Genomic DNA, 56,249 nt, shown 5'->3' with positions numbered 1-56,249 from the left:
GCATCGCCGAAGCCGTCTTCGCGCGTTCGCTGTCCGGCTCCAAGTCGCTGCGCGCGGCGGCCCGCGGGCTCGGCGGTCCTTCGGCGGCGCCGCTGTCGGGTTCCGCGCTGGACCGCTTCGCCGACGACGTCGAGCAGGCGCTGTACGCGTCGAAGGTGGTCGCGTACGCGCAGGGCTTCAACCAGATCCAGGCCGGCGCGACGGAGTACGGCTGGGACATCGACCTGGGCAAGGTCGCCTCGATCTGGCGCGGCGGCTGCATCATCCGCGCGAAGTTCCTCAACGACATCACCGCGGCCTACGCCGACGAGCCGGAGCTGCCGACGCTGCTGACGTCGGGTGGCTTCCGCAAGGCGGTCGAGGACGCGCAGGACTCGTGGCGCTCGGTGATCTCGACCGCGGTCAAGCTCGGCATCCCGACGCCGGGCTTCTCGACGGCGCTGGCCTACTACGACGGCCTCCGCGCGGACCGGCTGCCGGCCGCGCTGGTCCAGGGCCAGCGGGACTTCTTCGGGGCCCACACCTACCGCCGGGTGGACCGCGAAGGCTCGTTCCACACGGCCTGGGCCGCCGACGGCCGCCCGGAGTCCGAAGCCTGACCAGCCGCTGCTCTGGCCGGGAAGACCCCCTGGTCCCACCCGGTCAGAGCAGCGTCACCAGCAGCAACGCCAGGAGCGCCGCGGCGAGCAGGAGCCTCACTGCCCGCGGGCGGCGAGGATCTCCGCCAGCACCTCCAGGATCTTCGCCTCGGCCTCGTCCTTCTTGACGCCCAGGCCGTCGAGCACCTCGAAGCCGCTGCCCTCACCCTGTTCCAGCAGGGCCAGCAGCATGTGTTCGGTGCCGATGTAGTTGTGCCCCAGCCGCAGGCCTTCGCGCATGGTCAGCTCGAGGGTCTTCTTCGCGGCTCCGGTGAACGGGACCGGGTTCGGCGCCGGGTCCACCGGCTCGGGCAACCGGGCTTCGGCGGCTTCGCGGACGGCGTCGAGCTGCACGCCCTGGGCCAGGATCGCCCCGGCCGCCAGGGCCGCGGGCTCGCTGAGCAGGCCCAGCACGATGTGCACGGTGTCGATCTCCGGACTGGCGTGGTCGACGGCCGCCTTCTGCGCCTCGACGATGACGTGCCGGGCCCGGTCGGTGTAGCGGCCGAAGAGCCGTTCGATGCTGCCGCTCGGGTCACCGCCGGGATCGACCTTCGGCACGAACCGCTTCTGCGCGGCCTGTTTCGTGACGCCCATGCTGGCGCCGATCTCGGTCCAGGACGCCCCGGACCGCCGGGCCTGGTCGACGAAGTGGCCGATCAGGTGGTCGGCCACTTCGCCGAGGTGCTGACCCACGTAGACGGCGTCAGTCAGCTGCGCGAGGGCGTCCTGTTCGTGGTTGCTCTTGATGGCGTTGATGAGGTCGTCGAGCTTGATCTGAGGGAGTTCGGTCATGCCGTCAACTGTAGGTTGACGACCGGTCTTCCGTCAACCAGGAGTTGACGATCTTAGGCGAACGGCAGCCCGACGTAGTTCTCCGCGAGGCTCGTCGCCGCCGCTCGCGACGACGTCGTGTAGCGCAGCTGCGACAGCTGCAGCTGCCGCGCGAACCCGTCCGCGTGCGGGTCCGCGTGCAGCATCGTCGTCATGAACCAGGAGAAGTGCTCGGCCCGCCACACCCGGCGCAGACACGTGTCCGAATAGGACGCGGCGAGCGATTCGTCGCCGCGCAGCAACGTCTCCAGCGCCCGCGACAGCACCCGGACGTCGGCGACGGCGAGGTTCATGCCCTTCGCGCCGGTCGGCGGCACGATGTGCGCGGCGTCGCCGGCCAGGAACAGCCGCCCGTGCCGCAGCGGCTCGGCGACGAAGCTGCGCATCGGCGTGACGCCCTTGTCGAGGATCGGGCCTTCGCGGAGCGTGAAGTCGCCTTCGACCTCGAGCCGGGCGGTCAGCTCGGCCCAGATCCGGTCGTCGGACCACGCGTCCACGGACTCCGCGGGGTCGACCTGGAGGTAGAGCCGGGTGATCTCCGGCGTCCTCATGCTGTGTAGGGCGAACCCGCGTTCGTGGTGGGTGTAGATGAGCTCGTGGTGCGACGGCGGCGTCCGCGCCAGGACGCCCAGCCACGCGAACGGGTACTCGCGCTCGTACACCGTCAGCGCGCTGTCCGGAATGGACGGACGGCAGATACCGTGGAAGCCGTCGCAGCCCGCGACGGCGTCGCATTCGATAATTCTTGCCACACCGGTGGAATCCCGGTAGCGCACGACCGGCCGCACAGTGTCCACATCGGACAATTCGACGTCCGAAACCTCGAACGAAATCGGGTACCCGCGGGCCTCGTGCGCGTCGATGAGGTCCTTGACGATCTCCTGCTGGCCGTACACCGTGATCGCGCGGCCGGTCAGCTCGGTCAGCGCGATCCGGTGGTCGGCGCGGTCGAACCGCAGCGACAGCCCCTCGTGCGGCATGCCCTCGGCCGCCAGCCGCTCGCCGAGGCCCAGCGACGTCAGCAGCTCGACCGTCGGCTGCTCGCAGACGCCGGCCCGCACGCGCTGCCGGACGTACTCGCGGTCGCGGGCCTCCAGGACCACGCAGTCGATCCCGGCCTGGTGCAGCAGGAACGAGAGCAGCAGCCCGGCCGGGCCGGCGCCGATCACCGCGACCTGCGTGCGCATCACGCGGCCCGCGACTTCAGGTGCGCCTTGAGGTCGAAGGCGCTGGCTTCGAGGTCGGCGTAGGCGGGCTTCGGCTCGGCGGTGAACAGGCGGCGCGCGGCGATGTGGTCGGCGGGCCGGTTGACCGACTCGACGGCGATGAGGACGTCGTCGCGGAAGGACAGCACGGAGAACTTGCCCGCCGCCGGGTCGCCCGCCACCACCGTCCGGTCGGCGCCCGAAAGGATGCCGGCGATCTGCAGTTTCGCGCCCGCCTGGTCGGTCCAGAACCACGGCAGGCTGGCGTAGGGCTCTTCGGTGCCGGTGATCGCCGCGGCCACGCAACGGGCCTGGTCGACGGCGTTCTGCACGGACTCCAGCCGCGTCTCGGCGCCCGCCTGGACGCACGGGAAGTTCGCGCAGTCGCCGATGGCGAAGATCCGGTCGTCCGCCGTGCGCAGGTGCGCGTCGACGACGACGCCGTTGCGCACCGGCAGCCCGGCGGCCTCGGCGAGGGTGGTCTCGGGCAGCACGCCGACGGCGACGACGACCAGGTCGGCGGGCAGCCGGGTGCCGTCGGAGAGCTCGACCTCACGCACCCGCGAGTCGCCGTGCATCGCCGTGACGCCCTGGCCGAGCAGCACCGTGTGGCCGGCGTTGCGGTGCAGATCGGCGAAGTAGGCGGAGATCTCCGGCGTCGCGACGCGGTTGAGCAGGCGGTCCTGCGCCTCGACGATCGTCACCGGACGGCCGGCGTGCGAGGCGAACTCCAGCCCGATGAACCCGCCGCCGGCCACGACGACGTTTTCGGCTCGGGCGAGGGACTCCCGCAGCCGGTCGGCGTCATCGCGGGTGCGCAGCGTCAGCACCCCCGGCAGGTCGGCGCCGGGCACGGGCAGCGTCCGGTTGCGGGCGCCGGTGGCCAGGATCAGGAAGTCGTAGTCCAGCTCGCGGCCGTCTTCGAGCTCGGCTTTCCGCGCCGCCCGGTCGATCTTCGCCACCCGGCCGGCGACCAGCTCGATGTCCTTCTCGGCGAAGAAGTCCTCGCCGCGCAGGTGCAGCTGCTCGAGCCCGGCGGTACCGGCCAGGTACGCCTTCGACAGCGGCGGCCGCTGGTACGGCACGCCCGGCTCGTCCCCGACCAGCACCACCCGGCCGGCGAAGCCCCGGTCCCGCAGCGAAGCCACGGCCTGGAACCCGCTCTGACCAGCACCGACGACGAGAACGGTGGTCATTCCTGCTCCTCACCCGATCCGGCAACCCTCGATCTCATCCGACCACACCCGGCTCAAGCCGTCGAGGAGCCGCCGGACGACCGCAGGGCCCGCGGCGCACCCAGCACCCGCGAGATGCCGCGCGCCGCGGCCCGCACGGCCGGGACCAGCGTCCGCGGGTCCGTCCCCTCCGCCGGGACGACCACCGAGATCGCCGCCACGACGTCGTCCGTGGCGTCGCGGACCGGCGCGGCCACCGACAGGGCGATGAGCTCGATCTGGCCGTCGCTGATCGCGTAGCCGTCGCGACGGACGTCCGCCATGACCTGCCGCAGCCGCGCGGGCGAGCCGATCGTCTTCGGCGTGAACGTCTTGAGCGGCCCGGCCAGCACTTCCTCCCGGACCTCGGCGGGGGCGTGCGCGAGCAGCACCTGGCCGACGCCGGTGGCGTGCGCGGGCAGCCGCCCGCCGACGCGGGTCATGACGTTGACCGCGCCGCGGCCGGAGATGCGTTCGACGAAGACGACCTCGGCCCCGTCCAGCACGGCCAGCTGCACGTTCTGGTGCGTCGCCTCGTAGAGGTCCTCGAGGAACGGCATGGCGCTTTCCCGCAGCTCGGCGCCGTGCGGGGCGAGCGACGCCACCTCCCACAGCCACAGCCCGACGCGGTAGCCGCCGGTTTCGTCGCGCACGAGTGCGCCACGCCGGACGAGTTCGCCGGCGAGCCGGTGCGTGGTCGACAGCGGCAGCCCGGCGCGGCGGCTGAGCTCCGACAGCGTCAGCCGCGGCCGCTCGGCGGTGAAGGCGCCCAGGAGGTCGAGGACGCGATCCACCACCGAAGGCGGCCGCTGCGCGCTGTGTCTCACCCTTCTTCGTCGTCCGGCAGCAGCGGCCGCATGAACGTCCGCCGGTACCGCACCACGCACCCGCTCTCCTCGCGGATCTTGTCGGCCTCGATGAAGTCCGGGTCGACGCCGAACAGCGTCCGGTAGCGCTCGTACGCGGCGAGGCTCTCGAAACTGAACAGCGCCCTGGCTTCGTCGCTCGCCCCCTCCGCCGGCAGGAAGTAGCCGTGGTGGACGCCGCCTTCGCGCTGCACCAGCCGCATCCACGCGGCGGCGAAGCGTTCGAAGTCGGGGAGTTTCGCGGGGTCGATGACGTAGTCGACGACGCAGGTGATCACTTGCCGCCCCAGACGCGGTCGGCCGTCGCGACGATCAGCTCCAGCTTCCGCAGCTGGTCGTCCGGGGTCAGGTCGTTGCCCTCCTCCGTCGAGGAGAAGCCGCACTGCGGCGACAGGCACAGCCGGTCGATGTCGACATACTGCGAAGCCTCTTCGATCCGCCGCACCAGGACGTCCGGGTCCTCCAGCTCCGGCCGCTTGGTCGTCACCAGGCCGAGGACGACCTTCTTGTCCTTCGGGACGAACCGCAGCGGCTCGAAACCGCCGGAGCGTTCGTCGTCGTACTCCAGGAAGAACCCGTCGACGGCGAGCTCGCCGAACAACGCCTCCGCGACGAACTCGTAGCTGCCTTCGGCGGCCCACGACGACCGGAAGTTGCCGCGGCACAGGTGGGTCGTCACGGTCAGGTCCTCGGGACGCCCTTCGAGCGCCGCGTTCATCGTCGCGATGTTGCGCAGGTGCTGGGTGTCCGGGTCGCCGCCCATCCGCGCGACGAGCTCCCGCTGCGCCGGGTCGTTGAGGTAGGCGAGGCTGGTGTCGTCGAGCTGCAGGTACCGGCAGCCGAGGCCGTGCATCGCGGTGACCTGCTGTTTGTAGGCCGCGCTGAGGTCGGCGAAGAACTCCTCGAGGTCCGGGTAGACGGTCTCGCTGACCGCGGCCCGGCCGCCGCGGTAGTAGACCATGCTCGGCGACGGGATGGTCAGCTTCGGCGTCACGCCCGGGTCCACATGGGACTGCAGGAAGCGGAAGTGGTCGGCGAAGATCGGCTCGTCGAGCCGCACCTTGCCGTCGACCTGCAGCCCCGGCGGGCTGAACTCGAGGTCACCCGCCAGGTTGTGGAACTTGACGTGCAGCCGCTGGTCGCTCTTCGAGACGCCGCCGAGCGCGTAGATGAAGTCCATGTGCCACGAAGCGCGCCGGAACTCGCCGTCGGTCGCCGAGCTCAGCCCGGCGGCCTTCTGCATCTTGATCACGTCGCGGATCGCGTCGTCCTCGACCGCGCGGAGCTGCTCCGCGTTGATCTCACCGCTTTCGTTCCGCCGTCGTGCGTCGCGCAACACCGGGGGCCGCAGCAGGCTCCCCACGTGATCGGCGCGAAACGGCGGGCCCACCTGGGAAATGCCACCCGAAGTCATGCACCGATGGTCACACATTCCCGGCCGTCGCGCCGCCCCCCGAAACATGATCATCACGACCAGGACTTGCCACCGTCACCGGCACCGCGTTGGCTGTGACACCGACCAGGCTGCTGCACCAGGGGGCGATCATGACGGAATCCGCGGTCCACCCGGTCGACCGGGGCCTGCCCGCCGGCCGGCTGGCCTTGCTCGGCCTCCAGCACATGGCGATCATGTACGCCGGTTCGGTCGCGGTGCCGCTGATCGTCGGCAGCGCGCTGAAGCTCGACCCGGCGACGATCGGGCTGCTGGTCAACGCCGACCTGCTGGTCGCGGGCATCGCGACGCTCATACAGGCGATCGGCATCGGGAAGCTGCTCGGCATCCGGCTGCCGGTGGTGGCGGGGGCGACGTTCACCGTCGTCAACCCGATGATCCTGATCGCGTCCCAGTACGGCCTGCCGGCGGTCTACGGCGCGATGCTCGCCTCCGGCGTGTTCGGGCTGCTCATCGCGCGGCCGTTCGCGAAGCTGATCCGGTTCTTCCCGCCGCTGGTCACCGGGACGCTGCTGCTGGTCATCGGCGTCTCGCTGCTGGGCCCGGGCGCGGCGATGATCGCCGGCCACGACCCGGCGGCACCGGACTACGCGGCGCCGTCGCACATCGGGCTGGCGTTCGGCGTGCTCGCGCTGCTTGTGCTGTTCACCCGCGTGCTGCGCGGGTTCGCCAACCAGGTCGGGCCGCTGCTGGCGCTGGCGATCGGGCTGGCCGTGGCGATCCCGATGGGCCTGGTGCACTGGGACGGCCTGCGCGCGGCCGGCTGGTTCGGGCTGGCGTCGCCGTTCCACTTCGGCGCGCCGACGTTCCCGGTGGCGGCGATCCTGTCGATGTGCGTGGTCATGCTGGTGACGTTCACGGAGTCGACCGCCGACATGATCGCCGTCGGCGAGATCACCGGCCGCCCGCCGACCGACGCCGACCTCGCCCGCGGCCTGGCGACCGACGGCGTCTCGGCCGTCCTCGGCGGCGTGATGAACTCCTTCCCGGACACGGCGTTCGCGCAGAACGTCGGCCTGGTGCGGATGACCGGCGTCCGCAGCCGCTGGGTGGTGGCGGTGACCGGCGGGATCCTCGTGCTGATGGGCCTGGTGCCGAAGGTCGGCGCGTTCATCGCGGCCATCCCCGAACCGGTGGTCGGCGGGGTCGCGGTGGTGATGTTCGCAATGGTCGCGGCGGTCGGCGCCCAGAACCTCCGGACGGTGGAGTTCTCGGGCAACCACAACACATTCGTGGTGGCGGTGGCCCTCGGCGTGGGTCTGCTGCCGGCGTTCGCCCCGGACTTCTTCAAGCACTTCCCGGCCTGGCTGCAGACGATCTGCGGAAGTTCGATCACGGTGGCGGCGGTGCTGGCCTTCGTGCTCAACCTCCTGTTCAACCACCTCGGCCGGCGCGCGGAGCCGGACCTGCTCAAAGCGTCTTGAGCGCCGCCCGCCACTGGGCTCGGGTGAAAGCCAGGACAGGAGACCCCGCCCCGAGCTTGGAATCCCGGACACCGACCCATTCGGTCTTCGTCGTGTTCACCTCGACGCACTCACCCTGGCCGCCGCTGGCACTGGACTTGAACCAATCGTCGGCGGCACTGAGGACGCGAAGGGCTTCAGGGTGGTTCATCGGGCGATCTCCTTCGCGACTTGCTCGATCAGAGCGATGCTTTGTTCCGGCTTGAGGGCCTTGTTCACCTGGATGCGGGTCAGGTCGTCACGGTAGATGGCGATCTCCGCAGGATCTTCGACGAACGTGCCCCGGATGCGCGACTCGAACCAAACGGTGCCCGGGTCGTCGTCGAATTCGGCCGGGTAGTCCATGATCGTGAAGGCGCCCTCCACGCCCGGGTGGCCACCGGCGGCAGCAGGCAGGACCTGCACCGTGATGTTCGGGAGCTGGGCCAGCTTGATCAACTGCTCGAGCTGGCGACGCATCACAGCCGAGCCACCGACGACACGGCGCAGCGCGGCCTCGTCGATGACGCGCCACACCTGCAGCGGCTCCAGGTCCGTCCGGTGGGTGAGCACCTCGTGGCGCGCCATGCGCAGCTCGACGCGGCGATTCACCTCGGCGTCGGACAGAGTGGGGTTGACGTCGCGAATGACGGCCTCGGCGTATTCGGGCAGCTGGAACAGCCCGTGCACGAGCATGGCGTCGTAGCCGCTGAGCCGTCGTGCGATGGATTCCAAGCCCAGGTACATCGTGAACCACTCAGGCGTGACGTCGGAGAAGCCGACCCACCAGTCTCGCCCCTTCTTCGCGCGGGCCAAGAGCGTCCGGAAGAACTGGATGCGGTCCGCGTGGCCGTACCAGGTGAGCAGGACTTCCAGATCAGCCGCGCTGGGCAAGTTCCGGCCGACCTCGACGTGTCCCGGCCAGGCGGCGGTCTTACCCAGCCGGTCCGCGACGTCAGCACGTTCGTACCCGGCACGGAGACGCAGCCGCTTCAGCTCTACGCCGATCCATCTCTTAAGCGCGCTTCGGCTCGACTCGACCATCGGCGTCACCTCCCGGCAGAGCTCACTGGCTCGTTCTTCACCCGAAAAGACCACGCTAAAAGCTAGCGCGCTACTTTGTAGCGTACTACTTTGATACGTGGCTGCTATGTAGTTCTGACCCAGCCACACAGTAGCCGCTGACGACACGGCGAGCGGGGAAGATCCAAGACCCCTGCGGACCGTGTCGTCAGCCCTTGCGACGAACCGGGTCCGGCGCCGATGGAGTACGCGATGACATCTGAATCACCGGCGGAACCAGCACCCGCAATGCCCGGTGCGGCACCGCTCTGCGACGAAGCCGAGTTCTCGGCACTCATCCAAGAGATGGTCGCCGAGGACGCGCCGCAGTTGTTCGCCGTCGTTCAGGAATACGGTGACCGCGTCGACGCCAGGATCGCCGCCTGGGGCATGGCGTTCCCAGACCACGCTGAGGTCATCACCGTCGAGTACACCCGGCGAATGAGCTTCTCGGCACCCACCCGCGCACTGCGCCTCTTCAGCTTCGGCAGCCACGTCCGCGCCCGCATCGCCTGGGTTGGACCGCACGGGGCCCTCAACACGCCGTGAGCAGCCGGTCGACGAGCGCCGCCGCGGTGCCCGGCTCGATCGGGCGCCTGAACAGCACGCGCACGTAAAGCGGGGCCAGGACGAAGTCGAGCACCTCGTCGACCGACGGCACCGGCTCGCCGCGGGCCGCGGCCTTGTCCAGGGCGGTCTGCAGGTCTTCGCCGCGGGCCCGCAGGTACTCCAGCGGCTTCTCGTCCGGGTTCAGGGTGGCGACGAGCGCGCGGAGCAGGATCTGGCCGTGCCGGTCGCGCATCGCGCGCTCCACGCCTTCGGCCCAGCCGAGCAGGTCGCCGCGCAGCGAGCCGGTGTCCGGGATCGGTGACGTCGAACGCAGGCGCGTCACCGCCGCGTCCAGTATCAAGGCGTCGCGGCTGCCCCAGCGCCGGTAGACGCTCGTCGGGTTCACGCCCGCCCGTTCGGCGATCTTCGGGATGGCGGCGTCGATCTCGCCGGCCGCGAGCAGTTCGACGACGGCGTCGTGCACCGCGTCGCGGACACGGGCGCTGCGGCCGCCGGGTCGGGTCATGCGCTCATCCTAAAGCAAAGCGACTTGCTTTTGTGCTCGAGCCACGGCTAGCCTTAAGTCAAATCGAATGGCTTTAAGGAGACTGTGATGGCCCGCAAGATGACCAAGGACGAGCGCGAGCGGTTCCTCGCCGAGCCGCAGGTCGGCGTGCTCAGCGTCGCGGCGGAGCCCGGGCGTGCGCCGCTGACCACGCCGATCTGGTACCGCTACGAGCCCGGCGGCGACGTCGTCGTGATGACGTCGCCCGGCTCGCGCAAGGCCCGCTTGATCGAGGCGGCCGGCCGGTTCGCGCTCTGCGTCCAGCAGCAGGACGGGGTCTACAAGTACGTGTCGGCCGAGGGCCCGGTGGTGGATTCGTGGCCGATGACGAAGGCCGAGCGGCACGAGATGGCGGCCCGCTACCTGCCGCCGGGCGTGAGCGAAGCGTACACCGACGCGATGGACGGCACCCACGGCAACAACATCGCGATCGTGATGCGCCCGGAGCGCTGGAACACCTCGGACTTCAGCGACCTGACCGAACAGCTGGCCTGATCTACCAGCAGATGACCAGCAGCACGCACGACGGCTCGGGCCGCGGCGTGGTGGTCGGGGCCGGCGAGTGGCCACCGGACGGCGGCGGATTCCCGGCCGGCGTCGTCGTCGCGGTGGGCGGCGTGGACGAACCGGCACCACCGGTCGGCGTGGCCGTCGGCGTCGCGGTTCCGGTGCTGCCGGTCTCGGTGGCCGAGGTCCGGCCCGGCACCTCGGTGACGGTGCCGCGGTGCTCACCCGAGGCCGGGACGACGTCGCCGCCGGTGCCGCCGCCGATCCCGCCGTCGTGCGGGGAGTCCGTGGCCTGGTCGGCGCCGCCCAGCCCGGTCGTGCGCTGTGGGAAGGGGATGACCTGGATCTGGTCGACCGGGGACGCGTCCTGGCGTTCCTTGCCGCCGAAGGCGACCAGCGCCGCGGCGGCACCGCAGCCGACGATGACGGCCAGCATCACCGCGACCACGCGCCAGCGCGACTGACCCGGTCCCGGACGGTCACCCCAGCCCTCGCGCACGAGCAGCTCGGCGACCGATACTTCGTCGTTCACCCCGACAGACCTTCCCGAGAGGCCTTCCGGCCGACATCGTGGCCGTATTCTTACCGTAAAAGGCCCCCGAATGGGTGAAGGTCCGGCAAAAAATCGTCACGTAACGCTCAGCTTGACAGTCAGTGACTCTCCACAGCGTTTTCTAAGCCGGCGCTCGTGATACTCCCAGCATGACCACCGATGCTCAGTCCATGCTGCTGAAAGCCGGACGGCCGGTCCCCGCGGCCGCCGGCGTGCGCGGCCGGTGGCCGGTCCTGAAGTTCGTCCCGAACCCGAAGACGACGCCGTTCACCTTCGGCTACCTGGTCGTCCTGCTCGGCACGACGCTGCTGCTCAAGTTCGCCGACGCGGACCTGACCGAGCGGCTGCTGCGGCTGTCCAGCACCGACGCCCACAACCTGTGGCGCCGGCCGCTGACCTCGCTGCTGACCAGCGCGCTCTGGCTGTCCGACGAGGGCTGGCTCGTCTACGTCGTGATCTTCACGATCGCCGTCGCGCCGCTGGAACGCCGGTTCGGCATCCGCCGCGCGGCGATCGTGTTCTTCTCCGGCCACGTCCTGGCCACGCTCGTCACCGAGCTGCCGGTGATGGCCCTGATCAGCTTCCACGTGCTGCCGGCCTCGGCGGGTCACTGGCTCGACATCGGGGTCAGCTACGGCTTCTTCACCACGGCCGGCGCCCTGGTGTTCCTCCTCGGCGGCCGCGCGCGGCTCCTGGCGCTCGCCGCGACCGAGGCGTTCATCGCGGTGATCTGGCTGAGCGACGACCCGGCGAGCTTCGACTCGATCGTCACGCTGCTCGGCCACGCGTTCGCCGCGCACTTCGGGCTGCTGTTCTGGGGACCGCGGCTGCGGCGCGCTTCCGCAGGCCGGGACCGGATTCCGGCGGGTAGGCACGAACCGGAGTCGGTGGTGTAATCGACGAGCCACACGCCGACCGCATGGGGGACGAACGCTCATGGAGGCAGACTCGCTCGCCGCGCTGGTCGAGCTGAGTCCGGACGCGATCTGCGTCCACGAGAACGGCGTCCTCACCTACGCCAACCGCGCCGCGCTGGAGACGTTCGCCGCCCGCTGCGCGGACGACGTCGTCGGCCGCCGGTTCACGGACTTCGTCGCCGAGGAGTCACGGGCCACGGTGGTGGCGAAGCTGGCGGAACTGACCCGGCCGGGGCAGGCGAGCGAGCCGGTCGAAGCGCTGATGTCCCGGCTGGACGGCAGCAAGTTCGCCGTGGAGACGGTGTCGGTGCGCCTGGCCGGCCACGGCGCCTACCAGGTCGTCATGCGGGACATCACGGCGAAGAAGGCGGCCGCCGACGCCCTCCGCTACCAGGCGGCGCTGGTGTCGCACGTCAGCGACGCGCTGATCGCGACCACCGGCGAAGGCGTCGTGACCAGCTGGAACCCGGCCGCCGAGGCGGTCTACGGCTGGACCGCGGCCGAGGCCGTCGGGCGGCGCGCGAGCGAGCTCGTCGGCGCACCCCTGGACCTGCCCGCCATCCGGCGCGGCGGCGGTGTCGCGGAAGCGGTGCACCGGCGGCGGGACGGCGCGCCGCTCGCAATCCGCGTCTCGGCCGCCGAGATGAACGACGGCTACGTGCTGGTCTGCGCCGACGAAACCGCGCGGCGGCGGGCCGAGCAGAACTACCGGACGGTGGTCGCCTCGCTCGACGAAGGCGTCCTGGTGATGGGACCGGCCGGGCTCATCGAAGCCGCGAACCCGGCGGCCTGCCGGATCCTCGGCGTCGCCGAAACCGACCTGATCGGCGTTCCGTGCCACACGCTGACGCTGTTCACCGAGTCCGGCCACTGGATCCCGCCGGACGAGCTGCCGTCGGTGCAGACCCGGCGGACCGGGGTGACGCACAACGGCCTGGTCGTCCGCCTGCGCCGGCCGGACGGCCGCGACGTCTGGGTGTCGCTGACCTCGCGGCTGCTCAACCCGGACGACCCGGCGGCGATGGCCGTGGTCACGTCGTTCACCGACATCACCGAAACCCGCGCGATCAGCGCGCAGCTCGCGCACGACGCCACCCACGACCCGCTGACCCGGCTGGCGAACCGGACCCTGGTGCTGGGCCGGCTCGACGTCCGCGAGCGCGGCGCGGTCACGGTTCTGTTCCTCGACCTGGACAAGTTCAAGCTCATCAACGACTCGCTCGGGCACTCGGTCGGCGACCAGGTGCTGCGGATCGTCGGCGAACGCCTGCGCCGCAGCTCGGGCCGTGACGACCTGGTCGGCAGGCTGGGCGGCGACGAGTTCGTCGTCGTCACCGCCGAGGTCACCGACCCCGGCGAGGTCCGCGCGCTGGCCGAGCACCTGCGGGCGGCGCTGGCCGAGCCGATCGGCGTGCTGGGCAGGCAACTGCACCTCGACGCCAGCATCGGGGTCGTGCTCGTCGGCCGCGACGACCGGCGCAGCGCCGAGGACCTGCTGCGCGACGCGGACGTCGCGATGTACCAGGCGAAGACGCTCGGGCGGGGCCGGCACCACTTCTTCGACGTCGGGCTGCGCGAGCGGATGCAGCGGCGGCTGCGGATGGAGCAGGACCTGCGCGACGCGGTGCACGACGGCCAGCTGTGGCCCGCGTACCAGCCGGTCGTCGACCTGCGGACCGGCGAGATGGTCGCGGTGGAGGCGCTGCTGCGGTGGACGCACCCGCGCCAGGGCGCGATCTCGCCCGCGGAGTTCATCCCGCTCGCCGAGGAGAGCGACCTGATCAACGTGATCGGCAAGGAGATGCTGCGCGCGACGACCCGCGAGCTCGCCGCGCGGCGGATCCGCCAGGGCCTCGACCTGACGCTGAAGGTCAACCTCTCGACCCGCCAGCTCGACGACCCGCACCTGGTCCCGGCGGTCCAGGACGCGCTGGCGAGCACCGGGCTGCCCGCCGGCGCGCTATGCCTGGAGGTGACCGAAAGCGCGTTGATGCGCGACCAGGAGGCGGCCGCGGAAGTGCTGGCGTCCCTGCGTTCCCTGGGGGTGCTGCTGGCGATCGACGACTTCGGCACCGGCTATTCGTCACTCGCGCAGCTGCGCCGGCTGACGCTGGACACGCTGAAGATCGACCGCTCGTTCATCACCGGGATCGCCGAGTCACGGGACGCCGAAGCGATCGTCACGAGCATCATCGCGATGGCGCACGCGGTGGACCTGACGGTCATCGCCGAAGGCGTCGAGTCGGCGGAGCAGGTGGACCTGCTCCGCCGGCTCGGCTGCGACCAGGCGCAGGGCTACCACCTCGGCCGCCCGGTGCCGGCGGCCGAGCTGTTCGGTCAGTAGACGGCTTTCAGGCGCTCCAGCTCATCCGGCGTCAGCTCGATGCCGAGGTCCTTGAGGGAGGCGTCGAGTTCGTCAGGAGCGATGGTGGTGGTTTCGCTGCGGCCATCGGGACGTTCGACGGTGAGCTCCCGGCCGAGGAGCCGGCGGCTGACGCCGGGTTCGAGCGTCATGATCACCAGCCGCCCGGTGAACGGCGACTTCGGGTGCGTCGAGGTGTAGTGGTGGTAGACCTCGTAGTCGATGGGGTGCATGCCGTTGAGCCGGAACTCGAGGATGTCCTCGCCGCCCTTTTCCAGCGTCCACCAGCCGTCGTTCTGCTTGATGCGCTGGGGCCAGCCGGCCTGGTCGACTTCGTGGCCGTCGACGAGCGGCATCGGGTCGAGGATCCCGGCCCCGTACCCGACGTCGGCGAGAAAGCGCTGCCCGTCGACGTCGACGGCGAGCGTCATGTGGGTGTAGGGCCCGGGCCGCCGCGGCTGCACGCGCGCGGAAAGCCGGTGCACGGTGTAGCCGAGCTGCTCGAGGACGGCGGCGAAGAGGCCACTGTGTTCGTAGCAGTAGCCGCCCCGCCGCCGCCCGACGAGTTTCGCGCTCACGACGTCGAGGGAAATCCCTTGGTGCTGCCCGAGAACGACGTCGACGTTCTCGAACGGGATGGCCTGGACGTGCGCGCGCATCAGATCGGTGAGCGCGGCTGCGGACGGTGCCCGGCGCGTCTGCCCGGTGCGTGCGAGGTAGGCGTCGAGATCGACGGCGCCGATACCCCATTCCCCTTCGGTGGTCATGGGTCCAGGATGGACCCTCGACCTTACTGGAGGTCAACCTTCGTGCACGACCTGCCGCACCTCGACGGCGGTGTAGGCGGCATCGGGGATCATCGCGGCCAGCTCGACGGCCCGCCCTTCGCCGGCGACGTCGACGACGTAGTAGCCGCAGAGGAAGGCGTCGGATTCGACGAAGGGCCCGGTCTTGACCTCCGCCTGGCCGTCCTTGACCTGGACGGTCCGGGTTTCGGCGGGTTCGGCGAGCGCCTTGGTCTCGACCATCTCCCCGGAGTCGGTGACGAGCTTGATGAAGGCCCCGTGCCCTTCGTAGACGGCGTTCTTCTGGTCATCGGTGAGGGTGGCCCAGAGGGTGGGGTTCATGTGGAGGGTGAGGAGGTAACGCATGTCCGGCTCCCGGTAGGTGGGTGGCAGCCCGGGTGGCTGCCTTCGCCGGGTGGTCGGCGCCGGGCGACGAGTCCGGACATGGGCGCCGGCGGTTCACTCGTTCGGCCTAGCGAGCCAGTCTTCGGGCCGGCGGTGGCGCCCGAGCCCGGCGGCGTCGAACTCGTCGAAGTGCGCCCCTCGCCGGACGCCGAGTGCGCGCAGGGCCTGCGAAATCGGGCTGCCGTCGGCCGGCGGCCGCTCGTTCTCGGCCACGTGCAGCGGACCGAGCAGCACGGCACCGCGGTGCCAGACCTGCGCCGACTGGGTACCGGCCCCGCCGAAGTACTCGGCTTCGACGTAGGCCACAGGACCCAGTTCCGAGCACGCGGCGAGCGAGCTGCCGAACCCCGCCGGCGCCTTCCAGAACCCCGCGAGCTTCGGGGCGCCCGGAACGGTGACCGCGTCGAAGTATTCGTCGGTCATCAGCAGCATCGACAGCGGGCCGTGGAGCGGAACGATCCGCGCGGCCACGACGGACCCGGCCAGCCGGCGCAGCACGGCATCACCGCCGATCACCGATTCGAGGCGGTACACGGCTCAGCTCCGGCTGACGAGCACGTACCGCTCGTCCTCGATCGGCCCACCCCACAGGGCGGGATCGTCGAGCCGGGTCAAGGTCGCTTCGGCCCGGTGCGCGAGAACCAGGCGTTCGCACTCCCCGGCGGCGATCCCGGCGCCGGTGAACCACCGGCCTTCGACGAGCACCAACCGGCCGTCCGGCTTCAGCAACGACACCCAGGTCCCCACGGCGGCCGCCGGGTCGGGCAGGGCCCACAGCACATGCCGCGCCAGGACGACGTCGTAAGCACCAGGCGCGCAGGGCGGATCCGCGGCATCCCCCTCCCGCAGCTCGACATCGAACCCGGCGGCCTTCTCGGCGGCAACGGCGAGCATCCCGCGGGACAGATCGACACCGTGCACGACGTACCCGGCCCGGGCAAGCAGCACGGCAAGACTGCCGGTCCCGCACCCGAGATCGACAACGGCCGCAGGAGCCGGCGGCAGGAGCGGCAGCAGAAGGTCCGACCAGGCGGCCCGCACGGCGGGGTCTTTGAGGCCGTGGTCGGGCTGGTCGTCGAAGGACGCGGCCTCGGCGTCCCACAGCTCGCTGGTCATCCCGCTACTCTCCCAAGCCGGTTCCCGCGGCCGCAGCCGTGTCAGGGAGCGCACCGAACCCAATGCCGAAGGGCGTCATCCCGGCTTCCGCGGCTTGATCAACAACCTGAGCAAGGCCGGTCGGCTCACCAGCGAGCAAGAACAGTCGGGCAGCTCGGCGGCATCACCGTGTGCGGCGAGCTTGCTCGGTTCGTCGGCCACCTGCCGGTCCCCCTTCGACCCGCGTGGAGGTACCGCAGCGGCCGAAGCGTGCCGGCGATAGCCAAGACGCAAGAAAGCCGCCTTGACCTGAGTCAAGGCGGCTTCTTCGAACGTGGCCAGGGCCGGGGTCGAACCGGCGACCTTCCGCTTTTCAGGCGGACGCTCGTACCAACTGAGCTACCTGGCCGGGAACGCCGGCAAGGGGCCGAACGATCTTGCGACCCTGACGGGACTCGAACCCGCGACCTTCGCCGTGACAGGGCGACGCGCTAACCAACTGCGCCACAGGGCCTTGCTTTACTACAGTACTGCGTACTCCCAACGGGATTCGAACCCGCGTTGCCGCCTTGAAAGGGCGGAGTCCTAGGCCGCTGAACGATGGGAGCCCGGTCGGTTTCGGGTGACCGACCGACCGCGCTCTCAGGTTCCCCTGGGAGCGATTACAAGCATAGGGCACGCCGCCACCGCTTTGCACCGGGGGTTCCTTAAGCCTCCGGCGAGCCTGGGAGCTGCGCAAACGCCGCCAGTTCCGCCAGGCGGCGAGCCAGCTCGGCCCGCTCCGGCTCGGGCAGGGCCGACGCGAGCAGTTCGCCGATCCGGTCGTCGGTCAGGGCCTCCGCCTGCCGCCAGCGGTCGCGCAGGTCCGGCTTGCGCTCCGCCGCCGCCGTCAGCTCGTTCGCCGCGTCCTCGGGCCACGCCGTGCGCAGGAGCCGCTCGCGGCCGCCCTCCGGGTCCGCGATCACCGCTTCCGGCACCGACATGCCCAGCGCGCGCAGCGCGGCGAAGTGGAGGCCGCCGCGCAGCTCGCGGAAGACCATCAGCGCGAAGCCGAGGCGTTCGACGTCACCCGAGGGTCGCTCGGCGTTCTTCCAGCCGGCGAAGAGCGCCAGCCCGCTGGCGTCCGCGGTGTCCACCACGCGGAACAGCAACTCGGCGAGGCGACCGGGTTCCGATACCGCCGAAAGGTGGACGCGGGACCACCGCGCCGATGACTCCGCGTAGGCGCGTACCGCGGCGGGTGCGTCGAGGACGGCCGTCGCCGCGGGAAGGACGTACTCGAACAGCCAGTGCGGGAAGATGCCGAACAGCTCGGCGGCCACCTTCGGCGGCACGTCGCCGAGCACCGCGGACCGCCCGCGGAGGTACAGCGAACGCGCCGGAAGCCCGGCTTCCGCCTCGACCGCCGCCAGCTCCGGCGACGTCATGAACTTCCCGCCCAGCACCTGCACGACCGGTCTGATCCGGTTCGCCAGCCCCGCCACACCCTCGATCGCCGTCATGGCCGTCCCCTTTCGACACGACGACCGTAACACTGTTACGAAACGAGGGTCAAGCAGCGGGCACCAGCTCGCCAACCACTACCGGAAAAGCGGCCGAACCTGCGGAAATATCACGGAACAGGCCCAGCACAACCGCCGGGCCCACCCGCTCAACGCTGAACCGGCGCCTGCCCGTCCTCATCCAGGTTCAGGCCCAGCATCTCCAGCAACTGAACACAGTCCTCGACCCCCAGCGCACCATGCGCCACCGCCAGCCGAGCCCGCCGGACCTGATCATCCGACACCCGCTGCGCATCGGCCGCCCCGCTTCGCTGAGCCGGCAACGCCCCGGCAAACGGAGCACTCCCCCCATCGGCACCTTCGTACCGAAGGAGGAACTGCCGCACTTCAACAGACCCGCTCATAGCCCCTCCATACGGCTCACAACAGCTTGGCCGCGAGGCTAACCAGCACCGGCCACCACACACAGCCCCCCGGAGAGTGAACCTGAGGCCACGCTCCGCTCAACGCAGCGCAATCAGCACCCCCGAAGAAGAACCCAGCCGAACGAGCGTCACCCACCCCCGCAAAGTGACACCACACGGGGAAATTTCCCGCTCTCCACTCGCCCAACCACCCAAGTCGTGCAACAATCGAAGTGCTGACACACCCCCGGTCAGCGCCTGTGGAGATCCCCTCCGACCCCCGCGTTCCTCCCCCTGGCGCGGGGGTCCTCCATTTCTTGGCCCTGCTCGGGCTTCGCCCTCCGCGGGCCAAGCATTTCGGCGTACCGCCCGGGGGGCCGAGCCCCCCGGACCCCCCACGGTGCCTCCCGCTCGGCTTCCAGCGTTGTCCCGTTTCGCTTCGGGCGCTGCGCGCCCTTGCGGCGGTGGTTGCGTGCAGAGGTGGGCGTGATGCCTTTGGGGTCACGCGTCAGGTCCTTTGGGTCACGTGTGATGGCTCGTGGATCACGCGTGGGCTGAGGGTGATCGACTCGGTGGGTTAGGTGGGGGTTGCTTTGTGTTGTGGGGGGTTGGGCCTGATGGGTGGGGTTTGGGCTGAATGGGTGGGGTTGTTGGCGTGTTGTAGCTCACAGTGGTTTGTGTGGCGAGATCTAAACGTTATCGTGGCGTTCGTGCCTCTTCCCTCCCTTGGCCGCCTCAGCAGCCGCACGAACCTGAAAGCCGCCGCGTCTTCCGGTCGTCATCGTGGTGCCGCGAAGCCTGCGGACGATGGTGTCGTCGAGGACACCGAGCTCACGTCGTACCTCGCGGCGCTCGCCCCGGACAACGACCTCGAGAGCACCGGCTCCGGCAAGCGGTTCGGCGAGGCGCAGGTCTACCAGCTGCGGATGAGCCTCATCGCCAGCCAGCAGCTCAAGGACATCGCCGCCGAGCGGCAGATCTCGCCCCAGGCGCTCGCCCAGGAGTGGATCCTCGAGCGGCTCAACTGGGAAGGCCAGGCTTCGTCGCTGCAGGACCAGCGGCAGCAGGCCGGCGACCTCGAGGTCAGCGACCTCACCGACGAGTTCCACTTCCCCGCCGACGCCTTCGACGCGCCGGCCCTCGGGCACCGCTGAGCCCGCCCACGCCACGAGAAAGGGCCCCCGGCGGGATCGCCGGGGGCCCTTCACTCAGGCCTTTGAACGCAGAGGGCCTGTGAGACTCATTCAGCCGTCGCACGCCGCTTGACTTCCGTACGGACCCAGCGGTCTGCGTTCGGGGCGCGGCGCGCTAACCAGAACAAGCCTCGGTCGTCAGATCGCGCGGACCTTCTGGGCCTGCGGACCCTTCTGACCCTGGCCGACCTCGAACTCCACCCGCTGGTTCTCCTCGAGGGTGCGGAAGCCGCGGCCCTCGATCTCCGAGTAGTGAACGAACACGTCGCCTTCGCCGCCGTCCTGCGCGATGAAGCCGAAGCCCTTCTCCGCGTTGAACCACTTCACAGTGCCTTGCGCCACCGCTGTACTCCTCGTTACACAGATCCGCTTCGAATGCCACCGAAGCGGCACCCCGACCGTCCCGGGCGGTTCCAACGAGACGAGTCAAGAGCGGTTCGGCTCCATGGCTCGCGTCAGAAGTTCCGCGAGTGTGAAGCCACGAACACGCAAAACGACGGCCTGAGAGCAGACTACCGGGATCTGGCCAAAGTTGAACCCCGTGATCGAGGCGAAAACCGCCTGTGCGCACCAAGGTCACCGGAACGTCGTAGGGCTCGCGCCCCGTTCCGCGACCCCCGCGGGCTAGTCTTGCGCAGCGCATCGACACCGTGATCACCGGATACGGCTCGGAGTCGGTCGTGCCCCCTTAGTGAGAGGCTGCACCGGCCACTGTGACGCGCGTCACGTAATGGTTGCTCAACGTGTACGGTCCGTGAGGCGTCTCGAAGAGGGGAAGCACCAAAGGGGCAAAGGGGAATAGGTGTGACGGTGAGGACTTCCACGCGGCGCCGGGGCGCTGCTGTGGCATTGGGCTTGGTCGCAGTGTTGACGCTGGGGGCGTGCAGCAGCGAGCCGACGGTCTCGGCGAGCGGCACGTCGGGAGGCGGTCCGACCAGCTCGCCCGCGCCCACCGCGCAGCCCGCGAAACTGACGGTGACGCCGGCGGGCGGTGCCCAGGACGTCGCGCCCGGCGAACCGGTCGGCGTCCAGATCAGCGACGGCACGATCGTCTCGGTGACGCTGACCAACCCGGACGGCAAGCAGGTCCAGGGACAGGCGTCGGCCGACAAGAAGAGCTGGAGCACCACCGAACAGCTCGGCTACGGCAAGACCTACACCTGGTCCGGCCAGGCGCAGGGTGCCGACGGCAAGAACGTGCCCATCGCCGGCGCGTTCACCACCGTCAAGCCGAAGCGCCAGATGGCGGCCAGCCTGAACGTCGGCGACGGCCAGACCTACGGCATCGCGATGCCGATCGCGCTGACCTTCCCGAGCCGCGTCACCGACAAGGCATCGGTCGAGAAGGCGCTGTCGGTCGAGACGACGCCGAAGACCGAAGGCTCCTGGGCGTGGCTGAACGGCGACACCACGGTGCACTGGCGGCCGAAGGAGTACTTCAAGCCCAACACGCAGGTGAAGGTCAACGCCAAGATCTACGGCGTCAAGATCGGCGACGGCGTCTACGGCAAGCAGGACGTGTCGGCCAGCTTCGCCATCGGCCGCTCCCAGATCGTCAAGGGCAATACCACGCAGCACACCATGCAGGTGATCCGCGACGGCCAGCAGATCGCGGACTACCCGGTGAGCTACGGCCTCGACTCCGACCCGGGCCGCGTGACCCACAGCGGCGTGCACGTCGTCATGGGCAAGCAGGCCACCTACGCGATGAGCAACCCGAAGTACCACTACGAGAACGTCGTGGTGCCGTGGGCGGTCCGGATCTCCAACAACGGCGAGTTCATCCACGGCCTGGCCGCTTCGGTCTGGGCGCAGGGCAAGAAGAACATCTCGCACGGCTGCCTGAACCTCTCGCCGGCGCGGGCCAAGGAGTACTACGACGGCGTGCTCACCGGCGACCCGGTCGAGATCACCGGCAGCACGCAGACGCTGACCGCCAAGGACGGCGACTACAGCGACTGGACCTACGACTGGGCGAGCTGGCAGAAGCTGTCGGCCCTCGCCGGCTGAAAACCACCGGGGAACACCGGGCGGCCGGGAAGTCCAGTGCGGGCTTCCCGGCCGTTCGTGTTTCCCGGACGTCCCGCGAAAACCCGCGCAATCCGATGCAACCCCGGTGATCACCCGCCGCATGACTAAGGGCAGAGGCGCAGCGATCCCAGCCGCGCCCGCGAGAATGAGGAGCTGTCTTGCGTATCCGCATCGCCCTGACCCTCGGCGCGCTCGTGCTCGCCGGTGGCGCCCTGACCGGTGGCATCGCGCTGGCTTCGGACGCGCAGGCGCCGGCCCAGCCGACCCAGACCCAGGTGACCCGGCCGGGCGAGCCGACCGTGGCGCCGGCCCCGGCCACCACCCGCACCCGCCCGCAGGCGCCGATCGCCGTTCCCGGCCCCCGCGACACGACGGTGCCGCGCACGGGCCCGGCGCCCCGCGTCCCCCGCGCCGTCCCGGCCGGCCCGACCGGTGACCTGCACCTGCCGGCCGTGTGGGAGACCCGGTAACCAGGTGATCTCCCGCTCCCGTCCGTCGACCGGGCCGGGCTCGCCGTGGGACGGCGAGTTCGCCCGGTACTTCGGCGAGCGCGCGCACAGCCTGCGCTCGACCGCCTTCCTGCTCTGCGGGGACTGGCACCAGGCCGAGGACCTCACGCAGGCCGCGTTGCTCAAGCTCTACCTCGCCTGGCCGAGGCTGTCGCGGCACGACGCGCTGGACGCCTACGCGCGCAAGGTCGTCCTGCGCACGTTCCTCGCCGAGCACCGGCGCAGCAGGTGGAAACGGGAGCGGCTCACCGACACCCCGCCGGAACTCCCGGCGGAACCCGCGGGTGAACAGGACGCGCTGGTCCGGCAGGCGCTGGCGGTCCTGGCCCCCAAGCAGCGCGCCGTGCTGGTGCTGCGGTACTTCGAAGACCTGAGCGTCGAAGAGACGGCGCAGGCGCTCGGCTGCAGCACCGGCACGGTGAAGTCCCAGGCCTCCCGGGGCCTGGCCACGCTGCGCAAACGGCTCGGCCCGCACTACGGTGCGCTGACGTTCAGCGCACCCACGGAGGGGAGGTGACGAACATGGACTCCGAAGACGACGTCCGCGCGATCCTGACCGGCGTGGCCGGCGGCCCGCAGCCGCCGATGCGCCTCGACGCCGCCGACCTCATCGAGCGCGGCGGGCGGGTCCGGCGACGGCGCAAACGCCTGGCGGTCGCGGGCACCTCGGCCGCGACGGCGGTCGTCCTCGCGGTGGCCGGTTTCCTGGCCGGTCACCGCGTCGGGCCGCCGGAGCCGGTGCAGCCGGCCGGCCCCGGGCTGTCCACGGTCGCCACCACGTCGCCCACCGTCCCGCCCCCGCCACCGATCGACGTCCCGGCGACGTCGATCGCGCGGCCGTCGGCCCAGCCGGACCCGACCCGGTCACGCCCCCAGCGGACGTCGATCCCCCAGGTGCCGTCCGCGGGCCCGCGGTCGACCTCCCGCTCGACGCCCTCCATCGCTCCGGTCGAGTCCCGGCCGGGTCAGCCGACGGTGGGCACGACGGTCCGCTGACCCGGTTCGGGGTGGAGCACCACCCCGAACCGGCCCCCGGCGCGCCGGTGCCCCGCCCGGTGATCCGGACGGGGCACCCGCAATTCCGGCGGTCGCTCAGCGTCGAGCAGCCGCGGAGGCCAGGTCGCCGGTGTTGTCCTCGGCGTCGATCTGCTCCATCGGCACCTGCGACGTCTCCGGGATCCTGATGATCGGGATGATCGCGATCAGCGCCGCCGCCATCAGGTAGTACGCCGGCCAGTCCTCGTTGCCGGTGCTCTTGATCAGCGCCGTCACGATGACCCCGGCGGTGCCGCCGAACAGCGACGTCGAGATGTTGTAGCCGATCGCGAACGAGCCGTAGCGCACCCGGGTGGGGAACATCGCCGGGAACGTCGAGCCGATCACCGCGAGGATCAGGACCAGCAGGATCGCCACGATGAGGAACCCGACGAACAGCCACAGGATGCTGCCGGACTGCATCAGCTTGAGGCTGGGCCAGCTCAGCACCAGGAACCCGATGGCCGCGGTGAGCAGCAGCGGTTTCCGGCCGATCCGGTCCGACAGCGCCCCGAGCGGGATGATGATCGCCATCTGGATGACCTCGACCGCGATGATGATCAGCGTCGAGGTGTTGTCGTTGATCTTCAGCGTGTCCGTGAAGTACGTCGGCATCGTCGTCAGCAGCAGGTAGTCCGCGACGTTCAGCAGCAGCACGATGCCGATCAAATTGAGGATCATCCGCCAGTTGCGGACGAAGATCTCCTTCAGCGGCGCCTTCTTCGGCGCTTCGCCCGCGGCCTCCATCCGGCGGAACTCGGGGGTGTCCTCGAGCTTGTTCCGCAGGTAGAGCCCGATCAGGCCGAGCGGCAGCGCGACGAAGAACGGGATCCGCCAGCCCCAGGCGTCGACCTGCGCCGGCGACAGGGACAGCGTCACCGACAGCACGACCAGGTTGCCGAGCACGTAACCGGCCAGCGTGCCGAGTTCGAGGAAGCTGCCGAAGAAGCCGCGGCGCTTCGTCGGCGAGTACTCGGCGATGAACGTCGCCGCTCCGCCGTACTCACCGCCGGTGGAGAAGCCCTGGATGATCCGGAGCAGCAGGATCGCGATCGGCGCCGCGATGCCCATGCTGTAGCCGCCGGAGTACGTCGGCAGGACGCCGACGAGGAACGTGCAGCCGGACATCAGCAGGATCGTGACGGCGAGGACGCGCTTGCGGCCGATCTTGTCGCCGAGCGGCCCGAAGAACGCGCCGCCGAACGGCCGCACGATGAACCCGACCGCGAGCAGCGCCAGCGACTTCAGGACCGCGTTGCCTTCACCGGGGAAGAACAGCGTGCCGATGCTGGTGGCGATCGCGCCCGAGGTGAAGACGCCGTAGTCGTACCACTCGGTGGCGTTACCCATGGCCGACGCCCACACCGCGCGCTTGACGGTTCTCTCGTCCACTGACGGTTTGCCCGTCGTTGCTGCTGGTTCGCTCATGCCGGCGACGACTCCTCCCGTGCAGTGCCCACTGGGCCGTTCGAGCTCATCGGCCCAGTGTCGACCGGCTGTCGCAGGTCGGCAGTCTGAGCCGTGAACCGGTTACGGTGGGGAACTTTCCGGCTACCGAGAGACGTAGGTGGCTTGCGTCCGGCTCGGGTCGCGCGCAGCGGCCGGCTACCCGCGGGTTAACGTCAGCGCATGAGTCGTGTTTCTCAACCCTGGCCGCCGGTGGCCGTGGAGCCGGCGCTCCCGCACCCGAAGGCGCCGGCACCGGGCACGGAGCTCGGTGTGCACTTCGCCGAGTGCTTCGGCTGCGGCGACGAGGCCGACGCGGGGCTGCACCTGCGCTCGACCGTCGGCGAGGGCCAGGTCGTGCACTCGCGGTTCACGGTCACCGCGGCCCACCAGGGCGCGCCGGGCCTCGCCCACGGCGGCCTGCTGGCCTGCGCGTTCGACGAGGCCCTCGGCTCGACGGTCGGCAACCTGATGCGCCGCCCGGCGGTGACCGGCAAGCTCGAGACGGACTTCCGGCGGCCGGTCCCGGTCGGTTCGACGCTGTTCATCGAGACGCGCCTGGACGGCATCGCGGGCCGCAAGATCTACGTGAGCGCGAACGGCCGCCTGGACGCCGAGGACGGCCCGATCGCGGTGAGCGCGCGGGCGTTGTTCGTCGTCGTGGGCTTCGAGCACTTCAGCACGCACGGCGACCCCGAAGCCCTGGAGAAGCTCGCCGCGCAGCGCGCGAAGAACCAGCGGGAGCGCGGCAAGCGCGACTGGGAGATCAACCCCTGACCGCGCCGGAAGCGGCACTTTCACGTGAAAGTGCCGCTTCCGGGCTCAGGTGAGCGTCCGGGGCCGGATGGCGTTCGCCCGGTCGACCAGCTCGACGCGCTGCTCGATCGTCGCTGCCAGGCGGGCCAAAGCCCGGTAGCACCGCTCGAGGCCGAACCGCAGTTCGCGTTCCTCGAGCGGGCAGCCCAGCACCCGTGCGCCCGGCGTCGGCTTTCCCTGCTTGAGCCACTCGTGGGCGGCTTCGAGCACGTTCGCGCTCAGCTGGGTCTGGCGTTCGACGTCCAGGCGGAGCCGTTCGAGCCGGGCCGACGCGTCGAGCAGGTCGTGCTCGGTGACCGGTGTCTCACGGCCGTTCGCCTTGGTCGCGGTCGTCTTGATCTTGATCGCGGCGACCTGCGCGTCGACGTAGTGGGTCGACGACGGCGGCACCGTCTCGAGCACCTCCACCGCGCTCGCCCGCGCGCCCTGCGCGAGGTACACGCGGGCGAGGCCGAACGCGGCGCTGACGTACGTGCGGTCGGTGCGCCACACCAGCTCGTAGAACCGCGCGGCGGCGAAGTAGTCGCCGACGCCTTCGGCGCTGATGCCCAGGGCGAGCTTCGGGGCGATCTCGCCCGGCAGGTCGTCGTACACCGCTTCGAACGCGACGTGCGCCACCCGCGAACGGCCGCCGGCCAGCTCGATCAGGCCGCGGTACCAGTCGATCCGCCAGTCGTGCGGGAAGCCGTTCTTGATCGCCAGGTACTGCGCCGCCTGCAGCTGCCGCTGCGCCTCCGCGAGCTCGCCGAGCTCGATCCGGGCGCGGACGATCCGCAGCCGGACCTCGATGGACTCCCGCGGCGCGCCGGCCAGCGCCTCGATGGCGGCGCGCGGGTCGAGCGCGGTCGTGGTGGCGAGCACGCCCGCCGCCGGGTCGTCCGTGTCGACCTGCGGGATCGGCAGGCCGGCGACGACCTCGTCCGCACCGGGCAGCGGCACGCTGGCGCCGGCCTCCGGCACCACGAGCTGCACGCCGAAGGTGCGGCTCTCCGGGCCGAACACCGTGGACGCGCCGGGCCGCGGCTTGCCGGTGCCGAGCGCCATGATTTCGCGCAGCACGCCGGTGAGCTGGTCGGCCATCTCCTCGGCGGAGAGGAACCGCCGGTCCGGGTCGGCGTGCGTCGCGCGCCGCAGGAACCGGTAGTAGGAACCGAAGAGCGCGAACAGCGGGACGGTGTCCGGGCCGGGCAGGGTCGTCTTGAACTTGGTGGTGTAGCCGGTGAACTCGAAGCTCAGCACGGCGAGCGTGCGGCCGACGGTGAACAGGTCCGACGCGATCGACGCGCCCTGCGTCGGCAGTTCCGGCGCGCTGTAGCCGGTGGTGAAGAACAGCGGGCTCTCGTAGTCGTCGGTGCGGCGGACCGCGCCGAGGTCGATCAGCTTCAGCTGCTCGTTGGTCTGGATGACGTTGTCGGGCTTGAGGTCGCAGTAGAGCAGGCCCTGGCTGTGCAGGTAGCCGAGCGCGGGCAGGATTTCCAGCCCGTACGCGATGACCTGGCCGATCGGCAGCGGCTCCGGACGGCGGCTTTCCCGGTGGTGCGCCAGCGCGAGCTGCCGCAGCGACTGGCCGCCGACGTACTCCATGACGATGTAGCCGGTGGTCGTCCCGCTGTGGGCGTCCGGGTGCTGCACGAAGTTGTGGATCTTGACGATGTTCGGGTGCTCGACCTCGGCGAGGAACCGCTGCTCGTTGGCCGCGGCCGCCATCGCCGTCGCGTCACCGGTGTCGATCAGTCCTTTGAGGACGACCCAGCGGTCGCTGACGTTGTGGTCCTGTGCCAGGTAAATCCAGCCGAGGCCGCCGTAGGCGATCGCGCCGAGGACTTCGTACTGGCCGCCGACGAGCTCGTGCGGCTGCAGCTTCGGGACGAACGAAAACGGCGCGCCGCAGTTCTCGCACTTCCCTTCCGGGGAACCGGGTTCGCCGTCCTTGCCGCGGCCGACCTTCGCGTTGCAGGTGCCGCAGAACCGCTTTTCCTCCGACACCACCGGATTCGTCAGCACGGCGGAGGCGGGGTCGCGCGCGGGTACCGGCGGCACCTCGACCAGCCCGGCGCCGAGCCGGCCGCGGCGTGACCGCGACGTCCGGGACGACGTCCGCCGCGAGGTGCCGGGGAACGCGCCCGGGCCGGAGCCCGAGCCGCTGCCGGTTCCCGTGCCCGTCCCGGTTCCGGTGTGCCGGCCTTCGCTGGTGCGCTCGGGCAGGACGCTCTCGGTGCCCGGGTCCGGCAGCGGGGTCCCGGGGCCGGTGTCCGGCCGCGGCACCGGCGGCATGATGCTCTGGGTCTCCGGCGCCGGCGACGCGAGCACGCTCGTCAGCTGTGGCTCGTCGGGCTGCGGCGGGCGGACGGCCTGCGTCGCCACCGGCTGGACCGGCGGCACGACCGGGTTCATGCTGCCGGGCGGCTTGGTCGGGTCGTCCGCGCCCGGGATCGGCGCGCCGCGCGGCGGCGTCGGCGGACGGCGCACGGGAGCGTGGAAGACGGTCTCCTCCCCGCCGGGTCGCTCGCCGTCATCGAGCCGGCCCGAGATCGACGGCTCCGGCGTCTCCCACCGCACCGGTGGCGGCGGCTGCCAGCTCGACGCGGTCTTCGGCTGGTCGTCCGGTGCGGCGTGCCGAGGACGGCGCGGCTCCTCCGACACTGCTACCTCCCAGATCCCCGACGACGTGCGGGAATCGATCCTAGTCGCGACCGGCTCACTGGTACTGCGGCTGCGGCGGTGACGCCGGCCCCAGCGACGGTTCCACCCAGTGGCGGTAGCTGTTCTGCCAGGCGCCGCTGTTGCGGATGTTCTCGAGCACGGCGTTGACGAACTTGACCATGTCCTCGTTGTCCTTCGGCACGCCGATGCCGTAGTTCTCCTGGGTGAACTGGTCGCCCACGACCTGCAGCGTCGGGTCCTGCGCGGCCATCCCGGCGAGGATGGTGTCGTCGGTCGACACCGCCTCGACCTGGCCCTGCTGGAGCATCACCAGGCAGTCCGACCAGTTGTCCACCGAGACCGCCACCGGCTTCGCGGGGTCCGTCGCGATCTTCGCCAGCGACGTCGACTTCTTCGCCGCGCACACCTTCTTGCCGCTCAGGTCGGCCAGCTTCGTCGCCTTCGACTCCTTCGTGACGAGCAGCCGCTGCCCGGCGACGTAGTACACGGAGGAGAACTGGACGTCCTTCTTGCGGGCGCAGGTGATGCTGTAGGTCCGGACCACGATGTCGACCTGGTGCTGCGCGAGGACGTCCTGGCGCTGCGACGACGTGATCGCGCGGAACTGGACGTGGCCTTCGGGCGCGCCGAAGATCGAGCGGGCGATCTCGTTGACGAGGTCGATGTCGAAGCCCTCGAGGTTGCCCGAGGTCGGGTTGCGGAAGCCGAACAGGTAGGTGGTCTGGTCGACGCCGGCGATGAGCTTGCCGCGTTCCTTGATCTTCGCCATGGTCGAGCCGTCGGGGATCGACGTGCCCTTGTCCGGCGCCAGGCTGGCCAGCGGGTTGCAGCTGGTGTCGCTGCCGCCGCCGGCCGCCGCGTCCGGGCCGCCGACGTGCGCGGGCTGCGGCCACGCCGCCTCGCCGACCGGGGCCGGGTCGACCGGCTTGCCGGCGCTGCCGCAGGACGCCGCCAGCAGCGCGACGACCGCCAGCACACCCGCCCGGACCGTGATGCCCCGCCTGTTCACCGGTACTCCCTCAGTCGCTCCCGGATTCCCATGGTGACACCGGCCGCGGCGACGATCGCCAGCACGGCGAGGCCGGGCGCGAGGAACGTCAGCGCGTTGCCGCCGCGGTGGGTGTCGTCGAGGAACTGCTGCCTGCCGACGTCGATGGCCGCCTGGAGGCTGTCGTCGAGCCGCCGGAACGCCGGGGCCGAGCCGTCGGTCTTGTCCTCCAGCACGGCGAAGTCGACGGCCTCCTGGTACTGGCCGGCGTCGTCCTGGGTGCGGACCACCTTGTGCGCCTTGAGCCAGTCGTTCGCGGCCTTGGTCGCGTCGGCGACCCTGGTGACGCCCTCGCCGTCCTTGATCAGCCCGCGAGCCTCGCCGAGCAGGCCGCCTTGGCCGTCGGGGCCGACCAGCTGGACCGCGTTGGCGCCGAAGTCCTTCTCGTACGCCCCGCCGTCGCCGCGGGCGACGAGGGTCAGCGTTTCGTCCGCGCGGGCCTGCAGCGCCGCGATCCGCGCCCGGACCAGCACGTCGACGCGGTGCGAGCCGTCGTCCTGGCCGCTGCCGACCAGGCTGCCCTGCACGATCAGCGCGACCGCGCCCCACAGCAGCGAGACGACGACGGCGGCCGTGGCAACGACGAGCCCGACGTTGAGCAGCCGGTTGGTGCGCCGGGTGAGGTAGATCTGCGCGACGACCAGCGCGATCAGCAGGGCGGCCAGCAGGATCGTGGCGAGCCACGGGAAGCCCGTCGCGCTGTCCTGCTCGTCGACCAGCCGCTCGGTGTCGACGCGGTAGAGGTCTTGGGCGGCCGGGAGGATCTTCGCCCGCATCAGCTCGGACGCTTCGCGGAGGTAGGACGCGCCGACCGGGTAGCCGAGCCGGTTGTTCGCGCGCGCGGTCTCGACGAGCCCGGTGTAGACGGGCAGCGACTGGTTGAGAACGTCGACCGGGGCCGCGTCGGCGACGTCGGAGGCGTCGGACGCGGCCTTGGCGAGCGCGGCGCCGGCTTCGGCGATGTCACGCTCGTAGCGCTGGCGCAGCTCCGGCGGTTCGGTGCCGATGGAGAGGAACGCGCTCGCGGCGGTCGCGTCGGCGTCCGAGAGCGAGCGGTAGACCTGCTGCGCGGCGGCGGCGAGGGGCTCGCGGTGGTCGATGACGCCGCTGATCGTGTCGTCGCGGTTCTGCACCGACAGCGTCGCGACGAGCCCGGCGATGAGGGAGAGCAGCACCAGCCCGACGGCGATGACGGTGAGCCGGCCCGGCGTGGTCGCGGCGGAGCGGACGACCGCGCGGACGCCCTGGCCGGGCAGGTCGAGCAGCCCCAGCAGGCCGCTGCGGCTCCCGGCGCGGTCACGGCCGTCCGGTGGCGACGGTGGGGGTCCCGGCGCGGGCGCCGCGGGACCCGGGGCCGTCGCAGTGCTGGTCATCCCCGAAATTCCTCCCCGTACCTTCCGGGGCTGCGGGTTTCCCCACCCCGGATCCCCCGAAAAGCTCTGTGAGCCGTACCCGCAGAAGGTAGCCGAGTCGCCGCACGCACAGCCACCGGCACCGCCCGCTGTCATCAGCACGTGATCTCGGCGTGCAAACCGCCCGGACGCGCTTCACCTGTTCGAGTGACGTTCGTCGCGGCCGCTCTGGGGCGTCCACTTTGGACTGGCGGGTCAGCCGCGGATGGCCGGGGCGAGCGAGTGCGGGAGCACGGCTTCGGGCGTCGGCGGCCGCCGGACCACCACCTCGACGTCGTCGGCGAAGCGGTACGGCTTCGCACCGAGGATGCCGCCGAAGTGGCGCCGCAGCCGGGACATCTCGGCGCGGACTGTGACCGTGCGCCCGGCGTCGCCGAACAGGTCCGCCGAAAGTTCCGACGCGGACCGACCGTCGCGGTGGCTGGCCAGCACGTACAGCATCTCGGCGTGGCGCGGGCTCAGCCGGTGCGTCCAGGTTCCGGCCGCGCCGGCCACGGTGAGCTCCGGCTCGCGCGGTGACCGGACGTCGAGCACGACGCGGGTGGGCGGCGCGGCTTCGGTCTCGGTCAGCCGGAGCAGCCAGCCGCCGGGCACCGGCTCGGCCGCGCAGTTACCGAACGCCGGCAGCCAGACCCGGCCGGGTCCGAGCCCGGTGGGCAGCGCGATCCGGTCGACCGGCGCGAGCCCGGCGGCCGCGGCGACCCAGCCATGCTCGTCGGCCACCACGGCCCGTCCACCGACCTTCGCCAGGACCGGGACGGCGAAGCCGCGAAGACGTTCCAGCTCGGTCAGGTGGGTGGTGCGCAGCTGGGACTCCGCGAGCCGCGTCACGGCGTTGACCAGCGCCAACGTCGTCGCGTGGACGGTCGAGGCCGGCCCCGAGAGGTCGACGACGCCGAGCAGCCGGCCGTCGCGCGGGTCGTGCAGGGGCGCGGCGGCGCAGGTCCAGGAGTGCTGGGCCCGGACGTAGTGCTCGGCCGAGTAGATCTGCACCGGGGCGCGGGCGACCAGCGCGGTGCCGATCGCGTTCGTGCCGACGGACTCTTCCTGCCAGTCGACGCCCTCGACGAACCCGAGCCGGTCGGCGCGGCGGCGGACCGCGGCGCTGCCGTCGCGCCAGAGGACGGCGCCACCCGCGTCGGCGATCACCATGATGTGCGCGGCCTGCTCGGCGAGGCTGATCAGGCCGTCGCGCAGGGTCGGCAGCGCCGCGGCCAGCCCGCTCGCGCGGCGGCGCGCCTCCAGCTGTTCGAAGCTCAAGACGGGCGCGGCGGCCCGGCTGTCGGGGTCCATGCCGAGGCGGCGCATGCGTTGCCAGGACGCGCCGATGACGTCCCGCGGACGGCTGGGCAGCGCTTTGCCGCTCAGAGCCGCTTCGTGCACCTGCGCGAGGACACGGGCGTACCGCCGGGGATCCACCCCGGCCGGCAACGCCGCCTCGAGGTCTCGCTGCCCCAACTGCCGCTCCTTGTGCTCCTGCCTCCCCGGAGTCTGCCGTTTCGATGCGGTGATCGGAAGGTGGCGCACATCGCGGTCTTGCCCGCTTCAGTAGGTGACGTAGACGTCGGTCTGCAGGCCGGCCGGGGCGGCGGCCGCCGCGGAAACCGAGTCGTCGATGAGTTTCGCGACTTCGGCGTCGATGTCGTCGAGGACCTGTTCGGGCAGCTCACCGCTGTCGGTGACGCGGGAGCGGAACCGCTTGAGGCAGTCGAGTCCGCCTGCGACGGACCCGACTTCGAGCAGCGTCGGGCCACTGCCTGCCCGGGCGCGGTCGACCGCTTCTCCGGCCGCTTCGTGCACGGCGAAGAAGTCCGAGCCGTCGACAATCACACCCGGCATGCCGAGTGCGGCCACCCGATCGGCGTAGCCGCTGCCCTCGGCGACGAAGATCACCGGGAGGTTCCAGGCGCACGCGAGGTTCAGCGCCTCCGACGTCGTCCCCGGGCTGCCGGCGCCTTCGCCGAGGAAAGCCACGCCGACGCCGCCGTTGTTCTGCTGCTTCGCGGCGAGCGCGGCACCGCAGACGAGAAGGGAGACACCGCCGAGCGTGCCGTCGGGGACGCGGGTCCTGCTCCCGCGGATTTCGGCCATCATGGCCCTGATGTCGACGCCCTTGGCGATGCGGTGACCGTGCCGGCGGTGGGCGCCGGCGATGACGTCACGCCCGTCGAGGTGCAGGCAGACCCCGGCCGCGGCGGCTTCTTCACCGCCGCTTCGGTGGCACTGGTCTGGCGCGAACTCCCGGTGCACCCGCTCTTCGAAGGCCCGGATGGTGCACATCACGCGGTACGCACCCCGCAGGGCGTCAGTCATCTTCGACGCTCCTTCCCCAGATCGGTCTCCGTGCGCAGCAGCCCTTTCCGCGCCGCCTCCGCCATCGCCGCCCGCACGTCGACGACCCACGGCCCGTCCGGCTTGAGCTCGACGAACGCGCTCTCGCCGGTCTTCAGCTCGAGTTCCCGCTCGCCGTCGAGCGCGATGACACCGCCGGCGGCCGCGAGCTCGACGCGCACGCCGGGCCGCAGGAGTCCCCACCCGCGCACGCCGACGGGCCGCACGAGCCCGGGCGCGATCGGCGCGTGCACGACGTACGGCGTCTCCCCGACCGGCCCGAGCTGCAGCGCGACGCCGTCCGGACTCGACCGCGGGCTCGGGCAGAGCTGGCCGGGCACGCTCGACAGGCCGATGCCGTCCGGCTCGGCGAACGTGCAGTAGAGCTCGGTGAGCGAGGACGGGTCCCACAGCGCCCGCGCCCCGATGTGCCTGCTCAGCGACACGCAGACGTCGACCAGCGCGATCTCGCGGCGGGCCTTGGTGACGACTTCGAGCACGCTGACGCGGTGCGTAACGAGGTCGGGATCGATCTGCCCGGTGGCGATCAGCCCGGCGGCCAGGCCGGCCACGGTCGCCTCCCGCATCTGCGGGAAGACGTTGTTGGTTCCGCTGGAGAGCGCGAGGAGCGGCACGTCTTCGCACGCGGCGGCGGCGACGCGGGCGGTCCCGTCTCCGCCGAGCACGACGATGACGCCCGCCCCGGCTTCGACCATCCGGCGCACCGCGTTCGTCGTGTCGGCCGCGGTGCCGGTGATCGGATCGTCCTCGCAGAAGTCGACCTTCGGCCAGGTCCCGCCGCGACCGAGCGAGCGCAGGACCGCGGCGGAGATTCCGCCGAGATCGGTCGAGACGAGCGCGCGGTCGAGGCCCGTGACGGCGAACGCCGCCAGCAGCCGCTGGACCATGCTCGCCTTCTCCGCGGTGGGGAACACCGAAGCCTGCGCGACCAGCCGACGGATGTCTCGCCCCGAAGCCGGGTTCGCGACGATCCCCGCCACCGTTTCGCCCAACCTGACCTCCCTGTCGTGCTCCGCAGAACAGGAGACTCCGCGGGCGGCGCGAAGGGAAGGGTTGCAGGGCGTTGCAGTGTCCGGGTGTGCTCGAAGCGTCACAGATCACACCCGCGCGTCCCACGGGTTGGTCGTCAGTGGACTGTCCAACCGGGAGAGGGGTGAGAACCAACCGGAACGAAGGCCCGGAAAGGGGCTACGGCACGAGGTCGGCAACGCCTTCGAAGGTGTAGCCGGCTTCTTCGACCGCGGCGCGGACGTCGTCGTCGGCCAGCGCGGTTTCGGCACGCACGATGACGCGGCGGCCGGGGACGTCGACGTCCACTTCGGCGACTCCGGGCAGCGCCGAGATTTCCTCGGTGACCGACTGGGCGCAGTGCCCGCAGCTCATCCCGGAAACGGTGTAACCGTGCTCGATCATGGTGCGCAGCGTACGAAAAGGGCCGCCACCTCGAACGGGTGACGGCCCTTTCCCAAGATCAAAGTCAGATCACGGTGACCGACGTGGCCTGCGGGCCCTTCTGGCCCTGGCCGATCTCGAACTCGACGCGAGCGTTCTCCTCGAGGCTCTTGAAGCCGTTACCCTGGATCTCGCTGTAGTGAACGAAGACGTCGCCGCCACCGTTGTCGGGGGTGATGAAGCCGAACCCCTTCTCGGAGTTGAACCACTTCACAGTGCCCTGAGTCATAAAAAAATCTCCATGTGTAACACCAAAAAAACAGGAAGCCACTTCGGCGACCCGGGTCAGCACCCGGACGGTTTGCTTCCTCGGTGAGGAGACACTACGCCCGCGGAGTTCTGCGAGCGTGAAGCATCACGAACACAAAAATCGAGACCATAAGCAGTAAAGCACACATCGGCCAGGGCGGACAAGCGGTCTTCACCCGGGCGGGGTGAGCTATTCGCCACTCGCCGGGCGCAGCCCCTCGGTCGCGAACGGCGAGCGCCAAGCGGTGTCGTGCTCGCCGGCGACGACGGCGTCGTCGTGAGCCTCGGCACTGGCGCTGAACAGCACCGGTACGACTCCGGAGGACTTCCGCGCTGCTTCGGATGCGTGCTGGTGATCGGTCACGTCGAAACTCCCCTCGTTCCCTGCCCGCTTCGGCGCGGGTCATGACCGTGATGGTGCCATGCGGCACCGACAGAAACCGGTTGTCTCCCGCCGGGACCCGGCCGGGAAGGTTCAGCGGCGAACCACCACCGGAACACCGCCAGGCTACCCGAGCCAACGCCCTGCTACCACACGACATTCCCGCCTTTTCCGGAATGAAACGCAGCGGAATCCTTACTGGGCGGGAGGTTGCGGGCGCGCCTGGCCGAGCAGAGCCGAAAGCCGCACGTCCGGAGTGACGACGTCGGGATCGGTGCGCACGTCGATGACGCACGGCCGCTGCCGCACCAGTGCGCTGGCGATGATGGGCTCGAGCTCTTCACGATCGTCCACGGTGTACCCGGCCGCGCCCAGTCCACGCGCCCACGAAGCGAAGTCGGTCAGCGGGATGGAGACCCCGGTGAGCCTGCCGTAGGTGCGGGCCTGGTGCATGGCGAGCGCCCCGTGCACGCCGTTCTGGAAGACGACGACCATGACCGGCGCCCGGTACCGGACGGCCGTTTCGATCTCCTGCCCGGTCATCAGCGTCCCGGCGTCCCCCACCATGGCGACGACGGTCCGCCGCGGTTCGGCCAGTTTCGCCGCCACGGCGGCCGGCACGGCGTAGCCCATCGCGGCGTTGCTCGGACCGAGCTGGCTGCGCGGCGCCGTGAAGCACCAGTAGCGGTGCATGAACTGCGCGAAGTTGCCGGCGTCGCTGGTCACGATGGTGTCCTCGGGCGCCAGCCGCCGCAGCGCGCGGACGACGTCGACCGGGTGCACCCGGGTGTTCCCGCTGGTGTCGGGCGGGGTCATGAAGGTGTGGACGGCCGCGTTGGCCGCCGAAGCCCGCCGCGTCCGCGGCGACGCCACGGCCCGCAGCTCCCGCAGGAACGGCTCGACCTCGGAGTCGACGCGGAAGGTCAGCCCCCGTCGCTTCGGGCTGACGTCGATGCCGGTGCCGACCATGACCAGCGTCTGCTGCGCGGTCGGGTAGCGGTAGGCCTGCGTGGTGACTTCGTCGAGCTGGGTGCCGAGCGCGAGCACCAGGTCGGCGCGTTCGAGGGCGTCCAGCTGCCGGGCCGGGATGCCGAGCCCGAGGTGCCCGGCGTAGCGGGCGTGGTTCTCCGGGAAGGCGTCCTGCCGCCGGAAGGCGTTGTAGACGGGAAGGGCGAGTTCGTCGGCCACGGCGATCAGCTCGTCCCGCGCCGACCGCGCCCGCCCACCGACGATGACGACGGGGTACTTCGCCTCGTCCACCAGCTGCGCCACGGCATCCGCCGAACGGCCCAGCGTGCCGGACGCCGGCGGCCGGACCCGCGCCATCGGCTTCGCCGCGTCGTAGGGCATGCCCCAGATGTCGCACGGCACGCCGAGCACGACCGGACCCGGCCGGCCTTCTTGGGACGTCGTCAGCGCGTGCGCCAGCAGCCCGGGCAGGCTGTCCGGGTCGGTCACCCGCAATGTCGACTTGGCGATCGACTCGAACATGGCGGTGAGATCCGACGTCGGCAGCTCCCCGGACGACGACGGCACCGGCTCGGTCGCCGGCGTCTCCAGCAGGACGACCATGGGCGTCTCGTCCTGGTAGGCCGTCTGGACGCCGATGGCCAGGCTCGCCGCGCTCGGCCCCCGGCTGGCGAGCAGCACGGCGGGACGTTCGGTGAGCTTGCCCTCGGCCTCCGCCATGAACGCCGCGCCGGCGTCGTGCCGCGCCGAGACCAGCGTGATCTCCCGCTCGCGTTGCAGGGCGTCGAGCAGTTCCAGGAAGGACTCACCGACCACCGCGTACACGCGGCGGACACGCGCCTCGGTCAGGATCCGCACGGCCGTCTGGGCGACGGTCGCTCCCAGTTGGTATCTAATGAGGAGAGCTTAGGCGGGCACCATTCAGTGCAGTCAAGCGATCTTCACCGAAACCGGACCAGGATGGGCCGAATGTCCGCTTTGACCGACTGGTAGCCGATCAGGGAGCGAGGACCACCGACTTGGCCGCAACCGAACATGAAACTGTTTTTACTTATGGCGCACCGGCGTTGAAGTACGGCACCGGCGCCAGCGACGAGATCGGCTACGACCTCACCCAGTACGGCGCCCACCGCGTGCTCGTGGTGACCGACCCGCAGGTGGCCGCGACCGGCTGGCCGCACCGCATCGCCGAAGGCATCGCCGGCTACGGCATCGACACCGAGATCTTCGACGGCGTGCACGTCGAACCCACCGATGTCAGCATGCAGAAGGCGGTTGACTTCGCCCGCGGAACCGGCCCGTACGACGCCTTCGTCGCCGTCGGTGGCGGCTCGGCCATCGACACCGCCAAGGCCGCAAACCTGCTGACCAGCAACGACGGCGAGCTGATGGACTACGTCAACGCGCCCGTCGGCGGCGGCCGCGCACCGAGCCGCCCGTTGAAGCCGCTGGTCGCGGTGCCCACCACCACCGGCACCGGTTCGGAGAGCACCACGGTCTGCGTCCTCGACGTGTTGTCGCTGCGCGTCAAAAGCGGGATCAGCCACCTGCGGCTGCGCCCGACCCTGGCCGTCGTCGACCCGCGGCTCACCGTCAGCCAGCCACCCGGGGTGACGGCCGCCAGCGGCATGGACATCCTCTGCCACGCCGCGGAGAGCTACACCGCCAAGCCGTACACCGAGTTCGAGCGCAAGCGCCCGGAACAGCGCGTGCCGTACTGCGGTTCGAACCCGCTGGCCGACATGTTCGCCGAGCAGTCCCTGCGGCTGCTGTCGTGGGCCCTCCCGGCGGCCGTCCGCGACGGTGCCGACCTCAAGGCGCGTGAGGCCATGGCGCTCGCCGCGACGTTCGCCGGCCTCGGGTTCGGCAACGCCGGCGTGCACATCCCGCACGCCAACGCGTACCCGATCGCCGGGCAGGTCAGGGATTTCCACCCGGATGGCTACCCGGGCGAAGAACCCATGGTCCCGCACGGCATGGCAGTCTCGCTGACCGCTCCGGCCGCGTTCCGCTTCACCTTCAGCGCAGCGCCGGACCGCCACCTGCGTGTCGCCCGCCTCCTGGCGCCCGACTTCGAGTGGCCCGGCGACTTCGCCGACCACCTGCCCGCGGTGCTGATCGACCTGATGCGGCAGATCGGCATCCCGGACGGCATCGGCGCCGTCGGCTACACGGAGTCCGATGTGGACTCCCTGGTCGAGGGAACGCTGAAGCAGCAACGGCTGCTGGCCACCGCACCGCGCGAGGCGTCCGCGGACGACCTTTCGGGCATCCTGCGCGAGTCGGTGTCGCTGTGGTGAACGGGTACCCGCACTGGCAGACGGTGCCGTTGCGCTGGAAGGACAACGACGTCTACGGCCACGTCAACAACGTCGTGCACTACTCGCTGATGGACACCGTGATCAACACGTGGCTCATCGAGCAAGGCGGCCTCGACATCGAAGCCGGGGCGGTGATCGGGCTGTGCGTCGAGTCGCACTGCGGGTATCACGCATCGGTGTCCTTTCCTGGGGCGTTGCGGGTCGGGTTGCGGGTGGCGCACCTGGGGAAGTCCAGCGTCCGCTACGAGATCGGGATGTACGCCGCCGACGAGTCCCTGGTCGCGGAAGGGCATTTCGTGCACGTCTTCGTGGACCGCGAGTCCCGCAGGCCGACACCGCTGACCGGCAAGTTGCGCGAGGCGCTGGAAGCCCTGCAACCCGGATGACGTGCCCCCACCTGTTCGCCTCCTTTCCAGCGGTGTCGTTCCCGGGCTGTGTTTCTGGCTACTTCCGATGATGCACGACGGCACCGACAAAGCCGGCCGATCGGCTCGAGTTGTCCACAGGCACCGCAAACATCGGCGAGTTGTCCACAGATTTCCGCCGACGGCTTCCGCGCCCCTCAACGGCGATAAGCTGGAAGCGCAGGAAATCGATCCACAGTGGACGGGCAGTCGGCTCACCGGAGCGGCTGGTCACACGGATGGCGACCTAGGCGTCGATCCGGTGGCGGCACGGGTGTGAGCAGCCGGCTCGACACAAAGTGGATTCGCAGTGGTTGCGGACCGTTCCCGGAAGGCGTCCCGCGCGCGGACGCACCACTGCCCGCACGCGGTCGGTGGAAACAGCGGTCGTCGCCGGAAGGCGCCCCGCCGACAATCGCCCCACCACCGCAGACGGCCAGGTAGAGGTCGCGGACTCGTTGCCGGAAGGCGCCCCGGCAACGACCGCACCTCTACCGCGGGCAGCGAGCACCCGATGCTGGGTGGTGGGCTGCCCGCCCGGGCCGTCGTGGCGGCACCGTCACCGGCCAGGAGCCAGGTGGGGCGGTGTGCCACCGAGGAAGGGCAGTGCTTCATTGCCATCAAGCAGAGCAGCGAGCGAGAGGAGGATTCCCGCACCGCCGGTTTTGACGTCCATCGAGAGCCGCAGCAACCGGTCACCCGGGAACGCGAGACCGCCTTTGTACGGCACCGCGTACCAGGCCAGCCACGCAAGGTGCTCCTCGATCGCCGCGCGGATGGACGGGTCCGTGTCCGGATTCGTGCCCAGCGCCACGGCCAGCCCGCACCGGCCGTTGAGCAACCCCGGGTGCATGACGAACTCGCCGCGGCAGGCATCGCGCAGCGCGGTGATGCTGTCGCACGCCTCGGCGCCAGGACGGTGCCGCGCCAGCTGCTCCGTGACGAGGAGAATCCCGGCACTGCCTACGCCGGCGCAGGGCAGCGTCCGGGCCGAACCGTCGCGCACCTGCAGCGAGCCGTCGTCGGCCTCGACGCACTCCTCGAGGTCACGGCCCAGCGCCTGGTCGGCGAACGAAAGCCAGGCCGGCTCGCCGGTGCGCTCGAAAAGCCGGATGAACAGCAGCGCGGGCCCTGACCAGCCGGACAGCAGGCCGGCGCGAGCGGAGTTCCCCGGCGGGGCGGCCGTCTCCAGCGCCTCGGCCAGCCGGACGGCTGTGGTCAGCGCCTGACGGCCGAACTCGTTGTCCTGCCGGACGGTCGCGAAGTGCAGCAGGGTCAGCCCGATCCCGGCCAGCCCGCTCTCCAGCGAGTGGTCGGCGGTCTGCTCGACGAGCCGCGCGCACGACGCCAGCAGTTCGCCGGCCTCATCGTGGTACCCGAAGCTCTCCAGCACGTAGGCGATGCCGGAGCCGCCGTCATAGAAGCCCGGCCGAGTCGGCGGATCACGCCGGACTGACTCGATCAGCCAGCGTTCGTGCTCGGGGAACCGTCCGGCACCGACGACGTCGAGGGCGTGCAGCACGCCCGCGGCACCGACACCGAAACAGGCGCCCCCAACCTCGAACTGCTCGACGTCCCCGGGAAACAGCCGATCCCCACGCGCGGGCGTCGCGCTGGCCAGGATCGCCTCGACGATCTGTTTGCGGACCAGCGACCAGTCCGGTTTGTCGTGGTCAAGCTCGGTGTGGACCGGTGCCAGCTCCGCGTCGGAATCGCGCGGCGCCAGTACCGCGACTGCGTCATCGGCGTACCCCTCGGGCAACGCAAACCGTCCAGCGACGAAGCCAGCGATACGACGCAGCTTCGCCGGGGCGAGCTTCGTCAGCGGGATGAGCGGCAGGAACAGCGACAGCCGCAGCGCAGCCACCGCGTACTCGTCGATCTCGAATCCGACACGATCGTACGGAGCGCAGAAGCCGGGCACGCCGGGCGCAGGTCGATCGCCGGACTCGACGTCGAACGCCGTCTCGAAGTCGATCAGGGAAACCCGGTCGTCGTGGTCCTCGTCGATCAGGATGTTCAGCGGGTGCAGGTCGCCCACCACGATGCCGCGAGCGTGGATGGCTTCGATCGTCCGCTCCACTCCCGCAACGATGTCCAGCGCGCGCCGGACGTAGGCGGAGAGGTCGGTACCGGTCGCGCCGTGCCGGGTCAGCGGGTAGTTGCGACTCAACCAGCTGTCCAGCGGGGTGCCCGGCATGTGCTCCATCACCAGGTAACGGCGTTCCGAGACGGCGAACCGCTCCACGACCTCCGGCACGCCGGGAATGCCGGCGAGCCGGACGAGCACCTCGTGCTCACGGCCAAGCCGTTCGACTGCATCAGCTCCCCCGCCGTCGAGGCCGGCGTACGGACGGGCCTCTTTGAGGACGACCTGGTTCCCACCCGTCTTGGGGGCGGCGAGGTAGCTGCCACCGCCGCTCGTGACGTGCAGAGGACTCGCCAACCGGTAGGGAAATTGGACCGGGACGCCGCGCCTGAGCGCAGCGATCCTGGTTTGCAAACAGGCCGGAATCTTCACCCAATCGGGTAAGGAGAACGTCGTTCCCTGCCGGTCGGGCACCAGTCTGCCGTCCGGCTTGCGGACCGCGGGGACACGGTGGCCGTCATGTTCGACCCACTGTTCGTCGAATGCGCCGAAACGCACGTAGAGTGGCCCGTCACCGTAGCGAAGGTCGCTCGGAATACTGGGGCCGTGCTCGCCTTCCAGCCGCGCCGACAGGTCCACCAGCACTCGCTCGAGTGCAATGTCGTCGTCCGGGTAAATGACCGCCAGCTCAGCGCAGCCGACCGGAGCGTATTTCGAGTTCCGTGAAAGCAAGGCGGACGCCGAGCGGAGGTGCTCGTAGGCCGCCTGGTGCTCGATACAGCTCTCGAACACCTGCGCAAGCACCCGGCGCGCGTTGTCCGGGCCAGCGGAAACTCGGATCTTCCAGCCCTGCGCGGGAAGGAGACGTCCCACCGGGCGCATCGCACGCCAGACACCTCTGGACGTGATGGCCCAGCCGGTCTCCGGCGCCGGGAGCGCCGTGGTGAAATCGTCGACGGTCGCGCCGTTTTCCTGCTGTTCGTCGTAGAACAACGGGTCAGCGAAGCAAAACGCTTCGTGGCGCAAGTCCATCCGAGATACCCCTCCGTACGATCCCCAGGCGTCACAGCTCCGGGAGAAGGATATTCCCCCACGCGGAACAGCCCTGAGCCAATCCGCCAACCCGGCGGTTCAACTGGGCTGTCCGAGGTAGGCAAAAAGAGCACTTACCAGTCGGTAGCGAACCTAGGGTGACCTTCTCGAACCGATGCGTCACACCAAAGAGTTGTAACGTGAAGCTTCTTCGGAGCATTTCGCAGGTCCATCGAAGTTTCACCCGAATTCCCACGACAAATTGGCAGAATGCCATCAACTCGATCGGTGATCGATTTTCACAACACACGCATTGTGTGTCGACGTCCCTGGGCATCGGCCATCGCCGCGGTGGTCCGCGCCACGCCGCGGCACCTCGGCGGACAGGCCGGCAGGTACCACGGAGTAAGTTGGCGGCCGGCGGACCGGAAGGAGGAACGGGTGATCTTCGGATTCGCCGTGACGGTCGCCGTGGCTGCCACGCTCGTCGCGCTCTGGAGCTTTGTGCAGTCGGCTCGCAACCGGCTGCCGGACAACCCGCTCCTGATCGCGCTCGCGGTGCTCGAGCTGCTGCTGGTCGCGCAGCTGGTGATCGGGATCGTGCTGCTGGCCGGCGGTGAGCGCCCCGGCAGCCTGGCGACCTACCTGGCCTACCTGATCGGCTGCCTGGTCGTGCTGCCCGTCGGCGCCGCCTGGGCACTGGCCGAGCGAAGCCGGTCGAGCACCGCCGTGCTCGGCATCGCCTGCCTGGCCATCCCGGTGATGGTGCTGCGACTGAACGAGGTGTGGAGTGGAGCAACAGCGTAGGACGGCCAGCGGCCCCGGACGGGTGCTCGTCGCCGTGTACGCGATCTTCGCACTGGCGGCGACGTCGCGCGCCGGCGTCCAGATCAGCACGAAGTTCCACGAAGCCCCGCTCGCCTACCTGCTCTCGGCGTTCGCCGCGGTCGTCTACATCGTCGCGACGATCGCGCTGGCCCGGCGCGGCGACGGCTGGTGGCGCGTCGCCCTCGCGGCCTGTTCGATCGAGCTGCTGGGCGTACTGACGATCGGCACACTCAGCCTCGTCGACGCGGCCGCCTTCCGGCACCCGACCGTCTGGTCGGTCTACGGCGAGGGCTACCTGTTCATCCCGCTGGTGCTGCCGGTCATCGGCCTGTACTGGCTACGGAAGACGGCTCCGGCGAAGATCCCCGCCTGATCGGCCCAGCTTAAGAGCCCCTCGAGGCCCCCGGCCGTCACTGGCCCCCGGTGTCCCGGCGACAACGCCGGAGCGACACCGGACACTCACCATGCCCCGGATACGGGCGTCCTGGCTCAAGCGCGGAACAGTAGGGGAACTGCACGTACCCCGCAGCGGGAGATAAATACGGATTCGACCGGCGACTTTCGTCGGTTCCGGACATTCGCTCAGAACTCGGACAATCCTGGAGTTCGGTCCCCACCGGCTTTCCCCCACGCGGTTCTCCCCCGCGTGAAAAGGAGTGAGCGTGAAAATCGGCAAGTTCGTCCTGCTGGCCGCGAGCACCGCATTGGCCATCGTCGGGCTCGGCGGTCCGGCGGCCGCGGACAGCACCCCGCAGGCCCAGCCGTCGATCATCGGCGGCAGCACCGCCTCCAGCGGCCCCTGGGCGGCCCGGCTGTTCGTCAACGGCCAGCAGAACTGCACCGCGACGATCATCGCGCCGCAGTACATCCTCACCGCCAAGCACTGCGTCAGCAGCTCCGGCACCTACACGTTCCGCATCGGCAGCCTGGACCAGTCCAGCGGCGGAACGATGGCCACCGGCTCCACCATCACGCGCTACCCGGGTTCCGCTGACCTGGCGATCGTCCGGCTGACGACCTCGGTGAACGCCACCTACTCGCCGCTCGGCAGCGTCGGCGACGTCTCGGTCGGGCAGAACGTCTCGGTCTACGGCTGGGGCGCGACCAGCCAGTGCGGCTCCGAGATCAACTGCCAGTCGCGGTACCTGAAGGTCGCGACCGTGCGGGTGAACTCGATCAGCTGCAGCGACTACACCGGCGGCGTCGCGGTGTGCGCGAACCGCGTCAACGGCATCACCGCCGGCGGCGACTCCGGCGGTCCGATGTTCGCCTCCGGCCGCCAGGTCGGCGTCGCGTCGACCAGCGACCGGTCGAACAACACCGCGTACACGAACATCACGCGTTATCGCAGCTGGATTTCCCAGGTCGCCGGCGTCTGATTCCCGAAAGGGGCCCGGCCGTGCGGCCGGGCCCCTTTTCGCGCCGTCAGGAGGTGGAAATGTCGTCGAGCTGTTCGGCGGCGGGCCGGACCGGGTACAGGTCCCCGCCCGGCTCGACCGGCACCCGCGGCAGAGCCGTCCGCGCCGCCCGGTCACCCGCGTCGGCAGCCGCGTGGAGGACGTCCAGCGCCGCGTAGGCCCGGAAGTCCAGTTCGGGATACGGCCAGGCGGACTGCCCCTGCGTGGCTCCCGGGATCAGGAAGTCGACAGCGGAGAACAGCGTGGCGCCACTGGGCGCGGTGTAGTGCCACAGGTCGACGCCGACGTGCTCACCGATCTGCGCGAGCCGGGTCAGCGCGACGAGGTTGAAGGCGGAGTAGTGCCAGCTGCGGGTCCGGCTGGCCTCCTGCGGTTGGTAGCCGTTGGCCTCGATCTGCGCCGCGATCCGCTTCGGCCCCGCGTCCCGCGCGATGGTTGCGGCCAGGTCCCGCTGCCCGGTGCCCAGCGCGAGCGAGGCGACGAGCATGTCGTAGAAGCTGCCGTGGTTGTTCTGGGCCTTGGCCTCGTCGGTCCCGTTCTTGCTGGTGCGCAGCCAGTCGAGGAACTGCGTGTACCAGCCGGTCATGCCGGCCTGGTCGGTATTCGTCCAGCCGGGGGCGCCGGTGGCGAGGATCGCGGTGGCGTCGACGACCTGGGTCAGCGTGTAGGAGAACTCGATGATGCCGATGCCGCGCCCGTCCACCTTGCACGGGATGCCCTGCGCGAAGTTCATGTTCGGGTTCATCTTCGTCGCGGCGTCGAGGAACCACGTACGCAGGTCAAGCGCCGCGCGCTGGGCGTAGCGAGCGTCCCCGGTGTAGTACCAAGCGAGCGCGAGCCGGTAGATCGCGGCGAATGCCTCACCGCGGTAGGCGTGGTCGGTGATCTCGTCGACGATCGGGTTGCGCTGGCCGTCCCGCTGCACGAACGGACAGCCCCAGGGGTTTTCGGCGGTCGGCTGCGTGGTCGGCCACCAGTAGGGCGCAAGGCTGAGGTAGTCGTGCTTGTCACCGCTGGGCGGCACCTGTTTCTTCGTGGTGACGCTCCACGGTCCCGTCGTCAGGTCGGTCTTCGCGGCACCGAGAAGGTTGTTGAGCCCTGTGCGAGACGTTCTCTCGCCGACGAGAGCGGCGAACTTCGTCCGAAGCAGCTGCTTGCCATCGAGGACGGCGGTATCGGGAGCACACACCGGCCCGAGGACCGGAACAGCGCAGTGCACGGTCCGCGACGCGGCTTCGGCCGGCGCAGCGAACGACGTGGCGACGAGGCCGAGCGCAGCCACCGCGGCCACGACGGTGTGGCGGAGAACCATGTCCGCTCCATTCACAAATATGAACATCAGACCTGTGAGTGAATGGAGCGTACGCATGTGAAAGCCGCTGAGGCAATGGCTTGGTCCAGACCAGGCTCAGTCGGTGAAGTCGCGAGGCCGGAAGAAGGCGACGAGCCGGGCGGTACGAAGTGCATCCCACGGATCCGTGGTGGCGAGAACAGCAGCAGCACCGGTAGGGAACTTGGTCTGGACCTGCAAGGTCTCTTCCCGATGACCGGCGAGGTGCAACGTCACCTCGCTGACCCCGGGCTCGTGCCCGACGAGCGCAAGCGTGGTGACATCGGACGGCGTCCGGCGGGCTGCGTTCAGCAACTCGGGAACGTCGGCACCGTAGAGATCATCGTCGTACTCGACAGGCGGCGGCGCGGGAAGCTCGCCGCTGACACGCTGCCAGGTTTCCCGGGTGCGCCGAGCGGTGGAGCAGACAACCAGCTCCGGAACGCGCCCGGTCTCGGCCAGCCACCGCCCAAGCCGAGGCGCATCACGAACCCCACGGGGCGCGAGGGGACGTTCGTGGTCGGGCAGACCTTCGGACCAGTCCGACTTGGCGTGCCGGAGAACGATGAGCCACCTGGTCACGTCCATGCCCGCAACCCTAATCGACACCAGCCGCGGACGGATCGTGCTCTTCACGGCGGAGATCGACAAGCCGCCGGCTTCGGGCTTTTGAGTGGGCCGCCTGGGGCTCGAACCCAGAACCTACGGATTAAAAGTCTACGGGAAATGAATGTCGACGAGTGTCGCTAAGTGTCGGACTCTGCCAATAAATGCAGTTCAGACGACATTTTTACCGCCTTTCAGCGTCGTCGAGTGTCGCACAGTGTCAGGCACTACTCAAGCAACGGAGCCCCATCGGAGACGCACTGGCCACAATTTTGGTCCATTGTGGATGGACCTGAGCCACAAAAAAGACGACTTGATCGCCGCCGCCAATCGACTCAGTGAATGAGATTGAACCAACTCGACGAAAGACTGCCGGCCAACCCTCGTTTCGGCGGCCCAGGCTCGATTGGTCCTGCAGCGTCGACCGTCGCCGAGCCACCCTCCCAGGACAGGGCGATCCGGCCGGAGGCAGTCCGGCCGCTCCACCCCGACCAGGTGATCGGCGCCGACGCCGCCTGACCCGGCTCCAAGATCACGAACGGCGGGATGCGCATCTCCAGAGTGACCCACTGATCCACGCCAAGCGGTTGCCCGTCCGACCCCAGTGGCTGCAGTACCGGCTTTCCGCCCAACCGGCAGACCCGCCCGCTCACGTTCTCCGCAATGACCTCACCACGCAGCCCGCCACCCGTCGCCCTGAACCACCGGACCGACACCGCGAGATCATCCGAGCCGCACGGAGGAACCCGTGCCTCTTCCTGCCATCGCGGCGACAGGGCAGCAAACAGCTCCCCCGCCGGCGGACCTGCACCCGGCTCAGCCGATGTGACGCGCCAGGGCACCCGACCACTATCGGCCGGGCTCTGATCACCGGAGTCCACAGCCACCACCACCTCCGACCAGCATTCCTTCCGGCAAGTATCCAGCCAAATCCCGGACTGCATTGCTGTCATGACGCCCGTTGGAGACCGACACCCGCTATCGGCGTCCCGGGCCGCGGGGCGCCGACCCGGCGTCCGCGGCCACAGCGTCAAGGAGGCGGCCGCGGCGAAGGTGCCCGCGAGAGCCTAAGCGAACGATCCGGCTTGGTCGCGCTGAGCGACGACGAAGCCCGATTTCGCTCAAGCCTGCATGGGGCAGGTGTCCTTGGTGATCTACGCTGACCGTGTGGCCGAGGCCCCGGTTACCTACACCACTCTTCACTTGGCCGGTATGCCGACCAGACGGCACAGGCACGAAGACTATGGGACAAGTCGGGATTTCAGACTTTTGTCAGCGGGCCGGGCGACGTCCCGGCTTGACGATGGTGATATCTGCCTCCATGGTCAGCTTGATGAGTCGTTGCAGTCCCGGCCCAGAGTCGACGGCTTCGACGCTACCCGGAACAACGTGCAAGTTCGCGGAATCGACCCGGTCGCCGAAGAGGACGAGAGCACGCGCTGTATTGAAGCGCCCGCTCATCCAGACGAGCCCCTGCGCCTCCCGCACTTGCTGATGAACAGCTTCGGCCCATTTTACTGTCCTGCCGTAGTGACAGCTGATCGCCTCGGTCAACTGCCGAGGGCGCAAACCGAGCCTCAGAAGGCCCGGATCGTGAAACTCCGCCAGTCTCAGCACAACACTCGAATCAAGCTTCAGCTTGGTAACGCAACGACCAAGGTAGTATTTTCTCAGCAACGTTCTACGACCAGTCAACGGAACATTTCGCAAGACGGTTTCAGCAATAGCTCCCGCATAGCAATCAGCGGCATACAACACTGGGACACGACAGCCGTTCTCGTCATTAAACCAATTAAATCGCCCGCCCTCACCAGAGCCTGGATTGAACTTGTTGCCGCCGTACTTAGAGTTATGACAGCGGACCATTGAATCCAAAGGCGACCAAGTGGTGATATTGAGGCGCCTCCGCAGGTCATGCGGAGGATCCGGAACCAAGCGCCCACGCGTCATGAACTCAGTTCCCACCGAACCGCGTCCAGCAGGTCGTCACGCGGCAGGTCCACCGGGCGAGCAGCATCCAGAAGCAGGCCGTTGTTTGAGATCATCCACGCGAGAATCTCCCAAGCGACCAAATCGCGGGACAGCATGTACACTGCATCAGATACGCGCTGGTCTATCGCATCCCCGGACAGCTGGAAGCCTGGAACAAGCAGTTGGCCACCAAACTCAACGGCTAGCAGGCGATGCAAACTTCGCATCGTCAGCAATTCTTCTGCCGGAATGTCGGAACGCTCAGATACTTCTTTCAATAGAAGCATGTCAAATTCTGCTGAGACTGCGTTGACTAGTTCTGCGCGCTCCTCATCGTCAAAAACGTCGAGGTCAAACTCGTCAAAGTCGTCGACCGACGGCTCACTACCCGACTGTCGACCCCGCTCGTCGAGCCAGCGCAGCACTTCATGCACATTGCGGGCGACAGGCTCGGTCGCATCGAGAATGAGATCCGCAGCACCGAGAAGCAGCTGGTCGACCTGTGTCTCCGTCGGGTCGCGTAGCACCCGTTCGACGTCGGCGGCGCGGACCGTGCTGTCCTCTGCAATCCTCTGGACCAGGACGTCGTACGGCGCCTTGAGCAGCACGCACGCAAAGTCGACGTCGCCGAGCAGCTTCTCGAGTTCCGCCCGGACCTCCTCGTGCCGGATACCCTCAATGATCAGCACCCGCACATCTTCGCCAGCTTGGCCCAGGACCTCGCGGCAGTACCCCTCAAGGTCCGTGTCCACCCATTGCTGCCCCAGCTTCATCAGCACGGCACGGTCACCAGGGTCGAATCCCTGCTCGGCCGCACGCTGACGCACAGCTTCACCGAAGCTAACGATGCCCGCGCCTTCGATAACCTCCGCCAGGCCCCTCGCCAACGTGGTCTTACCCGTCCGGGCGTGGCCGATGATGCCGATCGCAGCGTCCATGTAAGCCTCCGACCGACCGGGACCCTTGCTCAATGCGCGACGAGTCGCATTACAAAGAGTAGTCTCGGGTTGCAGAGACGACAAGGAACCTTCACGATACGCTTCGCCAAGCTCGAGAAGTACCGCCAGCAGGGGTAGCTGAGTGGCCTATGCCTGAACACTCGATCACTAAGCGTAACGCCTGCGACGCGCGATCCGATTGCCCAGCTAACGCTAGCCCGTTGCCACGTGGGAGCACTATGATCGACAGTGACAGCTGGAGCCCCGAGTTGCGCCTGCGCGGCCTGGACCAGGACAAACGGGCTGTCTCACTCAGTGTGTTGGCCGATTCAAGCCAAGAGGAGGATCTGAGCGAGCCAGCCAACTGCTCCGGGCTGGGACGCATCAGACACTTCACCCATACCACCGCCAACGGGTGGCCGGATAACCCACTACCATGGCTTCCCGCAAGGAGGCACCTGGGCGCCGGCGCCGTGCCCTCTGCTGGCTGCAAAGCCCAGGTCTTCCAGAACTCCGTGTGCAACTGGCGATGCTGGTACTGCTACGTCCCCTTCTCGCTGCTTCGGGGCGATCCGGCGAAGTCGCGTTTCGTCACTGCCGACGACATGGTCGACATGTACCTGGGCCTTGACGATCGCCCGGTCGTGCTCGACCTCTCGGGCGGTCAGCCCGACCTTGTTCCGGAATGGGTAGTGTGGACAATGGAAGCGCTTCGCGAGCGGCATGCGCAAGATCGCGTGTTTCTGTGGAGTGATGACAATCTCAGCAACGATTACCTGTTTCGCTACCTAACTGAAGACCAGTTGGAAGTTCTCTCTTCGTATCAAGGCTACGGCCGCGTGGGCTGTTTCAAAGGGTTCGACGACACCTCGTTCGCGTTCAACACCGGCGCACTGCCAGAGCTTTTCGATCGACAATTCACCCTTTTTGAACGCTTGCTCACCATTCGCCCAGACACCTACGCCTACGTCACGTTCACCGCTCCCGCCATACCACCTACGGGAGCAATCAGCGCGATGCGCCGTTTCGCGGACCGCCTTCAAGCGCTCGACGACACGCTCCTCGCGCGTACGACACCGCTTCGAATCGACGTCTTCACCCCTGTTGCTCCGCGGATGCGCTCAGCACATCAAACCGCCTTGACCGTCCAGGAGGCCATGGTCGACGCCTGGAACACCGTCTTGGCGGAGCGTGGCGTGGTCCCCTTGTTCGACCAGCCGATGGCCGAGCTGACGACAGCAGGCCATCGTGTCTGACGGCGCGACGATCCTGTCGGAAGTGGACCACGACCAGCGGTGGCGAGATCGGTTGTTGAATCTAGCAGCCAAGCAACTTGCCGGACCAGTTGTGCCGTCGTTCAATTCTGTGCTGCAAGCAATGTCGGGAGCCGATCCAGTCCTCGTCCAGTCGCTCATCTCCGAACTCGCCGACACGAGCTCGCTCGATGTCCGCGACCGATGCCGAGCAGTGTTAGCGGACTGCCGGCGAGCCAACACATCGAGTCCTGTAGTTGAAGACCACCTGCTCCCCCCTCCACATCCCCTCGACTACGAGTGGCGATTCACCCATGACACCCGCACTCAACTGGCCAGCACCGCGCTGATCAGATCACCACGATCCGTCTTACTGCTCGGCTGCCCCACCGTCGCCATCACCCTGCTCTCCAGCCACTCAGACTTCAGACTCACACTTGTAGACGACAATCCGGCCCTTCCTCTTCTTTCGAACTTCGTCGAAGGCGACCATCCGCGCTATCGCCAGGTGCGCGCCGATCTGACATCGACTCCGAATGTCACCGCCGGGCTGCGCGCCGACGTAGTCATCGCAGACGCCCCGTTCTACCCGGATGCCATGGCCGGATTCCTCCATGCCGCCGTAGCGGGAACACGCCAGCGCGGACGCATACTCTTCGCGCTCCCCCCCTCCGGAACCCGGCCAACTGCGAAAAGAGATGTCGGCAACTTCCACCGTCTGGCCAGAGAGGCGGGTCTCAGCCACGTCTCGACGCGACAGGGTGCGGTGCGCTACCTACGCCCACCGTTCGAACGGAACGCTCACCGTAGCGCCGGCCTCCTGTCTGTCGAAGACGACTGGCGCGCCGCAGACTTGGCGACTTTCGTCAGAGGCCCAGACCCGGCGACGCTGTCGAAACCCGAGGGCAGCTCGGAGCGCAGCCGCTGGCAGGAGGTCGTTGTCACCGGAAAACGATGGCGGGTGCGAGTCGACGAACATTCATCCGCTGCTGTCGAAGGCCTGCTCCGCAAGGTCTCGACGAGCGCCATCCTGGATACAGTGAGTCAGCGAGACAGCCGCCGGCAGCTCGCCAACGTGTGCACGGATGACAATGAGTACTTTGTAACCACCAATCCTTCGTTGCTGATTCAGGTTTTGACCAGTGTCATCAGAGGCTGCGATCCTGTGACGCAAGTCGGCGATTCTTTAGGGCGCCCCTTGACCCCAATGGAGCACAGTGAAGTCCGACTCCTTCGCGAGTTGATCGAGTACAGGTCGATGAGGCCCTTGACCAGTGACTGATTCCACGAATTCGACGACGATGGCAGACAGCCATGCTTTGCGGACAGCACTCAGCTCGACACCGGACGTCGCTTCACACCCAGCTGTGGCTGATCACACTGAAACGCGGCCAGGCAGCGGCTTACACCTGGCCGTGATGACAGGCCCCTACTTGAGACTGATCATCGACGGCGTCAAGACAGTCGAGTCACGCTTCCACAAGGTACGCAGCGCCCCCCTGAACACGGTCGCGGCAGGCGATCTGGTCGTATTCAAACCCGCAGGACAGCCGGCCAGTCACGTCGCCGGTGTCAAGCGGGCGACCTATCTGGATCTTTCACACACCTCGCTCGAGCAAGCGCGATCGACCTGGCAAGAACGCATCGCCGACAGCTCTGACAAGTTCTGGGCTGCGCGTTCGGATGCTCGCTGGCTCTCGCTCGTCGAGATCGCCTGGATACGCGAGATGACCCCCACGGTGCTGCGGAAACGTGACCGGCGCGGCTGGGTCACCTATGGGGCATGCTGTCCCATAGGGCGCTTGTTTTGAGCTTCTGCCCCGAACGCGCACGACAGGAGCTGCCCCGCCATCTCCGAGAACGGCGAGGACTGGTCGCCCGGCAACTCGCGGATGCCGCCGACCGGCTGGTGCTGGACGCGCTGCAGACCGGTGAGCTCTTGCCCCCGCGTTCGGAGATCACCTCCGCGCTCCAGGCCCTCGACGAAGCCGGTATCCGGGCCTACGCCGGGTGGGACTACCTCGCCAAAGTGCCTGAAGACTGACGGGCGCACCTCATGGCAGCGCACCCCCACTTGGTCGACGGCGTCGTCCTCAACAATCCGCAGCATTTCGATCGCGCGGAAGAAGTCCTGGCGGCCGCACGTTTGCTGCCTCGATCGATCGTCGTGGTCGGCACCACCGAGACCCTCGGCGGCACAGTGCGCGCCGAGGCATCGGGAACGGAGTACGTGGTTCCGCCGAATCCGGCGATGTACGACGTCGATCTGGCCGCGGCCGAGCGGCAACGGCTGCTGGAAACGACGCGGGAACGCCGGATACAGATGGATGCGCTGACTGCGCAGATCCAACACGACCAGGCATTGGTCAGGCGTCTGCAGGACTGGGAAAGGTCGTGGCCACCCGGCACTATCGAGCAGCTCACCACGGAACGCGACGTCGCCCAGGAGGAGCTGGAGAAGGCTGAAAGCCACGCGGAGGACTTGCTCGCCCGGCTCGCCACGATCAATAAGGCCGAGGAAGCCATCACCACTTCCCTGCCCGATCTGCGCGCGGTGGCCAAGAAAGCACGAAATCGCTCGGACGAGCTTGCCGCACTTGCTCAGCTCACCGCCCAGGAGCCGGCTTGGTCCCACGCGCTGAAGGAAGCGCAGGCAGCGGCAGGCGCCGCTCAACTCGCGGCCGACGACGCCCGCAACCGGGCTGAAGCGCGGCGCGAGGACAAGTCCGAGCTCCACCGCGAGATCGACGACCAAAAGCGGACCGTCGCCGCCACCCGCGACGAGGTCGGCCGGATTCCCGGCGGCGGGTCGGCGGACCGAACGGCGACGCCACCGGACGAATCCGTCGAAACCTTGCGAGCGACCTATCAGGCAGCGAAGGAAGCCTACGAACAAGTCGAGGTCGGCGCTGATCTGCGGGCTGACCTGGCAGCGAAGCTCAACGCCGAAGCGCAGGCGCGCGCCGGGCTGGAAAAGGTGCCGGAGATCGTCCGGGTTCGCGCGACCGAACTCCTGAGCGGCCCAGACGGAGCGGACGCAGCGTCCAGATCCGCCGCCACAGCCCGGACCGAACGAGCGGTCGAAAGCCTGACGAACCAGGCCGGCGCCGCCCAAAGCCAAGCCGGAAGGCGCCAAGAGGCCTACGAAGCCTTTCAACCGCAGGAAGTCTCGATGGAGCCTTACTGCCATCCTCGTGACCTCGCACACGCGGAGGAGTTGCTGGACGTTGCCTCCAGCGACTACGAGCGAGCCCGCCAGGCCGACGACGAGGCGCAGCGGCACCTCGGGGATCTCGACAAGACGATCGAGGCGACGAAGAAGACAGCCGCTGACTTCGAATCGCTCTACGACTCGATCAGCGCACTGACCGCCGCCAGTGAAGACGAGCCACCGTTCGCCAGCGACGTCACCGCCGCGCGCGACCGGCGGACCAGGATCCGGACGTCGGTGTCCGAAGCAGAGAACATACTGGCCAACGCCCAGGGAGAGGTTCGCCGCCTCTCTTCGTCGCTCGGCCAGTACGCCGTCGGTCAAGCCTTCGAGAAGGTCGACAGCCCGGTCAGGCAGCAGATGATCGCGGTCGATCGAGACCGCCTCGCCGAGTATGCCGCGGACTGGGAGCACGCGCTCAAGCCGCGGCTGCGCAGTCTTACCGACGATCTGGCCCACATCGACCGCCACCGCACCGAGATCGTGGTCCGGCTGCGCGGCATGGTGGAGATTGCGCTCAAGACCTTGCGCACCGCGGAGAAGGTCAGCGCGCTGCCGGAAGCCCTCGGCGACTGGGCGGGCCTGCGCTTCCTTCACATCCGGTTCACCGAACTCGAACCGCCAGTACTCGATGCACGGCTCGGCGAGGTAGTGGACGAGGCCGCCACGGGCACCACGAAGACGACGGGCGGGAAACGCGACGGCCTGACGCTCCTGCTCAAAGGTGTCCGAGCCGCGATGCCGAAAGGTGTGCGGGTCGACATTCTCAAGCCCGATGCCGCGCTGCGCGCCGAGCGGGTCCGGGTGTCGTCGGTCGCGGAGATCTTCTCGGGTGGCCAGCTGCTGACTGCGGCAATCATCCTGTACTGCACGATGGCCGCGTTGCGATCCAACGAGCGAGGCCAGCTTCGACGCCCGCACGCCGGTGTCCTCTTCCTGGACAATCCGATCGGCCGCGCCTCGGCGGGTTACCTGTTGGACCTGCAGCTCGGCGTGGCCGACGCGCTCGGTGTCCAGCTGATCTACACGACCGGACTCTTCGACATCAACGCACTTTCGCTGTTTCCGCTGATCATCCGGCTGCGCAACGACCGCGATCTGCGCAGCGGCATGGCCCACCTGACCGTCGAGGACGAAATCCGGACCGGACTGCCGACCGACGGGGACCCCGAGCACGGGCAGATCACCGCAGCACGGTTCTTCCGCAGGCCGGCGAACATCGAGGAGGCAGGCTGAGTGGCAGAAGACCTCGACGCATCCGGTCCCACCCTCAGCCTCCGGGCCCGTCGAATGGCGGACCTGCTCGCCGATTGGCCACGACAACGAGTTCAGCTCAAGGAGTTGTGGCAACTGCTCGACACAGCGGACCCGGCCGGCCGCTCGACCCCCGGCCGGCGGTCGGTGCTCGCCGACGTGATCGCCGAGCTTGATCACGCCGGATTGGTGCAACCCGCCGGTGCGCGGTCCTGGGACCGCAGTCAGAAACCCCACTTGCCACGCTTCGTCGGCCGACTGACATCCAAGCCGCCGAAACCGGGCGCCCGGATGGTGTGGCACCACCGGCTGGCCTGGGTCGAGGAAGCACGGCCCAGCCCAGCCCAGCGGGCACACCTGGAGTCCCTCAACACCTGGTTGCACGAACACGACCACGAAGATCTGCCCGTCATCCCGCACCGGGAGCGGTCCGTCAAGATCTTCGGCAACGAGAAGGTCACGGACAAACTGATGGGGACGGCGTTGTTTGGTGACGGCCGGCTCAGCTTGGACCTCCTGCGAGCCCGGCGGGTTGCACCAGGCTTCATCATGGAGTCCGTCGGTGATGGACCGATACTGCTGATGGTCGAGAACAGCGACACGTTCGACTCCCTCGTGTCGGCGCTCCGGCGGGAGCCTGGAAACGTCGGCTTGGTCGGCTGGGGAGCAGGCGGCGCCTTCGAGCAGTCGGTGCTGTCGATCAGCCGGCTGACGCCCACCGTTCGTGAGGTGCGGTACTTCGGTGATCTCGACGCCAAGGGACTGCAGATCCCGGCCAACGCCGCAGCCGTCGCAGCGCGCGAGCACCTCCCGGCCGTCAAGCCCGCGATCGGCCTCTACGCGGCGATGTTCCGCTACGCGCGACCCCAACCAGGCCAAGCACGCCTCGCCGCGGCCACCGCGCACGCCGTAGCCGCCTGGCTGCCTCTGGATTTGCAGAATCGGGCGGCCGAGCACCTGATACGCGGCACGCGTCTTGCCCAGGAAGAGGTCGGGATCACCGAGCTGATCGCTGACCACGGGTGGCGCTGCGACCTCACCTGAACCCTGACGCAGTCGCGCTCGGACAGGGTTGACAATAGCGACGGCCTGGAGCGGTTCCTTCGAGGAGAGCGTAACGATGACCAGTCGCAAAATGCCTCTCAATGCGGCTCAGCGGGAAGTCCTCGCGTGGGTGCGCGACGGTTGCGCGGCGGGACTCTACGAAGATTGGTCGCACCGTTTGGTGGCTCGCGCGCTGCACAACCGAGGCTTGCTCGTCGTGAAGGGCCACGGTCCATCATGGGTTGCCTCGATCACTGAGGAAGGCGTCTATTACCTCGAGAACGACGCATACCTGCACCGGGACGACGACCACCATCGTTCGCCTTCCGACGCCAAGAAACCTGAACAACGCCCCAAAGCTCCAGAGCCGGGCACGCGGAAGCGGCCCGAGCCAAGCACGACCGGACCTAGCGTCACGCCATCTACGAAGCCGGTCGTGCAGAAACGAGGACCGGTCGACCAGCTCATGCAAAAGCTCCAGGATGCAGTCGATCATCGCGTCCTGGTACCGACTGACCAGGCACCGAAACAACGCCAGCTCGCGGCTTTAGCACGGCGGTTCGGGCGGATCCCGGAGGGAATGCGGCTGTCGTTCGAATACTGTCGACAAGACACGGGATACCGGCTGGCGATC

The 56,249-nt window shown here is 69.1% G+C and carries 58 protein-coding genes and 3 tRNA genes (2 of these 61 cut by a window edge); 24 read left to right on the top strand and 37 right to left on the bottom strand.

All coding sequences use genetic code 11. The features are described from left to right. Positions 1 to 599, top strand: the final stretch of a protein-coding gene (gene gndA / locus AB0M93_RS30610) for an NADP-dependent phosphogluconate dehydrogenase (protein WP_364279441.1). It extends 841 nt beyond the left edge of the window; 599 of the gene's 1,440 nt are visible here — the last part of the coding sequence; the start codon falls outside the window, past its left edge; the stop codon is at positions 597 to 599. A gap of 96 nt (positions 600 to 695) precedes the next feature. Here the strand turns inward: gndA and AB0M93_RS30605 are convergent, their stop codons facing one another. Genes AB0M93_RS30605 through AB0M93_RS30580 form a run of 6 tightly spaced genes read right to left on the bottom strand, consistent with a single transcriptional unit; the run spans position 696 to position 6,171 of the window. Next, entirely contained in the window at positions 696 to 1,433 is a 738-nt protein-coding gene (locus tag AB0M93_RS30605) for a Clp protease N-terminal domain-containing protein (RefSeq protein WP_364279438.1), read from the bottom strand. Positions 1,434 to 1,486: 53 nt separating this feature from the next. Continuing rightward, positions 1,487 to 2,662: a 4-hydroxybenzoate 3-monooxygenase gene (locus tag AB0M93_RS30600; RefSeq protein ID WP_364279436.1), complete on the bottom strand. Its 1,176-nt coding sequence runs from the start codon at positions 2,660 to 2,662 to the stop codon at positions 1,487 to 1,489. After that, on the bottom strand, positions 2,659 to 3,873 hold the full coding sequence (locus AB0M93_RS30595) for an FAD-dependent oxidoreductase (RefSeq protein WP_364279433.1): 1,215 nt from the start codon (positions 3,871 to 3,873) through the stop codon (positions 2,659 to 2,661). Before AB0M93_RS30595 ends, AB0M93_RS30600 begins: the two co-directional genes overlap by 4 nt. 53 nt (positions 3,874 to 3,926) lie before the next feature. Next, positions 3,927 to 4,718, bottom strand: a complete 792-nt coding sequence (locus AB0M93_RS30590) for an IclR family transcriptional regulator (protein ID WP_364279431.1) — start codon at positions 4,716 to 4,718, stop codon at positions 3,927 to 3,929. Continuing rightward, complete coding sequence (locus AB0M93_RS30585) at positions 4,715 to 5,035, bottom strand: NIPSNAP family protein (RefSeq protein WP_364279429.1); 321 nt, start codon at positions 5,033 to 5,035, stop codon at positions 4,715 to 4,717. Before AB0M93_RS30585 ends, AB0M93_RS30590 begins: the two co-directional genes overlap by 4 nt. Then, positions 5,032 to 6,171, bottom strand: a complete 1,140-nt coding sequence (locus tag AB0M93_RS30580) for a 5-methyltetrahydropteroyltriglutamate--homocysteine S-methyltransferase (RefSeq protein ID WP_364279426.1) — start codon at positions 6,169 to 6,171, stop codon at positions 5,032 to 5,034. The genes AB0M93_RS30585 and AB0M93_RS30580 overlap by 4 nt, the downstream gene beginning before the upstream one ends. Positions 6,172 to 6,302: 131 nt before the next feature. Here AB0M93_RS30580 and AB0M93_RS30575 point away from each other — a divergent pair, with 131 nt between their 5' ends. Beyond that, positions 6,303 to 7,634: a nucleobase:cation symporter-2 family protein gene (locus AB0M93_RS30575; RefSeq protein WP_364279424.1), complete on the top strand. Its 1,332-nt coding sequence runs from the start codon at positions 6,303 to 6,305 to the stop codon at positions 7,632 to 7,634. Here AB0M93_RS30575 and AB0M93_RS30570 read toward each other — a convergent pair. Both AB0M93_RS30570 and AB0M93_RS30565 read right to left on the bottom strand, forming a co-directional pair. Further along, the gene (locus AB0M93_RS30570) at positions 7,621 to 7,824 is read right to left on the bottom strand and encodes a DUF397 domain-containing protein (RefSeq protein WP_364279422.1); all 204 of its coding nucleotides are present in this window, start codon (positions 7,822 to 7,824) and stop codon (positions 7,621 to 7,623) included. The two genes, AB0M93_RS30575 and AB0M93_RS30570, sit on opposite strands and share 14 nt — an antisense overlap. Then, complete coding sequence (locus tag AB0M93_RS30565; RefSeq protein WP_364279420.1) at positions 7,821 to 8,696, bottom strand: helix-turn-helix transcriptional regulator; 876 nt, start codon at positions 8,694 to 8,696, stop codon at positions 7,821 to 7,823. Before AB0M93_RS30565 ends, AB0M93_RS30570 begins: the two co-directional genes overlap by 4 nt. A gap of 219 nt (positions 8,697 to 8,915) precedes the next feature. On the opposite strand from AB0M93_RS30565, the gene AB0M93_RS30560 reads away from it, so the two are divergent. Then, positions 8,916 to 9,263, top strand: a complete 348-nt coding sequence (locus tag AB0M93_RS30560; protein ID WP_364279417.1) for a hypothetical protein — start codon at positions 8,916 to 8,918, stop codon at positions 9,261 to 9,263. Here the strand turns inward: AB0M93_RS30560 and AB0M93_RS30555 are convergent. Continuing rightward, entirely contained in the window at positions 9,250 to 9,789 is a 540-nt protein-coding gene (locus AB0M93_RS30555; RefSeq protein ID WP_364279414.1) for a TetR/AcrR family transcriptional regulator, read from the bottom strand. The genes AB0M93_RS30560 and AB0M93_RS30555 overlap by 14 nt on opposite strands. 87 nt (positions 9,790 to 9,876) lie before the next feature. On the opposite strand from AB0M93_RS30555, the gene AB0M93_RS30550 reads away from it, so the two are divergent. Next, positions 9,877 to 10,323 carry a pyridoxamine 5'-phosphate oxidase family protein gene (locus AB0M93_RS30550; RefSeq protein ID WP_364279411.1) on the top strand — a complete coding sequence of 149 codons (447 nt, stop codon included), beginning with the start codon at positions 9,877 to 9,879 and terminating at the stop codon, positions 10,321 to 10,323. Between the two features lies 1 nt (position 10,324). Here AB0M93_RS30550 and AB0M93_RS30545 read toward each other — a convergent pair whose 3' ends face one another. Then, complete coding sequence (locus tag AB0M93_RS30545) at positions 10,325 to 10,867, bottom strand: hypothetical protein (RefSeq protein ID WP_364279408.1); 543 nt, start codon at positions 10,865 to 10,867, stop codon at positions 10,325 to 10,327. A gap of 170 nt (positions 10,868 to 11,037) precedes the next feature. On the opposite strand from AB0M93_RS30545, the gene AB0M93_RS30540 reads away from it, so the two are divergent. Next, positions 11,038 to 11,784 carry a rhomboid-like protein gene (locus tag AB0M93_RS30540; protein WP_364279406.1) on the top strand — a complete coding sequence of 249 codons (747 nt, stop codon included), beginning with the start codon at positions 11,038 to 11,040 and terminating at the stop codon, positions 11,782 to 11,784. 40 nt (positions 11,785 to 11,824) lie between these two features. Beyond that, entirely contained in the window at positions 11,825 to 14,149 is a 2,325-nt protein-coding gene (locus AB0M93_RS30535; protein ID WP_364279403.1) for an EAL domain-containing protein, read from the top strand. Here the strand turns inward: AB0M93_RS30535 and AB0M93_RS30530 are convergent. The 9 genes from AB0M93_RS30530 to AB0M93_RS30490 form a co-directional block, all read right to left on the bottom strand. Beyond that, positions 14,143 to 14,934: an arylamine N-acetyltransferase gene (locus AB0M93_RS30530; RefSeq protein ID WP_364279400.1), complete on the bottom strand. Its 792-nt coding sequence runs from the start codon at positions 14,932 to 14,934 to the stop codon at positions 14,143 to 14,145. The genes AB0M93_RS30535 and AB0M93_RS30530 overlap by 7 nt on opposite strands. A gap of 33 nt (positions 14,935 to 14,967) precedes the next feature. Beyond that, complete coding sequence (locus AB0M93_RS30525) at positions 14,968 to 15,318, bottom strand: YciI family protein (protein WP_364279397.1); 351 nt, start codon at positions 15,316 to 15,318, stop codon at positions 14,968 to 14,970. A gap of 93 nt (positions 15,319 to 15,411) precedes the next feature. Beyond that, on the bottom strand, positions 15,412 to 15,891 hold the full coding sequence (locus AB0M93_RS30520) for a hypothetical protein (RefSeq protein ID WP_364279395.1): 480 nt from the start codon (positions 15,889 to 15,891) through the stop codon (positions 15,412 to 15,414). A gap of 3 nt (positions 15,892 to 15,894) precedes the next feature. Continuing rightward, entirely contained in the window at positions 15,895 to 16,473 is a 579-nt protein-coding gene (locus tag AB0M93_RS30515; RefSeq protein WP_364279393.1) for a class I SAM-dependent methyltransferase, read from the bottom strand. A gap of 314 nt (positions 16,474 to 16,787) precedes the next feature. Then, positions 16,788 to 16,861 (bottom strand) — tRNA-Phe (locus tag AB0M93_RS30510). A gap of 31 nt (positions 16,862 to 16,892) precedes the next feature. Then, positions 16,893 to 16,966, bottom strand: a tRNA-Asp gene (locus AB0M93_RS30505). Positions 16,967 to 16,987: 21 nt separating this feature from the next. After that, positions 16,988 to 17,060, bottom strand: a tRNA-Glu gene (locus tag AB0M93_RS30500). A gap of 99 nt (positions 17,061 to 17,159) precedes the next feature. After that, on the bottom strand, positions 17,160 to 17,954 hold the full coding sequence (locus AB0M93_RS30495) for a hypothetical protein (RefSeq protein WP_364279390.1): 795 nt from the start codon (positions 17,952 to 17,954) through the stop codon (positions 17,160 to 17,162). A gap of 149 nt (positions 17,955 to 18,103) precedes the next feature. Beyond that, positions 18,104 to 18,358: a hypothetical protein gene (locus AB0M93_RS30490; protein ID WP_003097372.1), complete on the bottom strand. Its 255-nt coding sequence runs from the start codon at positions 18,356 to 18,358 to the stop codon at positions 18,104 to 18,106. Positions 18,359 to 19,068: 710 nt separating this feature from the next. Between AB0M93_RS30490 and AB0M93_RS30485 the strand changes: the two genes are divergently transcribed. Continuing rightward, positions 19,069 to 19,512, top strand: coding sequence for a hypothetical protein (locus AB0M93_RS30485; protein ID WP_364279388.1), 444 nt, complete (start codon positions 19,069 to 19,071; stop codon positions 19,510 to 19,512). A 177-nt stretch (positions 19,513 to 19,689) separates the two neighbouring features. Here AB0M93_RS30485 and AB0M93_RS30480 read toward each other — a convergent pair whose 3' ends face one another. Beyond that, a complete protein-coding gene (locus AB0M93_RS30480) occupies positions 19,690 to 19,893 on the bottom strand; it encodes a cold-shock protein (RefSeq protein ID WP_003097368.1) in 204 nt (67 codons plus the stop codon). 468 nt (positions 19,894 to 20,361) lie between these two features. Here AB0M93_RS30480 and AB0M93_RS30475 point away from each other — a divergent pair, with 468 nt between their 5' ends. From AB0M93_RS30475 to AB0M93_RS30460, 4 genes are all read left to right on the top strand, one after another. Beyond that, the gene (locus tag AB0M93_RS30475; RefSeq protein WP_364279385.1) at positions 20,362 to 21,561 is read left to right on the top strand and encodes an Ig-like domain-containing protein; all 1,200 of its coding nucleotides are present in this window, start codon (positions 20,362 to 20,364) and stop codon (positions 21,559 to 21,561) included. 179 nt (positions 21,562 to 21,740) lie between these two features. Further along, complete coding sequence (locus AB0M93_RS30470) at positions 21,741 to 22,052, top strand: hypothetical protein (protein ID WP_364279383.1); 312 nt, start codon at positions 21,741 to 21,743, stop codon at positions 22,050 to 22,052. 4 nt (positions 22,053 to 22,056) lie between these two features. Continuing rightward, on the top strand, positions 22,057 to 22,608 hold the full coding sequence (locus AB0M93_RS30465; RefSeq protein WP_364279380.1) for a SigE family RNA polymerase sigma factor: 552 nt from the start codon (positions 22,057 to 22,059) through the stop codon (positions 22,606 to 22,608). A 5-nt stretch (positions 22,609 to 22,613) separates the two neighbouring features. After that, positions 22,614 to 23,087, top strand: a complete 474-nt coding sequence (locus AB0M93_RS30460) for a hypothetical protein (RefSeq protein WP_364279378.1) — start codon at positions 22,614 to 22,616, stop codon at positions 23,085 to 23,087. Positions 23,088 to 23,183: 96 nt separating this feature from the next. Here AB0M93_RS30460 and AB0M93_RS30455 read toward each other — a convergent pair whose 3' ends face one another. Then, on the bottom strand, positions 23,184 to 24,518 hold the full coding sequence (locus tag AB0M93_RS30455) for an MFS transporter (protein WP_364279578.1): 1,335 nt from the start codon (positions 24,516 to 24,518) through the stop codon (positions 23,184 to 23,186). 237 nt (positions 24,519 to 24,755) lie between these two features. Between AB0M93_RS30455 and AB0M93_RS30450 the strand changes: the two genes are divergently transcribed. Continuing rightward, positions 24,756 to 25,349 (top strand): PaaI family thioesterase, encoded by a 594-nt coding sequence (locus tag AB0M93_RS30450; protein ID WP_364279375.1) that lies wholly within the window; start codon positions 24,756 to 24,758, stop codon positions 25,347 to 25,349. A gap of 45 nt (positions 25,350 to 25,394) precedes the next feature. Here the strand turns inward: AB0M93_RS30450 and AB0M93_RS30445 are convergent, their stop codons facing one another. The 10 genes from AB0M93_RS30445 to AB0M93_RS30400 form a co-directional block, all read right to left on the bottom strand. Beyond that, positions 25,395 to 28,031, bottom strand: a complete 2,637-nt coding sequence (locus AB0M93_RS30445) for a tetratricopeptide repeat protein (protein ID WP_364279372.1) — start codon at positions 28,029 to 28,031, stop codon at positions 25,395 to 25,397. Positions 28,032 to 28,086: 55 nt separating this feature from the next. Beyond that, a complete protein-coding gene (locus AB0M93_RS30440) occupies positions 28,087 to 29,061 on the bottom strand; it encodes a glutamate ABC transporter substrate-binding protein (protein WP_364279369.1) in 975 nt (324 codons plus the stop codon). Further along, entirely contained in the window at positions 29,058 to 30,473 is a 1,416-nt protein-coding gene (locus AB0M93_RS30435; protein ID WP_364279366.1) for a hypothetical protein, read from the bottom strand. The genes AB0M93_RS30440 and AB0M93_RS30435 overlap by 4 nt, the downstream gene beginning before the upstream one ends. Positions 30,474 to 30,707: 234 nt before the next feature. After that, positions 30,708 to 31,970: a GAF domain-containing protein gene (locus AB0M93_RS30430; RefSeq protein WP_364279363.1), complete on the bottom strand. Its 1,263-nt coding sequence runs from the start codon at positions 31,968 to 31,970 to the stop codon at positions 30,708 to 30,710. Positions 31,971 to 32,057: 87 nt separating this feature from the next. Next, positions 32,058 to 32,825, bottom strand: coding sequence for a thiamine pyrophosphate-dependent enzyme (locus AB0M93_RS30425; protein WP_364279360.1), 768 nt, complete (start codon positions 32,823 to 32,825; stop codon positions 32,058 to 32,060). Beyond that, positions 32,822 to 33,856: an NAD(+)/NADH kinase gene (locus AB0M93_RS30420; protein WP_364279357.1), complete on the bottom strand. Its 1,035-nt coding sequence runs from the start codon at positions 33,854 to 33,856 to the stop codon at positions 32,822 to 32,824. The genes AB0M93_RS30425 and AB0M93_RS30420 overlap by 4 nt, the downstream gene beginning before the upstream one ends. A gap of 196 nt (positions 33,857 to 34,052) precedes the next feature. Beyond that, a complete protein-coding gene (locus AB0M93_RS30415; protein WP_364279355.1) occupies positions 34,053 to 34,277 on the bottom strand; it encodes a heavy-metal-associated domain-containing protein in 225 nt (74 codons plus the stop codon). Between the two features lie 64 nt (positions 34,278 to 34,341). Beyond that, on the bottom strand, positions 34,342 to 34,545 hold the full coding sequence (locus AB0M93_RS30410) for a cold-shock protein (RefSeq protein ID WP_013222289.1): 204 nt from the start codon (positions 34,543 to 34,545) through the stop codon (positions 34,342 to 34,344). Between the two features lie 210 nt (positions 34,546 to 34,755). Further along, positions 34,756 to 34,929, bottom strand: coding sequence for a hypothetical protein (locus tag AB0M93_RS30405; protein ID WP_364279352.1), 174 nt, complete (start codon positions 34,927 to 34,929; stop codon positions 34,756 to 34,758). A gap of 213 nt (positions 34,930 to 35,142) precedes the next feature. Further along, entirely contained in the window at positions 35,143 to 36,801 is a 1,659-nt protein-coding gene (locus AB0M93_RS30400) for a thiamine pyrophosphate-dependent enzyme (RefSeq protein WP_364279575.1), read from the bottom strand. 134 nt (positions 36,802 to 36,935) lie between these two features. On the opposite strand from AB0M93_RS30400, the gene AB0M93_RS30395 reads away from it, so the two are divergent. Beyond that, complete coding sequence (locus AB0M93_RS30395) at positions 36,936 to 38,216, top strand: hydroxyacid-oxoacid transhydrogenase (RefSeq protein WP_364279349.1); 1,281 nt, start codon at positions 36,936 to 36,938, stop codon at positions 38,214 to 38,216. After that, positions 38,210 to 38,623, top strand: a complete 414-nt coding sequence (locus AB0M93_RS30390; protein WP_364279346.1) for a thioesterase family protein — start codon at positions 38,210 to 38,212, stop codon at positions 38,621 to 38,623. The genes AB0M93_RS30395 and AB0M93_RS30390 overlap by 7 nt, the downstream gene beginning before the upstream one ends. A gap of 577 nt (positions 38,624 to 39,200) precedes the next feature. On the opposite strand, the gene lanKC is transcribed toward AB0M93_RS30390, so the two are convergent. Then, complete coding sequence (lanKC, locus tag AB0M93_RS30385; protein ID WP_364279344.1) at positions 39,201 to 41,762, bottom strand: class III lanthionine synthetase LanKC; 2,562 nt, start codon at positions 41,760 to 41,762, stop codon at positions 39,201 to 39,203. A gap of 441 nt (positions 41,763 to 42,203) precedes the next feature. On the opposite strand from lanKC, the gene AB0M93_RS30380 reads away from it, so the two are divergent. The 3 genes from AB0M93_RS30380 (at position 42,204) to AB0M93_RS30370 (ending at position 43,969) form a co-directional block, all read left to right on the top strand. Next, entirely contained in the window at positions 42,204 to 42,569 is a 366-nt protein-coding gene (locus AB0M93_RS30380) for a hypothetical protein (RefSeq protein WP_364279341.1), read from the top strand. A gap of 22 nt (positions 42,570 to 42,591) precedes the next feature. Beyond that, a complete protein-coding gene (locus AB0M93_RS30375; RefSeq protein WP_364279572.1) occupies positions 42,592 to 42,963 on the top strand; it encodes a hypothetical protein in 372 nt (123 codons plus the stop codon). A 289-nt stretch (positions 42,964 to 43,252) separates the two neighbouring features. Next, complete coding sequence (locus tag AB0M93_RS30370; protein WP_364279338.1) at positions 43,253 to 43,969, top strand: trypsin-like serine protease; 717 nt, start codon at positions 43,253 to 43,255, stop codon at positions 43,967 to 43,969. 46 nt (positions 43,970 to 44,015) lie between these two features. Here the strand turns inward: AB0M93_RS30370 and AB0M93_RS30365 are convergent, their stop codons facing one another. From AB0M93_RS30365 to AB0M93_RS30345, 5 genes are all read right to left on the bottom strand, one after another. After that, positions 44,016 to 45,320 (bottom strand): alginate lyase family protein, encoded by a 1,305-nt coding sequence (locus AB0M93_RS30365; protein ID WP_364279335.1) that lies wholly within the window; start codon positions 45,318 to 45,320, stop codon positions 44,016 to 44,018. A gap of 96 nt (positions 45,321 to 45,416) precedes the next feature. After that, positions 45,417 to 45,926, bottom strand: a complete 510-nt coding sequence (locus AB0M93_RS30360; protein ID WP_364279332.1) for a histidine phosphatase family protein — start codon at positions 45,924 to 45,926, stop codon at positions 45,417 to 45,419. Between the two features lie 353 nt (positions 45,927 to 46,279). After that, positions 46,280 to 46,888, bottom strand: a complete 609-nt coding sequence (locus AB0M93_RS30355; RefSeq protein ID WP_364279569.1) for a DUF4232 domain-containing protein — start codon at positions 46,886 to 46,888, stop codon at positions 46,280 to 46,282. A gap of 328 nt (positions 46,889 to 47,216) precedes the next feature. After that, on the bottom strand, positions 47,217 to 47,894 hold the full coding sequence (locus tag AB0M93_RS30350; RefSeq protein ID WP_364279329.1) for an RES family NAD+ phosphorylase: 678 nt from the start codon (positions 47,892 to 47,894) through the stop codon (positions 47,217 to 47,219). Next, positions 47,891 to 48,853, bottom strand: a complete 963-nt coding sequence (locus AB0M93_RS30345; RefSeq protein ID WP_364279326.1) for an AAA family ATPase — start codon at positions 48,851 to 48,853, stop codon at positions 47,891 to 47,893. Before AB0M93_RS30345 ends, AB0M93_RS30350 begins: the two co-directional genes overlap by 4 nt. Positions 48,854 to 49,092: 239 nt before the next feature. On the opposite strand from AB0M93_RS30345, the gene AB0M93_RS30340 reads away from it, so the two are divergent. The 7 genes from AB0M93_RS30340 to AB0M93_RS30310 form a co-directional block, all read left to right on the top strand. Further along, positions 49,093 to 50,109 (top strand): radical SAM protein, encoded by a 1,017-nt coding sequence (locus AB0M93_RS30340; RefSeq protein WP_364279323.1) that lies wholly within the window; start codon positions 49,093 to 49,095, stop codon positions 50,107 to 50,109. Then, positions 50,102 to 51,388: a hypothetical protein gene (locus tag AB0M93_RS30335; protein WP_364279320.1), complete on the top strand. Its 1,287-nt coding sequence runs from the start codon at positions 50,102 to 50,104 to the stop codon at positions 51,386 to 51,388. The genes AB0M93_RS30340 and AB0M93_RS30335 overlap by 8 nt, the downstream gene beginning before the upstream one ends. A 151-nt stretch (positions 51,389 to 51,539) precedes the next feature. Beyond that, positions 51,540 to 51,917, top strand: a complete 378-nt coding sequence (locus AB0M93_RS30330; RefSeq protein WP_364279318.1) for a hypothetical protein — start codon at positions 51,540 to 51,542, stop codon at positions 51,915 to 51,917. After that, complete coding sequence (locus AB0M93_RS30325; protein WP_364279315.1) at positions 51,914 to 52,150, top strand: hypothetical protein; 237 nt, start codon at positions 51,914 to 51,916, stop codon at positions 52,148 to 52,150. The genes AB0M93_RS30330 and AB0M93_RS30325 overlap by 4 nt, the downstream gene beginning before the upstream one ends. Positions 52,151 to 52,180: 30 nt before the next feature. Beyond that, entirely contained in the window at positions 52,181 to 54,553 is a 2,373-nt protein-coding gene (locus AB0M93_RS30320) for a hypothetical protein (protein WP_364279312.1), read from the top strand. After that, positions 54,554 to 55,615 (top strand): Wadjet anti-phage system protein JetD domain-containing protein, encoded by a 1,062-nt coding sequence (locus AB0M93_RS30315; RefSeq protein WP_364279309.1) that lies wholly within the window; start codon positions 54,554 to 54,556, stop codon positions 55,613 to 55,615. 76 nt (positions 55,616 to 55,691) lie between these two features. Continuing rightward, on the top strand, positions 55,692 to 56,249 hold the 5' end (the start) of the coding sequence (locus tag AB0M93_RS30310; protein ID WP_364279306.1) for a hypothetical protein. 897 nt of this gene lie beyond the right edge of the window; 558 of the gene's 1,455 nt are visible here — the first part of the coding sequence; its start codon is at positions 55,692 to 55,694; its stop codon lies off the right edge, out of view.

The sequence above is a fragment of the Amycolatopsis sp. NPDC051102 genome (genome assembly GCF_040682815.1).
In the GTDB taxonomy this organism is placed as follows: domain Bacteria; phylum Actinomycetota; class Actinomycetes; order Mycobacteriales; family Pseudonocardiaceae; genus Amycolatopsis.
The sequence above is the reverse complement of the archived record's forward strand: the minus strand, read 5'-3'. Positions and strand labels throughout refer to the sequence as shown.

Bases quoted from the DNA above. Each gene is read 5' to 3' on its own strand.
- AB0M93_RS30605 (WP_364279438.1), bottom strand. From the start codon at position 1,433: ATGACCGAACTCCCTCAGATCAAGCTCGACGACCTCATCAACGCCATC.
- AB0M93_RS30595 (WP_364279433.1), bottom strand. From the start codon at position 3,873: ATGACCACCGTTCTCGTCGTCGGTGCTGGTCAGAGCGGGTTCCAGGCC.
- AB0M93_RS30580 (WP_364279426.1), bottom strand. From the start codon at position 6,171: ATGACTTCGGGTGGCATTTCCCAGGTGGGCCCGCCGTTTCGCGCCGAT.
- AB0M93_RS30575 (WP_364279424.1), top strand. From the start codon at position 6,303: ATGACGGAATCCGCGGTCCACCCGGTCGACCGGGGCCTGCCCGCCGGC.
- AB0M93_RS30570 (WP_364279422.1), bottom strand. From the start codon at position 7,824: ATGAACCACCCTGAAGCCCTTCGCGTCCTCAGTGCCGCCGACGATTGG.
- AB0M93_RS30565 (WP_364279420.1), bottom strand. From the start codon at position 8,696: ATGGTCGAGTCGAGCCGAAGCGCGCTTAAGAGATGGATCGGCGTAGAG.
- AB0M93_RS30560 (WP_364279417.1), top strand. From the start codon at position 8,916: ATGGAGTACGCGATGACATCTGAATCACCGGCGGAACCAGCACCCGCA.
- AB0M93_RS30555 (WP_364279414.1), bottom strand. From the start codon at position 9,789: ATGACCCGACCCGGCGGCCGCAGCGCCCGTGTCCGCGACGCGGTGCAC.
- AB0M93_RS30550 (WP_364279411.1), top strand. From the start codon at position 9,877: ATGGCCCGCAAGATGACCAAGGACGAGCGCGAGCGGTTCCTCGCCGAG.
- AB0M93_RS30540 (WP_364279406.1), top strand. From the start codon at position 11,038: ATGACCACCGATGCTCAGTCCATGCTGCTGAAAGCCGGACGGCCGGTC.
- AB0M93_RS30535 (WP_364279403.1), top strand. From the start codon at position 11,825: ATGGAGGCAGACTCGCTCGCCGCGCTGGTCGAGCTGAGTCCGGACGCG.
- AB0M93_RS30530 (WP_364279400.1), bottom strand. From the start codon at position 14,934: ATGACCACCGAAGGGGAATGGGGTATCGGCGCCGTCGATCTCGACGCC.
- AB0M93_RS30525 (WP_364279397.1), bottom strand. From the start codon at position 15,318: ATGCGTTACCTCCTCACCCTCCACATGAACCCCACCCTCTGGGCCACC.
- AB0M93_RS30515 (WP_364279393.1), bottom strand. From the start codon at position 16,473: ATGACCAGCGAGCTGTGGGACGCCGAGGCCGCGTCCTTCGACGACCAG.
- AB0M93_RS30495 (WP_364279390.1), bottom strand. From the start codon at position 17,954: ATGACGGCGATCGAGGGTGTGGCGGGGCTGGCGAACCGGATCAGACCG.
- AB0M93_RS30490 (WP_003097372.1), bottom strand. From the start codon at position 18,358: ATGAGCGGGTCTGTTGAAGTGCGGCAGTTCCTCCTTCGGTACGAAGGT.
- AB0M93_RS30460 (WP_364279378.1), top strand. From the start codon at position 22,614: ATGGACTCCGAAGACGACGTCCGCGCGATCCTGACCGGCGTGGCCGGC.
- AB0M93_RS30450 (WP_364279375.1), top strand. From the start codon at position 24,756: ATGAGTCGTGTTTCTCAACCCTGGCCGCCGGTGGCCGTGGAGCCGGCG.
- AB0M93_RS30435 (WP_364279366.1), bottom strand. From the start codon at position 30,473: ATGACCAGCACTGCGACGGCCCCGGGTCCCGCGGCGCCCGCGCCGGGA.
- AB0M93_RS30425 (WP_364279360.1), bottom strand. From the start codon at position 32,825: ATGACTGACGCCCTGCGGGGTGCGTACCGCGTGATGTGCACCATCCGG.
- AB0M93_RS30415 (WP_364279355.1), bottom strand. From the start codon at position 34,277: ATGATCGAGCACGGTTACACCGTTTCCGGGATGAGCTGCGGGCACTGC.
- AB0M93_RS30410 (WP_013222289.1), bottom strand. From the start codon at position 34,545: ATGACTCAGGGCACTGTGAAGTGGTTCAACTCCGAGAAGGGGTTCGGC.
- lanKC (WP_364279344.1), bottom strand. From the start codon at position 41,762: ATGGACTTGCGCCACGAAGCGTTTTGCTTCGCTGACCCGTTGTTCTAC.
- AB0M93_RS30365 (WP_364279335.1), bottom strand. From the start codon at position 45,320: ATGGTTCTCCGCCACACCGTCGTGGCCGCGGTGGCTGCGCTCGGCCTC.
- AB0M93_RS30360 (WP_364279332.1), bottom strand. From the start codon at position 45,926: ATGGACGTGACCAGGTGGCTCATCGTTCTCCGGCACGCCAAGTCGGAC.
- AB0M93_RS30355 (WP_364279569.1), bottom strand. From the start codon at position 46,888: ATGCAGTCCGGGATTTGGCTGGATACTTGCCGGAAGGAATGCTGGTCG.
- AB0M93_RS30350 (WP_364279329.1), bottom strand. From the start codon at position 47,894: ATGACGCGTGGGCGCTTGGTTCCGGATCCTCCGCATGACCTGCGGAGG.
- AB0M93_RS30345 (WP_364279326.1), bottom strand. From the start codon at position 48,853: ATGGACGCTGCGATCGGCATCATCGGCCACGCCCGGACGGGTAAGACC.
- AB0M93_RS30340 (WP_364279323.1), top strand. From the start codon at position 49,093: ATGATCGACAGTGACAGCTGGAGCCCCGAGTTGCGCCTGCGCGGCCTG.